The sequence below is a fragment of the Rhodococcus sp. JVH1 genome, from assembly GCF_000280725.2.
Taxonomy (GTDB): domain Bacteria; phylum Actinomycetota; class Actinomycetes; order Mycobacteriales; family Mycobacteriaceae; genus Rhodococcus_F; species Rhodococcus_F jostii_A.
This window is the reverse complement of record NZ_CP166289.1, coordinates 5,952,373-6,007,904: the sequence shown is the minus strand read 5'-3', so window position 1 is coordinate 6,007,904 and position 55,532 is coordinate 5,952,373. Positions and strand designations below refer to the sequence as shown.

Annotated in this window: 58 protein-coding genes (2 of these 58 only partly in view); 30 read left to right on the top strand and 28 right to left on the bottom strand. The window is 67.8% G+C overall.

Translation table 11 applies throughout. The annotated features are described in order from the left end of the window. From JVH1_RS27950 to JVH1_RS27940, 3 genes are all read left to right on the top strand, one after another. Nucleotides 1-190 carry the final stretch of an aromatic acid/H+ symport family MFS transporter gene (locus tag JVH1_RS27950; RefSeq protein ID WP_043778747.1) on the top strand. Its footprint begins 1,040 nt before the window's first position, so only the last 190 of its 1,230 coding nucleotides appear in the window; the start codon falls outside the window, past its left edge; it ends in the stop codon at nt 188-190. Between the two features lie 68 nt (nt 191-258). Further along, nucleotides 259-1,458 (top strand): FAD-dependent monooxygenase, encoded by a 1,200-nt coding sequence (locus JVH1_RS27945; protein ID WP_009474570.1) that lies wholly within the window; start codon nt 259-261, stop codon nt 1,456-1,458. 37 nt (nt 1,459-1,495) lie between these two features. After that, the gene (locus JVH1_RS27940; RefSeq protein ID WP_009474571.1) at nt 1,496-2,518 is read left to right on the top strand and encodes a magnesium transporter CorA family protein; all 1,023 of its coding nucleotides are present in this window, start codon (nt 1,496-1,498) and stop codon (nt 2,516-2,518) included. A gap of 17 nt (nt 2,519-2,535) precedes the next feature. Here the strand turns inward: JVH1_RS27940 and JVH1_RS27935 are convergent, their stop codons facing one another. Further along, a complete protein-coding gene (locus JVH1_RS27935) occupies nt 2,536-4,113 on the bottom strand; it encodes an FMN-binding glutamate synthase family protein (RefSeq protein WP_237735125.1) in 1,578 nt (525 codons plus the stop codon). Between the two features lie 51 nt (nt 4,114-4,164). After that, nucleotides 4,165-4,788 carry a TetR/AcrR family transcriptional regulator gene (locus JVH1_RS27930; RefSeq protein ID WP_011594789.1) on the bottom strand — a complete coding sequence of 208 codons (624 nt, stop codon included), beginning with the start codon at nt 4,786-4,788 and terminating at the stop codon, nt 4,165-4,167. Between the two features lie 82 nt (nt 4,789-4,870). Here JVH1_RS27930 and JVH1_RS27925 point away from each other — a divergent pair, with 82 nt between their 5' ends. Then, entirely contained in the window at nt 4,871-5,806 is a 936-nt protein-coding gene (locus tag JVH1_RS27925; RefSeq protein ID WP_016882852.1) for a patatin-like phospholipase family protein, read from the top strand. After that, a complete protein-coding gene (locus JVH1_RS27920; RefSeq protein WP_371113049.1) occupies nt 5,803-7,284 on the top strand; it encodes a flavin-containing monooxygenase in 1,482 nt (493 codons plus the stop codon). Before JVH1_RS27925 ends, JVH1_RS27920 begins: the two co-directional genes overlap by 4 nt. Here the strand turns inward: JVH1_RS27920 and JVH1_RS27915 are convergent. From JVH1_RS27915 to JVH1_RS27895, 5 genes are all read right to left on the bottom strand, one after another. Further along, nucleotides 7,265-8,410 (bottom strand): acyl-CoA dehydrogenase family protein, encoded by a 1,146-nt coding sequence (locus tag JVH1_RS27915; protein WP_371113048.1) that lies wholly within the window; start codon nt 8,408-8,410, stop codon nt 7,265-7,267. The genes JVH1_RS27920 and JVH1_RS27915 overlap by 20 nt on opposite strands. A 14-nt stretch (nt 8,411-8,424) precedes the next feature. Then, nucleotides 8,425-9,606: a thiolase family protein gene (locus tag JVH1_RS27910; protein ID WP_009474577.1), complete on the bottom strand. Its 1,182-nt coding sequence runs from the start codon at nt 9,604-9,606 to the stop codon at nt 8,425-8,427. Between the two features lie 92 nt (nt 9,607-9,698). Next, nucleotides 9,699-11,255 (bottom strand): GMC family oxidoreductase, encoded by a 1,557-nt coding sequence (locus tag JVH1_RS27905; RefSeq protein ID WP_009474578.1) that lies wholly within the window; start codon nt 11,253-11,255, stop codon nt 9,699-9,701. Next, the gene (locus JVH1_RS27900; protein WP_051004171.1) at nt 11,252-12,811 is read right to left on the bottom strand and encodes an APC family permease; all 1,560 of its coding nucleotides are present in this window, start codon (nt 12,809-12,811) and stop codon (nt 11,252-11,254) included. Before JVH1_RS27900 ends, JVH1_RS27905 begins: the two co-directional genes overlap by 4 nt. Before the next feature lie 27 nt (nt 12,812-12,838). Beyond that, complete coding sequence (locus JVH1_RS27895) at nt 12,839-14,341, bottom strand: aldehyde dehydrogenase family protein (RefSeq protein ID WP_051033665.1); 1,503 nt, start codon at nt 14,339-14,341, stop codon at nt 12,839-12,841. 225 nt (nt 14,342-14,566) lie between these two features. Between JVH1_RS27895 and JVH1_RS27890 the strand changes: the two genes are divergently transcribed. Continuing rightward, nucleotides 14,567-15,514, top strand: coding sequence for an aldo/keto reductase (locus JVH1_RS27890; RefSeq protein ID WP_009474581.1), 948 nt, complete (start codon nt 14,567-14,569; stop codon nt 15,512-15,514). A 2-nt stretch (nt 15,515-15,516) separates the two neighbouring features. On the opposite strand, the gene JVH1_RS27885 is transcribed toward JVH1_RS27890, so the two are convergent. Continuing rightward, nucleotides 15,517-16,434: a tyrosine-protein phosphatase gene (locus JVH1_RS27885; protein ID WP_009474582.1), complete on the bottom strand. Its 918-nt coding sequence runs from the start codon at nt 16,432-16,434 to the stop codon at nt 15,517-15,519. Nucleotides 16,435-16,660: 226 nt separating this feature from the next. On the opposite strand from JVH1_RS27885, the gene JVH1_RS27880 reads away from it, so the two are divergent. Genes JVH1_RS27880 through JVH1_RS27865 form a run of 4 tightly spaced genes read left to right on the top strand, consistent with a single transcriptional unit; the run spans nt 16,661 to nt 19,566 of the window. Then, entirely contained in the window at nt 16,661-17,437 is a 777-nt protein-coding gene (locus JVH1_RS27880; RefSeq protein ID WP_009474584.1) for an SDR family oxidoreductase, read from the top strand. A 35-nt stretch (nt 17,438-17,472) separates the two neighbouring features. Further along, on the top strand, nt 17,473-18,264 hold the full coding sequence (locus JVH1_RS27875) for an SDR family NAD(P)-dependent oxidoreductase (protein ID WP_009474585.1): 792 nt from the start codon (nt 17,473-17,475) through the stop codon (nt 18,262-18,264). 45 nt (nt 18,265-18,309) lie between these two features. Next, a complete protein-coding gene (locus tag JVH1_RS27870) occupies nt 18,310-19,122 on the top strand; it encodes an SDR family oxidoreductase (RefSeq protein WP_009474586.1) in 813 nt (270 codons plus the stop codon). 33 nt (nt 19,123-19,155) lie between these two features. Continuing rightward, a complete protein-coding gene (locus tag JVH1_RS27865) occupies nt 19,156-19,566 on the top strand; it encodes a hypothetical protein (RefSeq protein ID WP_011594800.1) in 411 nt (136 codons plus the stop codon). 7 nt (nt 19,567-19,573) lie between these two features. Here the strand turns inward: JVH1_RS27865 and JVH1_RS27860 are convergent, their stop codons facing one another. Beyond that, a complete protein-coding gene (locus tag JVH1_RS27860) occupies nt 19,574-20,185 on the bottom strand; it encodes a maleylpyruvate isomerase family mycothiol-dependent enzyme (protein WP_043778856.1) in 612 nt (203 codons plus the stop codon). A gap of 120 nt (nt 20,186-20,305) precedes the next feature. Between JVH1_RS27860 and JVH1_RS27855 the strand changes: the two genes are divergently transcribed. After that, nucleotides 20,306-21,595 carry an HNH endonuclease signature motif containing protein gene (locus tag JVH1_RS27855; RefSeq protein WP_009474589.1) on the top strand — a complete coding sequence of 430 codons (1,290 nt, stop codon included), beginning with the start codon at nt 20,306-20,308 and terminating at the stop codon, nt 21,593-21,595. Here JVH1_RS27855 and JVH1_RS27850 read toward each other — a convergent pair. Both JVH1_RS27850 and JVH1_RS27845 read right to left on the bottom strand, forming a co-directional pair. Beyond that, complete coding sequence (locus JVH1_RS27850) at nt 21,590-22,003, bottom strand: PPOX class F420-dependent oxidoreductase (RefSeq protein ID WP_009474590.1); 414 nt, start codon at nt 22,001-22,003, stop codon at nt 21,590-21,592. The genes JVH1_RS27855 and JVH1_RS27850 overlap by 6 nt on opposite strands. Continuing rightward, nucleotides 22,000-23,175: a hypothetical protein gene (locus tag JVH1_RS27845; protein WP_009474591.1), complete on the bottom strand. Its 1,176-nt coding sequence runs from the start codon at nt 23,173-23,175 to the stop codon at nt 22,000-22,002. The genes JVH1_RS27850 and JVH1_RS27845 overlap by 4 nt, the downstream gene beginning before the upstream one ends. Before the next feature lie 96 nt (nt 23,176-23,271). Between JVH1_RS27845 and JVH1_RS27840 the strand changes: the two genes are divergently transcribed. Next, nucleotides 23,272-23,895 (top strand): hypothetical protein, encoded by a 624-nt coding sequence (locus JVH1_RS27840; protein ID WP_009474592.1) that lies wholly within the window; start codon nt 23,272-23,274, stop codon nt 23,893-23,895. A 6-nt stretch (nt 23,896-23,901) separates the two neighbouring features. On the opposite strand, the gene JVH1_RS27835 is transcribed toward JVH1_RS27840, so the two are convergent. Together JVH1_RS27835 and JVH1_RS27830 are read right to left on the bottom strand one after the other, a co-directional pair. Continuing rightward, nucleotides 23,902-25,137 carry a type II toxin-antitoxin system HipA family toxin gene (locus JVH1_RS27835; RefSeq protein WP_009474593.1) on the bottom strand — a complete coding sequence of 412 codons (1,236 nt, stop codon included), beginning with the start codon at nt 25,135-25,137 and terminating at the stop codon, nt 23,902-23,904. Continuing rightward, nucleotides 25,137-25,385, bottom strand: coding sequence for a helix-turn-helix transcriptional regulator (locus JVH1_RS27830; protein WP_009474594.1), 249 nt, complete (start codon nt 25,383-25,385; stop codon nt 25,137-25,139). Before JVH1_RS27830 ends, JVH1_RS27835 begins: the two co-directional genes overlap by 1 nt. A gap of 198 nt (nt 25,386-25,583) precedes the next feature. Here JVH1_RS27830 and JVH1_RS27825 point away from each other — a divergent pair, with 198 nt between their 5' ends. Then, nucleotides 25,584-26,354 (top strand): deoxyribonuclease IV, encoded by a 771-nt coding sequence (locus JVH1_RS27825; protein WP_009474596.1) that lies wholly within the window; start codon nt 25,584-25,586, stop codon nt 26,352-26,354. Here JVH1_RS27825 and JVH1_RS27820 read toward each other — a convergent pair. Beyond that, the gene (locus JVH1_RS27820) at nt 26,351-27,814 is read right to left on the bottom strand and encodes a SulP family inorganic anion transporter (protein WP_009474597.1); all 1,464 of its coding nucleotides are present in this window, start codon (nt 27,812-27,814) and stop codon (nt 26,351-26,353) included. The genes JVH1_RS27825 and JVH1_RS27820 overlap by 4 nt on opposite strands. A gap of 97 nt (nt 27,815-27,911) precedes the next feature. Here JVH1_RS27820 and JVH1_RS27815 point away from each other — a divergent pair, with 97 nt between their 5' ends. The 3 genes from JVH1_RS27815 to JVH1_RS27805 are packed head-to-tail and all read left to right on the top strand — an operon-like array spanning nt 27,912 to nt 30,137. Then, entirely contained in the window at nt 27,912-28,700 is a 789-nt protein-coding gene (locus JVH1_RS27815) for an amino acid ABC transporter substrate-binding protein (RefSeq protein WP_009474598.1), read from the top strand. A gap of 10 nt (nt 28,701-28,710) precedes the next feature. Next, nucleotides 28,711-29,379, top strand: coding sequence for an amino acid ABC transporter permease (locus JVH1_RS27810; RefSeq protein WP_009474599.1), 669 nt, complete (start codon nt 28,711-28,713; stop codon nt 29,377-29,379). After that, nucleotides 29,376-30,137, top strand: a complete 762-nt coding sequence (locus tag JVH1_RS27805) for an amino acid ABC transporter ATP-binding protein (RefSeq protein ID WP_009474600.1) — start codon at nt 29,376-29,378, stop codon at nt 30,135-30,137. Before JVH1_RS27810 ends, JVH1_RS27805 begins: the two co-directional genes overlap by 4 nt. Nucleotides 30,138-30,141: 4 nt before the next feature. On the opposite strand, the gene JVH1_RS27800 is transcribed toward JVH1_RS27805, so the two are convergent. After that, the gene (locus JVH1_RS27800; RefSeq protein ID WP_037197085.1) at nt 30,142-30,636 is read right to left on the bottom strand and encodes an N-acetyltransferase; all 495 of its coding nucleotides are present in this window, start codon (nt 30,634-30,636) and stop codon (nt 30,142-30,144) included. Nucleotides 30,637-30,755: 119 nt separating this feature from the next. Between JVH1_RS27800 and JVH1_RS27795 the strand changes: the two genes are divergently transcribed. Next, nucleotides 30,756-32,003: a lipase family protein gene (locus JVH1_RS27795; protein WP_009474602.1), complete on the top strand. Its 1,248-nt coding sequence runs from the start codon at nt 30,756-30,758 to the stop codon at nt 32,001-32,003. Nucleotides 32,004-32,006: 3 nt separating this feature from the next. Here the strand turns inward: JVH1_RS27795 and JVH1_RS27790 are convergent, their stop codons facing one another. From JVH1_RS27790 to JVH1_RS27780, 3 genes are read right to left on the bottom strand one after another with little or no spacing between them, the layout of a single operon-like run. After that, nucleotides 32,007-32,858: a patatin-like phospholipase family protein gene (locus JVH1_RS27790; protein ID WP_009474603.1), complete on the bottom strand. Its 852-nt coding sequence runs from the start codon at nt 32,856-32,858 to the stop codon at nt 32,007-32,009. 17 nt (nt 32,859-32,875) lie between these two features. Beyond that, nucleotides 32,876-34,675 carry a long-chain fatty acid--CoA ligase gene (locus JVH1_RS27785; RefSeq protein ID WP_009474604.1) on the bottom strand — a complete coding sequence of 600 codons (1,800 nt, stop codon included), beginning with the start codon at nt 34,673-34,675 and terminating at the stop codon, nt 32,876-32,878. Then, nucleotides 34,668-35,192, bottom strand: coding sequence for a MarR family winged helix-turn-helix transcriptional regulator (locus tag JVH1_RS27780; RefSeq protein WP_009474605.1), 525 nt, complete (start codon nt 35,190-35,192; stop codon nt 34,668-34,670). The genes JVH1_RS27785 and JVH1_RS27780 overlap by 8 nt, the downstream gene beginning before the upstream one ends. Nucleotides 35,193-35,382: 190 nt before the next feature. Here JVH1_RS27780 and JVH1_RS27775 point away from each other — a divergent pair, with 190 nt between their 5' ends. Next, nucleotides 35,383-35,886: a GNAT family N-acetyltransferase gene (locus JVH1_RS27775; protein WP_009474606.1), complete on the top strand. Its 504-nt coding sequence runs from the start codon at nt 35,383-35,385 to the stop codon at nt 35,884-35,886. A 67-nt stretch (nt 35,887-35,953) separates the two neighbouring features. Beyond that, nucleotides 35,954-36,382: an antibiotic biosynthesis monooxygenase gene (locus JVH1_RS27770; protein ID WP_011594815.1), complete on the top strand. Its 429-nt coding sequence runs from the start codon at nt 35,954-35,956 to the stop codon at nt 36,380-36,382. On the opposite strand, the gene JVH1_RS27765 is transcribed toward JVH1_RS27770, so the two are convergent. Continuing rightward, nucleotides 36,328-36,843 carry an SRPBCC family protein gene (locus JVH1_RS27765; protein WP_009474608.1) on the bottom strand — a complete coding sequence of 172 codons (516 nt, stop codon included), beginning with the start codon at nt 36,841-36,843 and terminating at the stop codon, nt 36,328-36,330. The genes JVH1_RS27770 and JVH1_RS27765 overlap by 55 nt on opposite strands. A gap of 128 nt (nt 36,844-36,971) precedes the next feature. Here JVH1_RS27765 and JVH1_RS27760 point away from each other — a divergent pair, with 128 nt between their 5' ends. From JVH1_RS27760 to JVH1_RS27740, 5 genes are read left to right on the top strand one after another with little or no spacing between them, the layout of a single operon-like run. Next, nucleotides 36,972-38,300, top strand: a complete 1,329-nt coding sequence (locus JVH1_RS27760; protein WP_009474609.1) for an SWIM zinc finger family protein — start codon at nt 36,972-36,974, stop codon at nt 38,298-38,300. Continuing rightward, complete coding sequence (locus JVH1_RS27755) at nt 38,297-39,772, top strand: DUF5691 domain-containing protein (RefSeq protein ID WP_009474610.1); 1,476 nt, start codon at nt 38,297-38,299, stop codon at nt 39,770-39,772. Before JVH1_RS27760 ends, JVH1_RS27755 begins: the two co-directional genes overlap by 4 nt. Then, complete coding sequence (locus tag JVH1_RS27750) at nt 39,769-40,872, top strand: AAA family ATPase (protein WP_009474611.1); 1,104 nt, start codon at nt 39,769-39,771, stop codon at nt 40,870-40,872. Before JVH1_RS27755 ends, JVH1_RS27750 begins: the two co-directional genes overlap by 4 nt. After that, nucleotides 40,869-43,037: a DUF5682 family protein gene (locus JVH1_RS27745; RefSeq protein ID WP_009474612.1), complete on the top strand. Its 2,169-nt coding sequence runs from the start codon at nt 40,869-40,871 to the stop codon at nt 43,035-43,037. Before JVH1_RS27750 ends, JVH1_RS27745 begins: the two co-directional genes overlap by 4 nt. Beyond that, nucleotides 43,034-44,194: a VWA domain-containing protein gene (locus JVH1_RS27740; RefSeq protein WP_009474613.1), complete on the top strand. Its 1,161-nt coding sequence runs from the start codon at nt 43,034-43,036 to the stop codon at nt 44,192-44,194. The genes JVH1_RS27745 and JVH1_RS27740 overlap by 4 nt, the downstream gene beginning before the upstream one ends. Nucleotides 44,195-44,201: 7 nt before the next feature. On the opposite strand, the gene JVH1_RS27735 is transcribed toward JVH1_RS27740, so the two are convergent. The 6 genes from JVH1_RS27735 to JVH1_RS27710 all read right to left on the bottom strand — a co-directional run bounded on the left by JVH1_RS27735 (nt 44,202) and on the right by JVH1_RS27710 (nt 48,470). Then, a complete protein-coding gene (locus JVH1_RS27735) occupies nt 44,202-44,405 on the bottom strand; it encodes a hypothetical protein (protein ID WP_005252231.1) in 204 nt (67 codons plus the stop codon). A gap of 186 nt (nt 44,406-44,591) precedes the next feature. Further along, nucleotides 44,592-45,719, bottom strand: coding sequence for an acyl-CoA dehydrogenase family protein (locus tag JVH1_RS27730; RefSeq protein ID WP_009474614.1), 1,128 nt, complete (start codon nt 45,717-45,719; stop codon nt 44,592-44,594). A 9-nt stretch (nt 45,720-45,728) separates the two neighbouring features. After that, nucleotides 45,729-46,904, bottom strand: coding sequence for an acyl-CoA dehydrogenase family protein (locus JVH1_RS27725; protein ID WP_009474615.1), 1,176 nt, complete (start codon nt 46,902-46,904; stop codon nt 45,729-45,731). Between the two features lie 71 nt (nt 46,905-46,975). Then, nucleotides 46,976-47,419, bottom strand: a complete 444-nt coding sequence (locus JVH1_RS27720; RefSeq protein WP_005252226.1) for a hypothetical protein — start codon at nt 47,417-47,419, stop codon at nt 46,976-46,978. Between the two features lie 11 nt (nt 47,420-47,430). After that, nucleotides 47,431-47,946 carry a hypothetical protein gene (locus tag JVH1_RS27715; RefSeq protein ID WP_009474617.1) on the bottom strand — a complete coding sequence of 172 codons (516 nt, stop codon included), beginning with the start codon at nt 47,944-47,946 and terminating at the stop codon, nt 47,431-47,433. Next, nucleotides 47,943-48,470, bottom strand: a complete 528-nt coding sequence (locus JVH1_RS27710; protein WP_009474618.1) for a hypothetical protein — start codon at nt 48,468-48,470, stop codon at nt 47,943-47,945. Before JVH1_RS27710 ends, JVH1_RS27715 begins: the two co-directional genes overlap by 4 nt. Before the next feature lie 189 nt (nt 48,471-48,659). Between JVH1_RS27710 and JVH1_RS27705 the strand changes: the two genes are divergently transcribed. Genes JVH1_RS27705 through JVH1_RS27680 form a run of 6 tightly spaced genes read left to right on the top strand, consistent with a single transcriptional unit; the run spans nt 48,660 to nt 51,460 of the window. After that, nucleotides 48,660-49,121, top strand: a complete 462-nt coding sequence (locus tag JVH1_RS27705) for an Asp23/Gls24 family envelope stress response protein (protein WP_005252221.1) — start codon at nt 48,660-48,662, stop codon at nt 49,119-49,121. Further along, on the top strand, nt 49,118-49,432 hold the full coding sequence (locus tag JVH1_RS27700; protein WP_009474619.1) for an Asp23/Gls24 family envelope stress response protein: 315 nt from the start codon (nt 49,118-49,120) through the stop codon (nt 49,430-49,432). Before JVH1_RS27705 ends, JVH1_RS27700 begins: the two co-directional genes overlap by 4 nt. Further along, nucleotides 49,429-49,608, top strand: a complete 180-nt coding sequence (locus tag JVH1_RS27695) for a hypothetical protein (RefSeq protein WP_005252219.1) — start codon at nt 49,429-49,431, stop codon at nt 49,606-49,608. The genes JVH1_RS27700 and JVH1_RS27695 overlap by 4 nt, the downstream gene beginning before the upstream one ends. Next, complete coding sequence (locus JVH1_RS27690) at nt 49,601-50,581, top strand: DUF6286 domain-containing Asp23/Gls24 family envelope stress response protein (RefSeq protein ID WP_009474620.1); 981 nt, start codon at nt 49,601-49,603, stop codon at nt 50,579-50,581. The genes JVH1_RS27695 and JVH1_RS27690 overlap by 8 nt, the downstream gene beginning before the upstream one ends. Beyond that, complete coding sequence (locus JVH1_RS27685) at nt 50,578-51,153, top strand: hypothetical protein (RefSeq protein WP_009474621.1); 576 nt, start codon at nt 50,578-50,580, stop codon at nt 51,151-51,153. The genes JVH1_RS27690 and JVH1_RS27685 overlap by 4 nt, the downstream gene beginning before the upstream one ends. 34 nt (nt 51,154-51,187) lie before the next feature. Further along, on the top strand, nt 51,188-51,460 hold the full coding sequence (locus tag JVH1_RS27680) for a YciI family protein (protein ID WP_009474622.1): 273 nt from the start codon (nt 51,188-51,190) through the stop codon (nt 51,458-51,460). A gap of 71 nt (nt 51,461-51,531) precedes the next feature. On the opposite strand, the gene tuf is transcribed toward JVH1_RS27680, so the two are convergent. The 3 genes from tuf to rpsG form a co-directional block, all read right to left on the bottom strand. Beyond that, nucleotides 51,532-52,722 carry an elongation factor Tu gene (gene tuf, locus JVH1_RS27675; protein WP_005252203.1) on the bottom strand — a complete coding sequence of 397 codons (1,191 nt, stop codon included), beginning with the start codon at nt 52,720-52,722 and terminating at the stop codon, nt 51,532-51,534. An 89-nt stretch (nt 52,723-52,811) separates the two neighbouring features. Continuing rightward, on the bottom strand, nt 52,812-54,914 hold the full coding sequence (fusA, locus tag JVH1_RS27670; protein WP_009474623.1) for an elongation factor G: 2,103 nt from the start codon (nt 54,912-54,914) through the stop codon (nt 52,812-52,814). A 161-nt stretch (nt 54,915-55,075) separates the two neighbouring features. Next, nucleotides 55,076-55,532: the 3' portion of a 30S ribosomal protein S7 gene (gene rpsG, locus JVH1_RS27665; protein WP_005252199.1), read on the bottom strand. Its footprint extends 14 nt past the window's final position; the window shows 457 of its 471 coding nt (coding positions 15-471); its start codon lies off the right edge, out of view — the gene reads right to left on this strand; the stop codon is at nt 55,076-55,078.

The following is a 55,532-nucleotide window of genomic DNA, read 5'->3' as shown; positions in this document are numbered from 1 at the left end:
GCGGGGCACGGCCCTCGGCTGGGCGCTCGGCGTCGGCCGCGTCGGAGCCGTCGCCGCACCGCAGATCGGTGGCTTGCTCCTTGCCGCCGGACTCGGCGCGGATTCCAACTTCATCCTCTTCGGCGTCAGCGCGCTCGTCGCCGCACTGCTGCTCACCGTGATCTGGCGACGCTTCCCCTCCCCCACGTGAGTGTTGCCGTGTGCCCCGGCACGCATTGCCACTCACCTGCCCCGAACGCTCGAAACGAAGGAACTGTCATGTCGAATCTGCAGGACGCACGCATCATCATCGCCGGAGGCGGGATCGGCGGCGCGGCCAACGCCCTGGCCCTCGCGGAGAAGGGTGCGAACGTCACGTTGTTCGAACGTGCCTCCGAGTTCGGGGAAGTCGGCGCCGGACTGCAGGTCGGACCGCACGGCGCCCGCATCCTCGACTCCTGGGGCGTGCTCGACGACGTTCTCTCCCGGGCGTTCCTGCCGAAGAACATCGTGTTCCGCGACGCGATCACCGCGGAGGTGCTCACCAAGATCGACCTCGGCTCGGAGTTCCGCGCCCGCTACGGCGGACCGTATTTCGTGACCCATCGCAGCGACCTGCACGCGACACTCGTCGACGCCGCACGTGCGGCGGGCGCCGAACTGCACACGGGCGTCACCGTCACCGACGTGATCACCGAGGGTCACAAGGCGATCGTCAGCACCGACGACGGCCGCACCCACGAAGCGGACATCGCGCTCGGCATGGACGGCCTCAAATCGCGTCTGCGCGAGAAGATCTCCGGCGACGAACCCGTGTCGTCCGGCTACGCCGCCTACCGGGGCACCACCCCGTACCGGGACGTGGAACTCGACGAGGACATCGAGGACGTGGTCGGCTACATCGGACCGCGGTGCCACTTCATCCAGTACCCGCTGCGCGGCGGCGAGATGCTCAACCAGGTCGCGGTGTTCGAATCGCCCGGTTTCAAGAACGGAATCGAGAACTGGGGTGGACCCGAGGAACTCGAACAGGCCTACGCGCACTGCCACGAGAACGTCCGCCGCGGGATCGACTACCTGTGGAAGGATCGTTGGTGGCCGATGTACGACCGCGAGCCGATCGAGAACTGGGTGGACGGGCGGATGATCCTGCTCGGCGACGCAGCGCACCCGCCACTGCAGTACCTGGCCTCGGGAGCTGTGATGGCGATCGAGGACGCCAAGTGCCTCGCCGACTATGCCGCCGAAGACTTCTCCACGGGCGGAAACTCCGCGTGGCCGCAGATCCTGAAGGAGGTCAACACCGAACGCGCACCGCGCTGCAACCGCATCCTCACCACCGGACGCATGTGGGGCGAGCTGTGGCACCTCGACGGCACCGCCCGCATCGCGCGCAACGAACTGTTCCGCACCCGCGACACGTCGAGCTACAAGTACACCGACTGGCTGTGGGGGTATTCGTCCGATCGCGCGTCATAACCGCTTCTCTGCCGGAATGGTTCGGCAGACTGGGAGGGTGACCCTCAACCTGGTGCAGACCCGTGTGTGGCGCGATGGCGAGTGCGTCGGCAAGGATTTTCCGCTTGCCGACGTGTCCGAACAGGTGAAGGACGAGAATGCGCTCGTGTGGGTCGACCTGTGCGATCCCGACCACGAGTGCCTGGCCGAGCTTGCGGCCGAGTGGTCGCTCGATCCGAACGCCATCGAGGATGCCGTTGCCCGCGGTGAGCGGCCGAAGGCGACGCGCTATGCGGGCCATGCGTTCGTGACCGCGTACGCCACCTGGTTCGAGACCGACGACGTCAGCACTCTCGGCGTCCTCGATTCTCGGCTTCGGCTCAGCCGCGTCTCCGCGTTCGTGGTGTCGAACGGGATCATCACGGTGCGGCGGGACGATCGATTCGACATGTCGCAGGTGGTGGAGCGCTGGGAGGAGGACCCCGCACTGCTCACACCGGGTTCCGGCGCACTCGCGCTCCTGCACGGACTGCTCGACGCCATCGTGGACGGGCAGTTCGAGACGATCGAGACGATCGACGACGCGATCGAAGCGCTCGAGGAGGGCTTGTTCGACGAGTCCGCGCGGACCCGGGAGATTCAGCAGCGCACGTACCGGCTGCGGAAGGAACTGGTGCAACTGCGTCGCGTCGTGCTGCCGATGCGGGAGGTGGTGGGCGCCGTCATGCGCGGGCGCGCCGAATCAGGACGCGACAAGTCGCCGGTTCTCGACAGCTTGTACACCGATCTCTACGACCACGTGACGCGCGCCGCGGAGTGGACGGAGTCGTTGCGCGACATGGTGGTGACCGTCTTCGAGACGAATCTGTCGCTCCAGGATGCCCGGCTCAACACCGTCATGAAGAAGCTCACCGGTTGGGCGGCCATCATCGCGGTTCCCACCGCGGTGACGGGGTGGTTCGGTCAGAACGTCTTGTTTCCCGGAGTGGGGCAGCTGTCGGGGATGATCGCCAGCACCATCGTGATCGTGACGTCGGCCAGCCTGCTCTACATCCTGTTCCGCCGACGCGACTGGCTGTAGTCGGGACGGACACGCCCTCAGGGCGCCGTCTTCGCTCCTGGTGACCCGGTCTCGCCCGCGGGAACGGCGGCGGCCTCGGTCATCAGGCGGGTGATCTCGGCACGGTCGGCGTCACCGGGCAGCCCCCAGCCCAGCCGGTAACCGTAGAGGTCGGCGAGCGTGACCGAATGCCGGTTGCCGTCCGCGACCTCGACGTCCGACGCGGTGATCAGGCCGGGGTGCGCGACACCACACGCCTCGGCCACCTTGAATACGTCCCGGCGCAACGCCCTCAGGTAGTTCGCGGCCCGGACTGATTTGATGCCGGCGTCGAGTCCGTGTGCGAGCCAGGGGTTTTGCGTCGCAACACCCGTCGGGCACCGATCGGTGTGGCACTTCTGCGCCTGGATGCACCCGACCGCGAGCATTGGCTCACGCGCCACATTGATCAGGTCGCATCCGAGCGACATCGCCGCCACGGCATTGTCGGGCAGGCCCAGCTTGCCCGAGCCTATGAACGTGATGCCGTCGGTCAAACCGGCTTCCGCGAACTTGGCGTACACGCGCGCGAAGCCGCTACGGAACGGCAGCGAGACTGCGTCGGTGAACACCAGCGGTGCCGCGCCGGTACCGCCCTCACCCCCGTCGATGGTCACGAAGTCGACACCCCGCCCGGAGTTGCTCATCGCCTCGACGAGCAGGTCCCAGAACGTCGGGTCACCGACCGCGGACTTGATCCCGACCGGCAGCCCCGTCTCGGCGGCGAGGAGCTCCACCCAGTCGAGCATGCTGTCGACGTCACGGAAGGCCGTGTGCCGGGACGGGCTGATGCAGTCACGGCCCTCCGGTACGCCTCTGATCTCGGCAATCTCCGGTGTCACCTTCGCCCCCGGCAGGAGACCGCCGAGGCCCGGTTTCGCGCCCTGGCTGAGTTTGATCTCGATGGCCCGTACCGGCGCCGACTCGACCAGCGCCCGAAGCCGCGCCAGGTCGAACCGGCCGTCCTCGTCACGGCAGCCGAAATACGCGGTCCCGATCTGGAAGATCAGGTCTGCGCCGTTCCGGTGGTATCGGGAGATTCCTCCTTCGCCGGTGTTGTGCAGGCAATCGGTGGCAGCGGCACCACGGTTCAGAGCGACCACGGCCGCCGACGACAGTGCCCCGAAACTCATCCCCGAGATGTTCACGATGGAGCGCGGGCGGAAGGCATGCGCCCGGCCGCGGGCGGCACCGAGCACCTTCGCCGACGGAATCGCGAGATGTTCGTCTGCATGCGGCATCGCCGAGGGAGGAATCTCCGAGAACGTCCGGTGCTTGATGATGGTGTAGCCGTCGGTGAACTCGATGTCGTTGTCCGTACCGAACCCGAACGTGTCGGTCACCCGCTTCGACGACGCGTACACCCAGCGACGCTGGTCCCGGGTGAAGGGACGTTCCTCGTCGTTGCCGGTCGTAATGTACTGCCGAAGTTCCGGGCCGAGCGACTCGAGCAGATAACGTCCGTGCCCGACCACGGGAAAATTCCGGAGCAGCGCGTGACGTCGCTGAACAAGGTCGTACGACGCGATCGCAGCCGCGGCGGCAGCCGGAATCGCCAGGGCGTTCCACCGCTTCATGAATTCACCGTACGCGCGCGCCGCCACTCGGATCGGCTCCTCGCGCCAATTTCACCCCGGCACGGACCCCGGAGTCGGAGCCTCCTGCGACACCGCAAGCAGCACCCGCAGATTGTCGGTGACCACCCGAGCGGAGATGCTCGGATCGATGGCGCGCTGAATACCCAGTCCGACACCGAGACTGAGGATGCTGCCTGCCGCATCCTCCGCGGGCACGGGCAACACGACCCCGAGTGAGTCGGTGAACGACTTCAGCAGTGTCACCGTGATCTCCCGGGCCACCCCGAGAGTGGCGGTGAGTGCGTCGCGGAGTTCGGGATCGTGCCGGGACAGCACGATCAGCTCGAACTCCAGCATGGTCCACCCGACGTCGCCGAGTGTCTTCTCCGCCCAGGCCTGGAACGCCTCGAGCCGCTCCTCCATCGTGTCGCCGCCGCCGAGCGCCTCGGCGATCTCCTGCCCCTTGGTGGCGTGGATGAGCCCCAGCACCTCGAGGCACAGTTCCTTCTTGTTCTTGAAGTTGGAGTACACCGCACCCTTGGAATAGCCGGCCTCGTCGGCCACTTTCTCGAGCGATGTGGCCGCGTACCCGTCGGCCAGGAAGAGGTCGCGGGCAGTCGCGACGAGATGCGCCCGTGTGCGCGCCTGACTCTCCGACCTGGTCAATCGCGCCATGCTCACCCTTTCTCCGAAGCCAATGCGAGAATATTCTAATTTTCATATACCGCCGGTATCTGGTTTCTGCTAGCTTCTAGATATGACTTCGAGTGACATACAACCCAGCCGCGGACTGGTGATCGGGTGCGGCGGCACGCTCGGCGCGGCCTGGACCGTGGCGGCCCTGGTCGCCGTGAGCGACGCGCTGGGCTGGGACCCGCGCGACGCCGACGTACTCGTGGGCACGTCCGCGGGCGCCGAACTCGTCACCATGCTGGGCGGCGGGGCGGGCGTCGACGAACTGCTCGCGATGCAGCTCGGTGGGCTCACCCACCCGGCGCTCGACGGGCACCTCGCCGCCGCACCGGGACGGTTCCCGCCGCTCCCCGGACCGGGCCTCGGTTCGCCCGGCTTGTTGCGCCGCGGGCTCCCACCCCTGACCGCCGCGAGCGGCCTCCTCCCCCACGGCCGCGGCGATGCCGCGTGGCTCGACCGGCTCGCCCAGCGGTTCACCTGCCACTCCGGCTGGGTGCGCCACCCCGCGACGTGGCTGGTGAGCATGGACTACGACACGGGAGAGCGCATCGCATTCGGCTCACCCGGTGCACCGACCGCCACCCTGTCCGAGGCGCTGCGGGCGTCGTGGGCGATTCCCGGCTGGTATCCGCCGGTCCCCATCGGCGGCCGCCGGTTCGTCGACGGCGGTGCGGCGTCCACCGCATCCGCCGACCTGGTGCTGCCCCTCGAACTCGACGAGGTGATCGTGCTGGCACCGATGGCGTCGACGGGCCGCATCGCGGGCCGCGGGGCGGCCCGCGTCGAACGCCTGATGCTGCGGAACTGGATGAGTTCCGGGCTGGACGCCGAGATCGCGAAGCTGGAGGCGGCCGGCACCCGGGTGATCCGGCTCGACGCGACCGCCGAGGACCTCGCCGTCATGGGTCCGAACTTCATGGACGGACGGCGCCGGCTCGCCACCCTCGAACATTCCCTCGTCACCACCCGCGCTCAGCTCGCGAACGGAGTACGCGCATGACGCATTACGACATTCTGATCGTCGGTGCCGGGATCTCCGGCATCGGAGCAGCAATTCGCCTGAAGCAGAGCGGAATCGACAACTTCGCCATCCTCGAGAAGGGTGACGCGCTAGGCGGGACCTGGCGCGACAACACCTACCCGGGTTGCGCGTGCGACGTCCCCTCGGCGCTGTACTCCTACTCGTTCGCACCCAACCGGGAGTGGTCGCGGTTGTTCGCCGGACAGGAGGAGATCCGCCGGTACATCGAGCGCACCGCCGCCGAACACGGGGTCCCCGCACACGTGAAGTTCGGCACCGAGATGCAGCGCGCCCAGTGGAGCGAACAGAGCAGGCGGTGGACGGTGGACACGTCCGCGGGCACGTTCACCGCCAACGCCGTCATCGCCGCCGCCGGACCCTGGAACGAACCGCTCGTTCCCACCGTCCCCGGACTCGACACCTTCACCGGCGAGGTGTTCCATTCCTCCCGCTGGAATCACACCTACGACCTCACGGGCAAACGCGTCGCCGTCGTCGGAACCGGTGCATCCGCAGTGCAATTCGTCCCGGCGATCCAGCCGACGGTCGAATCGCTGCATCTCTACCAGCGCACCGCGCAATGGGTGCTACCGAAACCGGATCACACGCTGCCCGGTGTCGAGCGCGCGATCCTGCGCCGCGTGCCGGGTACGATCCGCGCCCTGCGACGCGTCGAGTACGCGATCATGGAATCGCTCGGACTCGGTTTCCGGCACCCGTGGATCCTGCGGGTGATCCAGCAGGTCGGCAAGGCGCAACTCCGCGCACAGGTACGCGATCCGAAGCTGCGCAAGGCCTTGACCCCCGACTACACGCTCGGCTGCAAGCGACTACTGCTGTCGAACACCTACTACCCCGCACTCACCCGCCCCAACGTCGAGGTGCACGCCAACGCCGTTGAGTCGGTGCGCGGGAACGTCGTCGTCGGCAGCGACGGCGCCGAACGGGAAGTGGACGCCATCATCTTCGGCACCGGGTTCCACATCCTCGACATGCCGATCGGTTCCAAGGTGTTCGACGGCGACGGCCGCAGCCTCGACGATCACTGGAAGGGCAGCCCGCAGGCCTACCTCGGCACCACCGTCGCGGGCTTCCCCAATGCGTTCGTCCTCCTCGGACCCGCGCTGGGCACCGGCCACACGTCGGCGTTCATGATCCTCGAGGCGCAACTCGACTACCTGATCCAGGCCGTCACCGCGGCTCGGAGCAACGGGTGGACCAGGATGGAACCGCGCCGGGAAGTGCAGGACGCGTTCAACGCCCAGGTGCAGGAAGCCCTGGCCACCACCGTCTACAACGCCGGTGGCTGCCAGAGCTACTTCCTCGACGTCAACGGCCGCAACAGCTTCAACTGGCCGTGGTCGACCGACCGCATGCGGCAGCGGCTCGGCCGGTTCGACGAGGCGGCGTACGACGTCTCGCGTGAGCCGGCGTCGGCTACAGCGACTTCGCGATGATTCCCTTCATCACCTCGTTGGCGCCCGCGTAGATCTTCTGGACGCGGGCGTCCTCGTACATCCGGGCGATCAGGTACTCACGCATGTACCCGTACCCGCCGTGCAACTGCACGCACCGGTCGATCACCGCGCACTGCTGCTCGGTGAGCCAGTACTTGACCATCGCCGCCTCGGACGGGTCCAGTTCCCCACGCAGGTGCGCCTCGATGCAATGGTCCAGGAACACCGCACACGTGCGGGCGATGGTCTGGCACTCGGCGAGCTCGAACGCCGTGTTCTGAAACTCGAACAGACTGTGCCCGAACGCCTGCCGCGACTTCGTGTACGCAACGGTGTCCTCCACCGCACGAGTCATCGCCCCGGACGCCTGCGCGCCGATGATCAACCGCTCCTGCACCAGCTGCGCCATCAGCTGCCCGAAACCCTGCCCCTCCTCACCGAGCAGGTTCGACACCGGCACCCGCACATCGGTGAACGACAACTCCGACGTGTCGGCGCCGTGCTGACCGACCTTGTCCAACACCCGCCCGACGGCGAACCCGGGGCAGTCCCGCAGATCCACGATCAGCAGCGCCACCCCCTTGGCGCCGGCCTTCGGGTCGGTCTTGACCGCCAGCACGATCATGTCGGCGGACGCGCCGTTGGTGATGAACGTCTTCGACCCGTTGACGACGTACTCGTCGCCGTCCCGGATCGCGGTGGTCTTGATCGCCTTGAGGTCCGATCCGGCGCCGGGCTCGGTCATGCCGATGGCGCCGAGGATCTCCCCGGTCGCCATCGACGGCAGCCAGGTCCTCTTCTGCTCCTCGGTGCCGTACTCGAGGAGGTAGTGCGCGACGATCCCCGAATGCACCGAGATGCCGAGCGCGAGGTCGCCGGCATAGCCCTGGGCCTCGAACACGGCGAGGTCGTGGGCGAACGTGCCGCCACCGCCGCCGTACTCCTCCGGGATCGAGCAGCACAGCAACCCCAGCTCGCCGGCCGCGAGCCACACCGCACGGTCGATGCGGTGCTGGGCGTCCCACTTCTCGTTGTGCGCGACCACCTCGCGTTCGAAGAACCCGACCGCGAGCTCGGACAGGGCCTTCACCTCGTCGTCGTGCCACGACGGGATGTGCTTCTTCATCGTCTGCCTCGGTTCTAGATGCGCCGGAAGAGTGCGGCGAGGGCCTGGCCGCCGCCGATGCACATGGTGACGATGCCGAGTTCGAGGTCGCGGCGCACGAGGTCCTTCGCCAGGCGCAGGCTCAGGATCGCGCCGGTCGCCCCGACCGGGTGACCCAGCGCGATCGCGCCGCCGTACGGGTTGGTCTTCTCCGGATTCAGCTTCGCGTCCCGGATCACGGCGACGGCCTGCGACGCGAACGCCTCGTTCAGCTCGATCACGTCGATGTCGCCGGGGGTGGTGCCGGTCTGCTCGAACAGATTCGCCAGCGCCAGCACGGGGGCGTACCCCATCAGAGCCGGGTCCATCGCCGCGGTCGCGACGGCCTCGAGCGTGACCAGCCCGGTCAGGCCCTTCTCCTGCGCGGCGGACTGCGTGGCCAGCACCAGGGCCGCGGCGCCGTCGTTGATACCGGACGCGTTGCCCGCGGTCACCGACCCGCCCTCCTCGAACGCCGGCCGCAGCTTCGCCAGGGTCTCGAGGGTGGTGTCGGGTTTGGGGTGCTCGTCGACGTCGATCGTCTTCGGGCGGCGGCCCCCGATCTCGACCGGCGTGATCTCTTCGGCGAACGCGGCCTTCGCGGCCTCGGAGGCGGCGCGGCGCTGGGATTCGACGGCGAACTCGTCCTGCTGCCGGCGGCTCACGTCGTACTTGCGCGCGACGGCCTCGGCGGTGCGGCCCATGTGCACCCCACCGAACGGGTCGGTCAGAATCGCGACCGTGCCGTCCACGAGTGTGCGGTCGCCGAGCTTGTAGCCGGAGCGGGCGGAGAAGTCGTAGAACGGCATCCGCGACATGCTCTCGTCACCGCCGGCGATGGCGAAGTTCACCCCGCCCCAGCGCATCTGCTGCGCCGCCGACCACACCGCCTGCAGACCGGACCCGCACAGCCGGTTGACGGTGTACGCGGGGGTCCTCTCCGGAAGTCCCGCGGCCAGGGCCACGCGGCGGGCGTTGTAGGCGTCCGGTCCGACCTGACCGATGCAGCCCATCACCACCTCGTCGATGTCCTCACCCGGCACCCCGGCACGCTCCAGCGCGGCCTTGACGGCGGTGGCACCCAGTTCGTGGGCGGGCACGTCCTTGAACGCACCACCGAAGCTGCCGATCGGGGTCCTCGCGCCGTCGACTACCACGATCGGTTCAGGAGAATTCATGACGTGCCCTTCCGTCTCTCTACCAGTACGGTGAGATAGTAGGACTTCAAAGTACCCGGCTGTTCACGCAGGTCCTCCGACACGTCGCCAGGTCAGGTTCCGCGGATCAGATCGGCGCACTTCTCGGCCATCGTCATGACCGTGATATTGGGATTGACGTAGGGCAGTTTCGGCATGGCGGACGCGTCCACCACCCGCAGATCGCGAACGCCCTTCACTCGCAGTTCCGGATCGAGAACGGCCATCGGATCGGTGGCCGCACCCATCCTGGCGGTCCCGGCGGGGTGGTACACCGTGTTGTGCGTCCGGTGCGCGTAGTCGATCAGTTCGTCGTCGGTGACCGCCTCCGGCCCGGGGGCCAGTTCCCTCGTGATCCAGCCGCGGAGAGGTTCCTGCTCGGCGATGCGGCGCGCCAGCCGGATCCCGGCAAGCATCACGGCCTCGTCGTGGCCGTCCGGGTCGGTGAAGTACCGGGGATCCACTCGCGGACGATCCCGGAAGTCGCGGGAACGCAGACGTACCGTTCCGCGAGAGAGTCCCTGCGTGACGTTCGGGGTGAGGCAGAAACCGTTGTCCGTGGTGGGGTAACCCCACCGGAGTGTGTTCATGTCGAACGGCACGCTGCCGTAGTGCATCATCAGGTCCGGATGGTTCAGCCCCTCCTCGGTGGTGGCGAACAATCCGATCTCCCACCACTGCGTGGACGTCTCGACCATCGGCCGGGACGCATCCCAGAACACCAGCCCTTCGACGTGATCGTCGAGGTTCTGCCCGACCCCGGGAGCGTCGACCCGAACCTGCACACCCATCTCACGCAGGTGCACCGTCGGCCCGATACCCGAGAGCATCAACAGTTTCGGTGTGTCGATGGCCCCGGCGGTGACGATCACCTCGCGGCGCGCCGAGACCGTGTCGTATCCGGTGAGATCGGGGCGCTGGTACCGCACGCCGGTCGCCGCCAGCGCGTCGTCGATGACGATCTCGCTGACCCGGCAGTCGGTGCGCACCTCCAGGTTGGGGCGTGACCCGAGAATCGGATGCAGGTAGGCGTGCGACGTCGACATGCGCGTGCCGCCCTCGGACGCGTTGATTTGGAACCACCCCGCCCCGTCGAGCACCGTCGTGCCCCGGTTGAACTGCACGGTGGGCAACCCGACCTTCGCCGCGGCCTCGAGCAGGGCCACGCCGCAGGGGTCGTGCGGCGGGACGTCGCGCAACCGCACCGGACCGCTGCGGCCGTGCTGCTCGCCGGGGGCGTCGTTGTTCTCCACCCGCGCCACGAGCGGCAGCACGTCCTTCGCGCCCCAGCCGGTGGCACCCGCCGCCGCCCAGTCGTCGAGTGTCTCGGCGGGTGGCCAGAACGCGATGCACGAATTGTGGGAGGAGCATCCGCCGAGCACCTTGGCGCGGGCGTGTCGCATGAAGCTGTTGCCCTTCTCCTGCGGCTCCACCGGATAGTCCCAGTCGTAGCCGGAGTCCAGCAGATGCATCCACTGCGACAGCTCGAGGACGTTGCGGTCACCGACGTCGGACGGCCCGGCCTCCACGAGGCAGACGGTCACCGAGGGGTCCTCGCTGAGCCGCGCGGCGAGCACACATCCGGCCGTTCCCCCGCCTGCGATGACATAGTCGAACACGGTGTCCGTCATGGCAGTTCGCTCTCCGCCTCGTCCTTCGACGACGCCGCGTGCGAGGCGAGACAGCCGATGTGGTTGCGGCCCTTCACCGCATACCAGAGGAGACCGAGCCCGAGAATGATGCCGATGTAGACGAACGCACCCCACGTGTTGTACCAGGGAGTGCCGTACACCTCGGGGCGCGGCCACGCGAGATTGAGCGCCATCCCCACTCCCCACAGCACGGCGAAGATGTTCACCGGAAGCCCCCACCGGCCCATCGTGAAATAGCCGCTCTCCGCGAGTTCCTTCGGCGGCCACTGCCCCTGCAGGCGTTTCTTCAGCAGTGGCCCGGTGACCATGAGGTACGCCAGGTAGATCATGATGATCGCGATCGATGTCAGCACCGTGAAGATCTGCGGCTGACCGATGTTGATGACGAGGATGAACGCCGCGAGCACACCGATCACGATGGCGGGGACCACGGGCGTCTGATGCTTCGGGTTGACGTGGGCCAGCCGCTCCCCGAAGGGCAATGCGTTGTCGCGGGCCATCGCGAACGTGAGCCGGATGGCCGCGGCGTGCACCGCGAGCGAACACACCGTGACCGCGACGACGATGCAGACCAGGAAGATCTTCCCGAGCGGTCCCCACATCACCTGCTCGACGATGTACTGCAGGCCGCCCTCGCTGCTGCCGATCAGCGGATCCTCGAGGTCGGGGGCTGCCATGACGGCGAATACCAGAATCGCCCCGCCGATGACGAACGACGCGAGGATCGCCCGCAGGATGGCCTTGGGAGCCGTCCGTCGTGGGTCGACGGTTTCCTCGCCGAGCGAACTCGCGGTGTCGAATCCGTACATCACGTACCCGGAGGCGAGTGACGCCACGAGGAACACCGTCAGATATCCACCGCTCTCCCCGGCGCCGTACCCGTGGGTGGAGAAGAACACGTCCGGACCGCGAGTGATGTTGGCGGCGAGGATGATCGCGATGAGGACGGCCGCGATCAGTTCGACGAACACACCCGTGCTGTTGATGAGAGCCATCAGCTTGACGCCGAACGCGTTGACCGCCGTGGTGAACGCGATCATGATGGTGCCGAGAATGACGGCGTTGGTGGCGAAGTCGTACTCACCGCTGCCGTCACCGATGATCTGGAATCCGCTCCACAACCGCGGCAGGTTGAGTTGCAGGGCGAGCACGACGGCCGAGAGGGTCACGATCGACGCGGTGAGCATCAGCCAGCCCGACGACCATCCCACGATCCTGCTGCCGAGCAGCTTGGCCCAGTTATAGACCGAGCCGGCGACGGGGTACTTGGCGGCGAGCTCCATGAAACACAGGGCGACGGCCATCTGCCCGACGAACACCATCGGCCAGGACCACAGGTACGCCGGTCCGGCGGTGCCGAACCCGAAGTAGAACAGCTGGAACGTGCCGGTGAGAATCGAGATGTAGCTGACTCCCGCCGCGAAACTGGCGAATTTGCCGAGGCTGCGGTCCAATTCCTGTTTGTACCCCAGTTCGCCGAGTCCACTGTCCCCCGGCGCACCTCCGTCACCCACTGCTCCGTGCCGAGTAGCCATGGTTCTCTCGCCTCTCCGTGCGCCGACCTAGCCGTTGTCGAACCACCCCGCCGCCGTGGGCGAGGTGTTGTGCCAGATATGTTTGGTCTCCTGGTATTCCGCCAGACCGGTGGGGCCGAGTTCGCGCCCGTTCCCCGACATCTTGAAGCCGCCCCACTCGGCGGCCGCGGTGTAGTAGCCGAAGTCGTTGAGCCACACCGTGCCGTGGCGAAGACCGCGCACCATCCGCTCGCCCCGCGCGCTGTCGGCGGTCCGGACGCCGGCGGCGAGGCCGTACTCGGTGTCGTTGCCCAGCCGCAGCGCCTCCTCCTCCGTGGTGAAGCTCTCGACCGTGAGGATCGGGCCGAACGTCTCCTCCTGCACGAGGCGCATGGTGCGGTCGCAGTGGTCGAAGATGGTGGGCAGGTAGTAGCTCCCGTCCGCCAACGCGGGATCGGAGGGCCGGGCACCCCCGGTCACCAACCGGGCGCCCTCGGAGAGGCCGAGCGCCACGTACCGTTCGACCTTCTCCCGGTGGGCCTCGGACACCAGCGGGCCGGTTCGGCTCGCGGGATCGAGACCGTTGCCCATCCGGATCTTCTCCGCCCGCGCGGCCAGTGCGGCGACGAACCGGTCGGCGATGGACTCCTCGATGATCAGGCGGGTTCCCGCCGAGCACACCTGACCGGAATGCAGGAACACCCCGGTGAGCACCTGGTCCACCGAATCGTCTCCGTCCGCGTCGGCGAAGACGATGTGCGGATTCTTGCCACCGAGTTCCACCGCCACCTTGGTGACGTTCTTCGCCGCGGTCTCGAGGATGACGCGTCCGGTCGCCAGCCCGCCGGTGAACGAGATGAAGTCGACGTCGGGGGTGCCCGTGAGCGCGGCGCCCAGCACGGCGCCACTGCCCTGCACGAGGTTCACCACCCCGGCGGGGACACCTGCTTCGGCGATCAGTGCGGTGAACGCGATGGTGCTGAGCGGGGTCACCTCGCTCGGTTTGAGGACCATGGTGCACCCGGCGGCCAGCGCGGGCGCCACCTTCCACGAGATCTGCAGCAGCGGGTAGTTCCACGGTGCGATGAGCACGCACACGCCGATCGGCTCGCGCACCACCCGGCTGATCACCTCGGGCCGGCCGACATCGACCAGAGCGTCGGCTTCGACCGCGGCGAGTTGCGCGTAGTACCGGAACACCGACACCACGTCGTCGATGTCGATCCTGCTCTCCTCCAGAGTCTTTCCGGTGTCGAGCGTCTCGATGCGTGCGAGGGTCTCCTTGTCGCGCTCGAGGAGATCGGCGATCCTCGCGACCAACGCCGTGCGCTCGGCGACGGGTGTGCAGGGCCAGGTTCCCTGGTCGAAGGCGGCGCGGGCCGCGGCGACGGCGCGGGTCGCGTCCTCCGGGGACGCCTCGTCGACGGTGGCGACCACCGATCCGTCGGCCGGATTGATGCAGTCCCGGGTCTCACCGGAGCTGGAGCGGATCCACTGCCCGTCGACGAACAGGCCCGTGTTCAAGAGGTCATCGATCGACTGGTCCTGCATCACTCAACTCCGTGTCTCGCCGGAACGAACGCACCCCCTTTACGGTATGCCGTCGGAGTCGCGGTGGGCGGGGATCGCGCACACATGTCCGATTCGCGACGGTATCCGTCGCCGAGAAGACTGTGTCCGGTAGCCGGACGCGCGTGCGCCTAGCGGCTGCGATAGCGTCGTCAGGCGAACTCTTCGCCCATTCCCGGACAGGACACACCTAGAAACGGAGCACCCGTGGTCGCGATCGGCAACTCGGATCTGGACATCTTTCCCCTGGCCCTCGGTGGTAACACCTTCGGCTGGACCAGTGACGAACCGACGTCGTTCGCGATCCTCGACGCCTTCGCCGCAGGCGGCGGCAACTTCGTCGACACGGCGGACTCGTACTCCGCGTTCGCCGAGGGCAACTCCGGCGGCGAGTCCGAGACCGTTCTCGGTAACTGGATGGCGTCCCGCGGCAACCGCGACCACATGGTGATCGCCACCAAGGTCAGCCAGCACCCGGAGTTCAAGGGCCTGGCCCCCGCCAACGTCCGCGCGGCGGCGGAGGCCTCCCTGAAGCGGCTGCAGACCGGCCACATCGACGTGTACTACGCCCACTTCGACGACGCCGACACTCCGCTCGTCGACACACTCGGCGCCTTCGACGAACTGGTCCGCGACGGACTCGTCCGCCACGTCGCCATCTCCAACTACTCGCCCGAGCGCATCCGCGAGTGGCTGTCCCTGACGGCCGAGAACGGCTTCGCGGCCCCGATCGCGCTGCAGCCGCACTACAACCTGGTGCACCGCCACGACTACGAGCCCGAGGTGGCCGCGATCGCCACCGAGAACGGCCTGGGCGTCTTCCCCTACTACTCGCTCGCCGCCGGCTTCCTGGCGGGCAAGTACCGCACCCAGGCCGACCTGGACGGTCAGCCCCGCCAGCGGATGGCGACCCGCTACTTCTCCGAGTCCGGCCTCGCCGTCGTCGACGCCCTGGCCGAGATCGCGGACACGCACTCGGCGGAGATCTCCACCATCGCGCTCGCGTGGCTCCTCACGCGGCCCGGCATCACCGCGCCGATCGCGAGCGCGAGCCGCCTCGAACAACTTCCCGCTCTACTCGACGCCCCCACCGTGACCCTGACCGCATCCGAGATCAGCCGGCTGACGACTCTCTCGGACGCGATCGGCGCCTGACCTCAGCTCAGCAGCTTGCCCCGGAGCCGGTCGACGGTCGCCGCACTCAGACCGAGCCCCTCGGTGAGATAGCGGTCGACCGTCCCGTACTGCTCGGTGAGCCGGCCGAGCCCGGCCTCGAGGTAACTCCGGTCGACGCCCAGCAGCGGCTGGTAGATCTGCGCCACCGCCTCACCGCGGCTGGCGGCGATCTGGTCGTACGTGATCTTCATCGACGCGGCCGTGTACTCGTTGGTGAGCAGATAGTCGTCGAAGATGGTGTCCCGCGAAACGCCCGCGATGGAAAGCAGCAGCGCAGACGCCCAGCCGGTGCGGTCCTTGCCCGCCGTGCAATGGAAGATCTGCGGCCCCTCGGTGTCGGCCAATGACGTCAGGAGTTGCGCGAACCCGGCCCGGGTCGCCGGGTCGTCGACGAAGCTGCGGTTCATCTGCTGCATGAACGCGACGGCGTCGGCGGGCGACTTCAGTTGCGCGACTGCCGCCCCCAGGTCTCCCGACAGGATGGGGATACCGAGGTACCGCGGCCCGGCCGGGAGCCGGTCGGGCTTCGCCGCCACCTCCTCGACGGTCCGCACGTCATACACCGCGGTCAGGCCGAGCCCGGTGAGAACAGCGAGATCCTGATCGTTCGGAACCAGCGCGTTCGAACGGTAGAACAGCCCCCTCGTGACGTGTCCTCCGCGGGCGGTGGCGTACCCCCTGCCCGATCCCCCGACATCGCGGAAGTTGTCGACCGACGCCAGTCGCGGAGTCTCGGCGACCGGGCCCGCGCTCCCGAAGTCGGACGAACCGAATCCCGGGAGACTGATTCCCGGCAGCGACAGCGGGTCCGCCGAAGCGAGCGCAGGCGTGCCGAAACCCGCGAACAGGACGCTGCCGGTGAGCAGCGCCGCGGCGGCGGAGGTGACGCGTCGAGACATGGGGGAAGCCTTTCGATGGGCCGTCGGGGAGATCCGCCCGTCCGGCATGTCCGGAACATCAGCGGGTAATCCACATCACAGTGGTCGGACGTTTCCCGTGGCTACGAGTTGTTCCGATCACCGGGAGAACCCGTTTCCCGCCGGCGGCGCCAACAGCAGACTCGGGCCGTCGGCAGCCGACGTGCCCGACGAAAGTGATTCATTGACGACGAGGATGTGAGCTGAGATGACCGAGACCGCACAGCAACTGGCGGGGAAGGTTGTGATCGTGACCGGGGCGGCGCGGGGGCTCGGCGCTGCCTTCGCCCAGCGCATCGTCGACGAGGGCGGCAGCGTCGTGGTCGGCGACGTTCTCGACGACGACGGCCGCGCGACCGTCGACCAGCTCGGTGACCGGGCGCGGTACAGCCACCTCGACGTCACCGACCCGCAGCAGTGGCAGGCCGCGGTCGACGTCGCAACGAGCGAATTCGGGCGCCTCGACGGCCTCGTCAACAACGCCGGCATCTCCACCGGCCAGTACATCGAGCACGAACCGCTCGAACACTTCCGGACGGTCCTCGACATCAACCTGACCGGCGTGTTCAACGGTCTGCAGGCCGTGATCGGCCCGATGCGCGCCGCCGGCGGCGGATCGATCGTCAACATCTCGTCGGCCGCCGGACTGATGGGACTCGCGCTCACCGCCGGTTACGGCGCGTCCAAGTGGGGCGTGCGCGGGCTCACGAAGATCGCCGCCGTGGAACTGGGCACCGACCGGATCCGCGTCAATTCCGTCCACCCCGGAATGACGTACACCCCGATGACCGCGGGCCTCGGAATCCAGCAGGGCGAGGGCAACTACCCCAACACCCCCATGGCCCGGGTCGGGGTGCCCGAGGAGATCGCCGGCGCCGTCGGATTCCTACTGTCCGACGCGTCCACGTACGTCACCGGGGCGGAACTGGCCGTCGACGGCGGATGGACCGCCGGGCCGACCGTCAAATACGTCATGGGCCAATGAGATCGAATTCGGAAAACACACGAGGAGCACAGACGATGAATCGATTCGACAACCGGCGGATCCTGGTGACCGGAGCCGCATCGGGCATCGGACAGGCCACCGCCCTCCGCCTGCTCGAGGAAGGCGGCACCGTCGTGGCAGCCGACGTGTCCGAGGACGGCCTCGCGCGGACGGCGGAACTGGCCGAGGCGGCAGGCACGGCAGGGCGACTCAGCGTGGCCGCAATCGACATCGGCGACGAGAAGTCCGTCACCGACGGCGTGAACAGCAGCGTCGAGAAACTCGGCGGACTGAACGTACTCGTGAACGCCGCCGGCATCCTCCGCGCCTCGCACACCCACGAAACGTCGCTGGACGTGTGGAATCAGGTGATCGGGATCAACCTCACCGGCACGTTCCTCATGGTCCGCGAATGCCTGCCCGCACTGCTGAACAACGAACGCAGCGTCGTCGTGAACTTCAGTTCCACCTCCGCCGCGTTCGCGCACCCCTACATGGCCGCGTACGCCGCGAGCAAGGGCGGCATCCAGTCGTTCACCCACGCGCTGGCCCTCGAATACGGCAAGCAAGGTCTGCGCGCCGTCGGTGTCGCACCCGGCAGCATCAAGACCGGCATCACCGACGCCACATCCGGATACGTTCCGTCCGACGCCGATTGGAGCCTGTTCGCCAAACTCTCACCCATCCTGCCCACCACCCTGGAATCGGGCGGCGCGGCCATGGGCGGACCCGAGCAGGTCGCCGGAGTCGTCGCCATGCTCGCCTCCGACGACGGCGCGTTCGTCACCGGAACCGAGATCCGCATCGACGGCGGAACCCACGCCTGACCGGTGAACCCTTGCGCGTGCGACGGCGGCACGTAGGTTGGACACATGAGCCTGCCCACCCCTGCCGCCGATCGCACCGCCCTCGTCACCGGAGCGTCGTCCGGGATCGGCGCGGCCCTCAGCCGTGAACTCAGCCGCCGCGGTCACCAGGTGGTGCTCGTCGCCCGCCGGGCCGAGAAGTTGGAGGAACTGGCCACCGAACTGCGGGCGGCCGGCGGTCGGGCGCATGTGCTGGGTGCCGATCTCCCCGACCGCTCGGCCCGCGCGACGCTGCTCGACCGGGTCGGCGAGCTCGGACTCACCCTCGACATCCTCGTCAACAACGCCGGCCTGTCCACGCTCGGCCCGGTGGCCGCGTCCGATCCGGACGCCGAGATGAACATGATCGAGGTCGACGTCATGGCCGTCGCCGACCTCTGCAGCCGCGCCCTGCCCGGCATGGTGCAACGACGCCGCGGCGCCGTCCTCAACGTCGCGTCCACGGCCGCGTTCCAGCCACTGCCCGGACAAGCCGCCTACGCCGCCGGAAAGGCATTCGTCCTCTCCTACACCGAGAGCCTCACCGGCGAACTGAAGGGCACCGGCGTCACGGCGACCGCCCTCTGCCCCGGACCCGTCGACACCGGTTTCGGTGAGACAGCCGGCTTCGCGAAGGAAGACGCCGAAGCCGCACTGCCCAGCTTCATGTGGGAAAGCCCCGAATCCGTGGCCAGGACCGGAATCGACGGCCTCGACAAGGGGCACATGATCGCCATCCCCGGCCTCGCGAACCGGGCCGCCTCCGTGTTCGCCCACCTCGCGCCGAACAAACTCCTCGTCCCGGTCCTGGCCAGCCGTCATCCCGGTTTGCGGACGTAGAAACTGCCGCCGGTTTACCCTGGCCTGGTGGAGATGACTACCGCTACTCGCCGATTCACACAGAGCACCGCGACCGTGGCCGTCGCCGCAGCCGCCCTTCTCGGGAGCGCCGGTGTGGCCGCCGCCGACGAATGGCCGCCGGTACCCACCGAGCCCAGTCCGGTCGCGCCGTTCGACAACCAGAACTTCCTCACCCCCACCGATCTCGACTATTGGAATCCGTTCGTCAGCGCGAACCGGCTCACGTCGCCGTTCGGAACCGCCAACCGCATCGTCTGCACCGCTTTCCACGGCGTGCTGCTCGACTGCTGGCAAGCCGATCAGAACGGGCAACCACACAAACTCGTCAAGTTGTCCATGGACTTCCCCGGATCGCTCGGCGCCACCCTCCCCGGCGGAGGTCCCGGACACTTCGTCTACCCGGGCTTCATTCCGGGTATCTGAACCCGACTTATAACGGGTCGCCCGCGACCCGTCCTGCCGGCAGCGTGCGGCCGCAGATCATCAGCGCGAGATCCTCGCCCGTTCCCCGTAATTCGGCGCCCCACCCGTACGACCAGTCGAGGTCCGTGGCCCGCAGGCCACGTCCCTCGATGCCGACGCCGAAATTCGAGTGCCCGCCACCCGCCGTGAGGTCGTTGAGAACGACCCGCATCGTCCCCTCCGGTACGTGTCGCGGCAGCCCGAGCGGCACGGTGGCGTCGAGACCGTGGATCACCACGTGGTTGAGCGCGCCGTGGTAGCCACCGCCCGGCGGAGTCCAGCGGCGCATGATGTCCGCGCGCAGGCAGGCGACGAGTTCCTCCGGCGCCAATTCGGCGTCGCTACGGGCGATCTCGTTGGACAGCCGGGTGAAATCGAACTCGCACTCACGCAGGCGCGCCATGAACTGCTCCTCGGAGTAGCGCGCAGCCATGGTGAGATGCGCGACCACTTCTCGAATCCGCCAGCCCTCGCACAGGGACGGTGTGTCCCACTCCGCATCCGAGATCCCGTCGAGCAGATCGGCGAGTGCCGAGAACTCGTTCGCAACCGCCCGTTGCAGATCGGCATCATCGGTCATCGCACCCAACCCCCACATCATTCTCGACGAGAGTTCCCACACCACCGTAGCCGGGTATTGCCCTGGTCGAACATGATTGGTAAGGTCGAACATACATTCGAACCTTGGGGGAGGTTGGTTGTGGGGGAATTGATTGCAGCGGATCTGGCCGAGTTGCGTGCGTTCACGGCGCGGCTGCGGAGGGTTTCCGTCGACGGAGATGCGGGGTTGGGGATCGAGTGGCTCGACGCGATCGAGGCGTTGAAATCGGTCGGGTGCGCGGCGCAGGCGGTGATCACCGACGGCGTCGTCACGAGTATCCGTGCGGACCGCAAGGCTCGGGGGTTGCCGCGAGCCGACTGGGACCGCGGCATCGCGTCGCAGATTGCGTTGGCGCGCAGGGAATCCCCAAATCGCGGCGGGCGGCATCTCGAATTCGCGCAGGCGCTGGTGCACGAGATGCCGCACACCCTGGCGATGTTGCAGACCGGCCGGTTGAACGAATGGCGTGCCACCCTGCTCGTGCGCGAAACAGCGTGCCTGTCCGCGGCGGATCGGGGCATCGTGGACCGCCGGTTGTGCTCGGACCCGGCCACTCTCGACGGCGTCGGCGACCGCGGTCTGATCGCGCGCGCGAAAGCGTTGGCGGTGGAACTCGATGCCGCGGCGGTCGTGGCCCGGCATCGTAAGGCGGTGTCGGAGCGTCGGGTGACGACACGGCCGGCGCCGGACTCGATGGCCTACCTGAGCGTGTTGATGCCGGTGGAGCAAGCGGTGTGTTTGCAGGCCACGCTGGGTCGGGATGCGGACAGTCTCATCGCGACCGGGAACAGCGGCGGCCGTACCCGCAATCAGCTGATGGTGGACTTGTTGTTCGACCGCGGCACCGGAGCATCAGTGGCGTCGGGGGTTCCGGTGGCGGTGAATCTGGTGCTCTCGGACGAGACCCTGCTGGCCGGTGGTCGCGAGGCCGCGCACTTGCAGGGGTTCGGGCCGGTGCCGGCGGGAATCGCCCGGCAGTTGGTGGCCGACGCCGTCGACAGTGACACCGCGACGTCGCTGCGGCGGGTGTATTCGTGCCCGCAGTCGGGGGCATTGACGGCGATGGAATCGCAGTCGCGCACGTTCCCGAAAAGCCTCGCCACACTGATCGACCTCCGGGATCGGACGTGCCGCACCCCGTGGTGCGACGCGCCGATCCGGCATCACGACCACATCCGCTCACACCGAGAATCCGGTGCCACGACGGCGGACAACGGGTCCGGGCTCTGCGAGGCCTGCAACTACGCGAAGGAAGGCGACGGATGGTCCGCCCGCCCCGTACACAACCCCGGCGGCACCCACCTCATCGACCTCGGCACCCCGACCGGGCACCACTACCGATCAACCGCGCCGCCGCTCCCGACCCCGGCGCACCTACGCGCGTCATGACGCGGTGGGCGTTACCCTCTCGGTCGCCGGGGTGATCCGTAATAGCACCCGCGGCTTCTGCCGACGCGCGAGGATGCGTTCGACCAACATCACGATCCGGTATTCCAGCCCGTACTCGTCCCGGATGGTGTCGGCCATCCTTCGGCTAGTGGACTCGTCGGTGACGATCTCGGCCACTGCGACTACCGGGTCTACCCCGGTTTCCACTTTTCCCCGCCGCGAACATGGGCGAATTTCGACGCTCGGGTTGTTGCGTAGCCGCTTCACCTTTCCGCTGTCCTCCGGAGTGGTGACGACCAGAGCGTCGCCGTCGCGCGCGATCCAGACCGGCGTCGACACGGGCTCCCCGGACCGGCGGAACGTGGTGAGGGAGACGAAAGATTCGTCTCCCAGCGCGGTGAATGTCACTTGTTCCCACCTGACCAGGACGTGAGTTCGGCGATGTCTCCGTACAGCGTCGACTGGTAGGTGAGCATCAGCTCCTCCACCCCGCCGAACTGATCGCCGACGTGATGGGTGTTCTCCGCCGACAGCTCGCGGTCACCGGAGCGTGCGATGAGTTCGTCGATGCGGCTGTCGAGACTCATCGCCCGGTTGACCGCCAGCACGGACCGCAGTTGCACCTCGGCTCGGGACAGCAGGTCGCCGATTCGTGCGAGTGCGGCGACGCGGTCGACCAGTTGATCCCACACCGGCTTCAGTGCGTTCTGCCGGGCCTCGATCTGTTGACGGGCTGTGTCGGAATGGGTGGCACGCAGCGCTTCGTCGAGTTCGGTCCGGATTCCGCGCAGCGCCACGGTATCGACGGCGATCTGCGTCAGTTCCTCGGCGAGGTCGAGTTGGTACCGCTGGATCGCGAAGTGCTCCGAATGCCAGACTGCGGAACCGTCGATCCTGTCGAAGAGCATCCCCGCCAGGTAGAGCAGGGTGTCGTACGAGTCGGCGAATCTGTCGTTGTCGAGATCGACGCCCTTACCGATGGCCTCGGCGACGCGGCGGCCGACTGCGGCCATCGGGGTGTTTTCGGCGGCCTGGCCGAGGCGTTCCGCCGCGGTGCCGCGCGCGTAATTGCCTGCACGTTCGAGCGCGGTGCCGGCGATCGGCGCCGGTGTGCGTTGCAGCGCCCGGAACAGCGCCTCACGCTGTTCGAGATCGAGATGGACACCCTCACGCCGATCCCGGCGCATCGCCCGGACGCCGTTGCCGTAGTGCGCCGGCGACATCACGACCGCAGCCCGAGACGACTGCAGCTTGCGGGCCAGTTCGGTGGCACGGTATTTGAACAGTAGTTGCGCCGGTCCGGGACGCAGGCTGTCGGCGCGGCGCGCCACCTGGTGGTACTCGTCCGTCAGCAGTCGCAGCGCCCCGAAGCCGCCGATCGACGGGATGGTGCGGCCGGCGCGACGCCGGTGGGTGAGTACCTGCCGGGTGGGCGAATCGAGGTGTCCGGCGGCGATCAATACGGCAGCGGCGTCCGACAACGGGGCGTGCGTGCCCGTGATCGCGGATCGTTCACACCATTGGCGGACCTGCAGGGAGATGCGTGCACGCCGCTCCTCGTACTCGGTGCTTTCCGACATCGGACCTCCTGGCCGTTCACTGGTCACCACTGTCCCAGAATTTCCTCGGACGCGCCGCGACCACTCGAGGCGGGGTGCGGATCTAGGCTCTCCCTCATGACCTTCACGTTGCGTGCGGTACTTCTGTTCGCGACAGCGTTGGTGGTGGCCGGTTGCGGTCGCGCGGTCGACGGATCCCCCGAGACCGGCGCCGTCGCGGGGCCCGCGACCACCCCGACGGTGACGACCACACCGAAGACCACCGCACCGAAGACGACCACCACCACGACGACCACCACCACCACGACGACCACCACCACGAACACCCCGGCCCAGGCAAACCCGCAGACGTTTGCGGGCACCGCGGCGGGGAGCTACTACTTCACGACACCGAGCACCAAGTTCCACTGTGCGATCCTCACCGGCGGCGACGTCCCGACCGCCGGCTGTCACGGCCCGATGCCGGCGTCGGCGCCGAAGGTTCCGGGCGCCGGCGCGTCCGGCACCCCGGTGACGCCCAACGCGATCGAGGTCGCCGGTGGCCGCCCCGGTCAGTTCGCCAGCGCCGGCGACCCCCGGTACTACCCGCTCGACCGATCTGCCGCCCCCGCACTGTCGTACGGCACCGCGTTACACGTGAACGATTTGACGTGCCTCGTCGACGAGACGTCCGGGGTCACGTGCCGCAGCGACGCGGGCCACGGATTCACGCTCTCGGACAGCGCGTTTCGAGTGTGGTGAGCCGGCTCAGCCCAGTTCGTCCGAGCGCCGTTCCATCAGTGTGCGCAGCTGGGCGTTCTCCTTCGCGGTGAAGCCGATCGTCTCGATCTCCTCGATGCCACGCCCGATGCCCTTGCGGACGCCGTCGAGCATTCTGGTGACCGCGCGTTCGGGAACACCCAGCCGCCCGCCGGACTCGACGAAGTGCCTGCGGTTCAGCTTGTTCGCCTTGCCGTAGAAGTCGAGGGCCATCGGGTCGCGCCATCCGAGGTACGGCTGGGTGCACAGCAGGTCGTAGGCCGGTGTGACACTCCACAAACCCGATGCGGCGAGCTGCACCGAGAAGTTCTTGCCGTGCAGGTCACCGTTCCCGATCGCGTACGAATAGGCCACCAGCCGAAGCAGCTCCAGGGTGGCGACCCGGGCCGAACCGCCGCCGCGCTCACACACGCCGGCGAGTGCGGTGATCACGCTCTCGGTCTTCAGCCGGTACTTGGCGGCGGGGAACATCCCCATCACCTGGCACGCATCCTCCTGCGGTGTGCGGATGACGCGGCCGGACGGATCGACCCGCCGGTCGAAACGGGCGACGAGCAGACCGGCATTGCCCTTCCCGTCGCGCACCAGCTGATGGTCGGCGACGGGCAACCCGCACTTTGCGGCGAGTCCCATGAAGAAGTGCTCGTTCTCGACCAACTGCGGATATCCCTGCGGTGGCGAGAGTTTGAGGATGGCGGGACCCTTGTCGGTCGCGATCGGCGTCGAGTACATCTGAGCCGACACCTTCGCCTGCACACCGGGCAGCGAGGTGGGGTCCAGTTTCACCGCCTCGTGCCCCGACATCTGCTCGAACAACGCCCGCAGGTCCTGGCGCTCGACCGCGTCGGGGTCGAACACCGGTGCGGTCTCGGGCGGCGGCGCCCCGGCGGGAAGCACGCGCACGTCGCCGATCGTGTCGGCCCCGACCGCCATCAGGATCGTGAGGTGATCGTCCTCGGACGTCTTGGTGGCCGCCACCGCACCCCGCAGCCGGATTCCCTCCGGGAGGAGACCCGCGAAGAACGGCGGAACGCTGCCCCCACTCGCGCGCACCTCGGTCGACGACGTGGGGATCGTCCACGCGACCTGCGGGGCGCCGGGGTCCTGCAGGTACGTGGCGTCGTAGCGGAAGACGACGTCGCCGCCCTCCCGCGCGAGACTGCCCGCGAGGCGCTCACCCTTGTAGACGTCGGCACGGTCGACGTTGCTGAGGTTCTCGACCATCAGGACGCCACCTCCACGCCCGAGCGGGTGACGAGCGCCAGACGGCAGCCCATCGCATCTGCGACGGCGTCGACGAGATCCAGTTGCACGGTCCCCCGACCCGATTCGATCGACTGCACGCTGGACCTCGACACCCCGGCCAGGTCGGCCAGCTCCGCCTGCGTCAGCCCGAGCTGATGTCGCCGCGCCACGAACCCGTCGGCGACCCCGCCGGTCTCGGTTCGCTCGCGGCGGCGTGGGGTTGCCATGAAGCCTCCCTGATCGGTGCAATGCTTTTCGACGGATGCTTAAAGCCAGTGTGCGCCGATTCTGTCTCGAAGTCCATATCTATGACTGCGATAGCAAGCTTAAGGTGCGAGAAGAACGGAAAATGGATGGCCTTCGGCTTTAAGCATGCGAACACAAGCACAAGGCACCTCGTCACACCCACCCCCTACCCTGGATACATGCGCATAGGAGCACACGTCCGCCAGGACGAAGATCCGATCGGATACGGCGAACGGCTCGGCGCCGACGTCATCCAGATGTTCCTCACGGACCCGCAGAAGTGGGACAAACCGCCGACGCATCCGCGGACCGACGAGATCCGGAACAGTCCCATCGACGTCGTCGTGCACTCGTCGTACGTGATCAACGTAGCCAGCCTCAACAATCGGCTCCGGATGCCGTCCCGCAACGCCGTCGCGCAGCAGGCGCAGGCCGCCGCCGACATCGGCGCGTTCGGCCTGGTGGTCCACGGCGGGCACGTCCGCGACGGCGAGGACGTGAACGCAGGGATCGTCAACTGGCGCAAACTCTTCGAACGCCAGGCCGACAAGGGCGGATTCCCGGTCCCCATCCTGATCGAGAACACGGCAGGCGGCGACTTCGCGATGGCACGGCACTTCGACGCCATCGACCGGCTGTGGCAGGAGGTCGGCGATTTCGGCGCCGGATTCTGCCTCGACACCTGTCACGCGTGGGCGGGCGGCGAGGAACTGGTCGGTGTCGTCGAACGCATCAAGGCCATCACCGGACGCATCGACCTGGTGCACCTCAACAACTCCCGCGACGAGTTCAACTCGGCCCGCGACCGGCACGCCAACCTCGCCGAGGGAACCATCGACGCCGAACTGCTCGCCGAGGTCGTGCGCACCGCCGATGCGCCCGTCGTCCTCGAGACGCCGTCGGAGGGGCTGGCCGAGGACCTCGCGTACCTGCGGGAAACCGCGGGCTAGTCGCCCAGCCGGCCGGTCAGCCTGCGGTACCGCTCCTCGCTGACCGGGTTCAGGCCCTCCACGGTGACGTCGGTGCCGCGGCTCGCGTACTTGGTGGTGATGCCATCGAGCGCGGCCACGGTGGACGCGTCCCAGATGGTGGCGCCTGACAGATCGATCACGACGCGGCCGGGGTCGTCGGCGTAGTCGAACGAGAACACGAGGTCGTTCGACGAGGCGAAGAAGAGCTGACCGCTCACCCGGTACATCTTCACGTCGCCGTCGAGTTCGCCGCGCACGTCCACCATGTGGGCTACCCGGCGTGCGAACAGAACCATCGCCACCAGCACGCCGACACCCACACCGACCGCGAGGTTGTCGGTGGCCAGGGTGCCCGCCACGGTGCTGAGCATCACCATCGTCTCGCTCAGCGGCATCCGCCGAAGCGTGCGGACGCTGTGCCAGTCGAAGGTCGTGGCGGCCACCAGCACCATCACGGCGACGAGCGCCGCCATCGGAATGGTCCCCACCACGTCGCCGAGCCCGACCACGAGAATCAGCAGAAACGCACCGGACAGGAACGTCGACAACCGGGTTCGCGCGCCACCGGTCTTGACGTTGATGATGGTCTGCCCGATCAGTGCGCACCCGCCCATGCCGCCGAAGAGACCGGTCACGATGTTCGCGACGCCCTGCCCCCACGACTCCCGCGTCTTGTCCGAGTGCGTATCGGTGACGGAGTCCACGAGCTTGGCGCTCATCAGCGATTCGAGCAGTCCGACGACGGCCATCGCCAGCGCGAACGGCGCGATGATCTTCAGGGTGTCGACGGTGAGGGGAACGTCCGGCAACCCGATCAGAGTCGGCAGTCCGTCTGGCAGTTCACCCTGGTCCCCGACGGTGGGCACCGCGACACCGGCGAGGACGGTGAACGCGGTGAGACCGACGATCACCAGCAGCGGGGCGGGCACCGCCGTGGTCAGCTTCGGGATCCACACGAGCAGCGCCAGACCGGCGGCGAGCAGCGCGTACACCGCCCACGGCACATTCGTCAGATACGGGAACTGGTGCACGAAGATCAGGATTCCCAGCGCGTTGCAGAACCCCACCATCACGCTGCGAGGCAGGAACCGCATGAGCCGCGCCACCCCGAGGACGGCGAGGAGGATCTGCATCGCACCGCCGAGGAAGACGGCCGCAATGAGGTACTGCAAACCGTGTGACGCCATGAGCGGGGCCAGCACCAGCGATACCGAACCGGTGGCCGCCGAGATCATCGCGGGACGCCCACCGGTGAATGCGATGGTCATCGCCATGATCGCGGCGGTGAACAAGCCCACCCGGGGATCGACCCCCACGATGATGGAGAACGACAACGCTTCCGGGATGAGGGCCATCGCCACGACGAGCGCGGACAACGACTCGATACGAAACACCGTCGGATGCAGCCACACCGGCCGTCGGAGATCGAGAGAGGGCACGGGGAGACAAACCTACTTCCTGAGGAGACCGGAAGATCCTATCCGGGTAGCGTTCGACCAGTACGGTTAGCTGATCCGCCGACAGAGGAGGAACCCCGTGCGACGCACACTTCCGGCCGTCCTGATCACCGTCCTGACCGCGCTGTCGCTGGCGGGGTGTGGGAACTCCGACTCGGGGCCGGTCATCGACCAGGTTCGCGAGGCCGGGGTCCTGAAGGTCGGCACCGAGGGCACGTACACACCGTTCAGCTACCAGGGCCCCGAAGGTCAGCTCACCGGGTACGACGTGGATGTCATCCGCGCGGTCGGTGACAAACTCGGCGTCTCCGTCGAGTTCACGCAGACACCGTGGGACTCGATCTTCGCGGGCCTCGAAGCGAAACGCTACGATCTCGTCGCCAACCAGGTGACCGTCAACGACGAACGCACCCAGAAGTACGACCTGTCGACGCCGTACACCTACTCCGAGGGTGTGATCGTCACCCGCGCCGACGACAACTCGATCACCTCGCTCGCCGACCTGAACGGCAAGACGACGGCGCAGTCCGCGACGAGCAACTGGGCGCAGGTCGCCAGGGACGCGGGCGCGAACGTCGAATCCGTCGAGGGCTTCGTGCAGGCCATCACCCTGCTCAAGGACGGCCGGGTCGACGCCACCGTCAACGACAATCTGGCCGTCGCCGAATATCAGAAGCAGACGAGCGACACCGGTGTGAAAGTGGCCGCTGAAACCGGCGACACGAGCGAGCAGGCGTTCGCGGCCCGCAAGGACAGCGGTCTGATGCCCGACATCGACAAGGCCTTGGACGAACTGCGTGCCGACGGAACGCTCACCCAGATCTCGCAGAAGTACTTCGGCACCGACGTCTCGGCACCGACCAACTGAAAGCCTGCCTGTGGACGACGCAACAGTCCAACTGATCCTGGACAACCTGTGGCCGATGCTGAAGGCCACGGTCACCATGACGATTCCGCTGACGATCATCAGCTTCACCATCGGGCTCGTCATCGCGTTGCTGGTGGCGCTCGCCCGGATCTCGTCGATCAGACCGCTGTCGGTGATCGCCCGGTTCTACGTGTCCATCATCCGCGGCACGCCGCTCCTGGTGCAGCTGTTCATCGTGTTTTACGCGCTGCCCCAGTTCGGCGTGGTTCTCGACCCCTTCCCGGCGGCCGTGATCGCGTTCAGCCTCAACGTCGGCGGGTACGCCGCCGAGGTGATCCGGTCGGCGATCCTGTCGATCCCCAAGGGGCAGTGGGAAGCCGCGCAGACCATCGGGATGGGGTACACCACCACACTGCAGCGGATCGTCCTGCCGCAGGCCGCGCGGGTCGCGGTGCCGCCGCTGTCCAACACACTCATCTCGCTGGTGAAGGACACCTCGCTGGCATCGACGATCCTGGTGACCGAACTGCTGCGCGTCGCCCAGCTCGCCGCCGCGCCGACGTTCGACTTCTTCGCCCTCTACAGCGTCGCCGCGCTGTACTACTGGGTGATCTGCATCTTCCTGTCGGCCGTCCAGGGCCGGCTCGAAGCCCGACTCGACAGGTATGTGGCCAAATGACCGGCACCCCTCCCCTGCTTCAGGTATCCGGCGTCGAGAAGTCGTTCGGCGACCATCACGTCCTGCGCGACATCAGCTTCGACGTCGGGGCCGGAACGGTGACCGTCATCATCGGGCCGTCGGGCTCCGGCAAGACGACGGTGTTGCGCACCCTCAACGCCCTCGACGTGGCGGACCGCGGGACGATCTCCATCGGCGACGTGTCCGTGGACTTCGGCGCCAAGGTGGACCGGTCGACGCTGGCCGCGTTCCGCGGGCAGAGCGGCATGGTGTTCCAGGCCCACAACCTGTTTCCGCACAAGACGGTGATCCAGAACGTCACCGAGGGGCCGATCGTGGTGCAGAAACGCCCCAAGGACGAGGCGCGCGCGGACGCGATGCGGTTGCTCACCCAGGTCGGCCTGGCGGAGAAGGCGGACCAGTACCCGTACCAGCTGTCGGGCGGTCAGCAGCAGAGGGTCGGTATCGCCCGGGCGCTCGCCCTGAAACCGAAACTGATGTTGTTCGACGAGCCCACGTCCGCACTCGACCCCGAACTGGTCGGCGAGGTGTTGCGGGTGATCCGGGATCTCGCGACCGAGGGCTGGACGATGGTGATCGTCACCCACGAGATCCGGTTCGCGCAGCAGGTGGCCGACCAGGTGTTGTTCGTCGACAACGGTGTCGTACTCGAACGCGGCACACCGAGAGACGTACTCGCCAACCCGACCGGGCCGAGACTGCGCCAGTTCCTGCACCGCATCCTCGACCCGCTGTGAACGGTCAGCGCAGGGATTTCTCCATGAGCACGACGCTCGGCCACTCCACGTCGAAGTCCCTGCGACCCACCAGGAAGAAACCCTGCTCCTCGTAGTAGTCGCGTAGCCGGGCGTTGGTTTCGACGCACTCGAGCCGGACGACGGACGCGTCCTCGGAGCGGGCGTGCTCGTCGACCCACCGGAGCAACTGGGCGCCGAGTCCCGCGCTGGCGTGCCGGCGGTCGGTCATGACCCGGGCCACGTAGGCGGCCGGTATGTCGTCCTCGATCCACACGTCGGGGTCGGACCGCAGCACCCGCAGTGCCCCCACCACGATTCCCGCGAACAGCGCGACACGCCATTCCCCGAACTCGATCTGTTCACGAACGTCGGCGAGCGACACCTCACCCCGGGCGGGTGCGTCGAGTTCCCTGGCCAGGATCCAATCCTCAGCGTCCCAGTGCATCTGAACGATGTCTTCAGCCTGCTCGAGTACTGCCCGCTCCACGGTGACCGCCATGCACACACAGTAACCACCCCGCGACGAAAACAAACCACCGCTGTACCCGTGTCGATCTGCGAAGATGTGACTGGAGTTACAGTTACATTCTGGGACAGTTACCTCAGGCGGTGGTAGCGATGAAGCTGTTTCGTGCAGTGGTCCTGATGACACTCTCCACCTGCGCGGCCGCGTTCGTCTGCGCCCATCCCCCACGTGTCGCCGCCCAGCCCCTGGGCGCCGAATCCATTCTCCCGTCCCCCATTCCGGACGACGACTTCTTCGCGTGGCCGCCGAATGTCGCGGAGTTCGACGCCGGTGAGATCATCCGCTCGCGGGAAGTGACGCTCCGGGCGTTCCCGAACACACTGGTGCCGCACCGGGCTCACCAGATCATGGTGCGTTCCAACGATTCCAAGCACCGTCCCGTGCCGGTGACCGCGACAGTCCTGGTACCGACCGCGGCGTGGACGGCGACGGAACCGAGACCGGTGGTCGCCTACAACATGCCCATCGACTCCCTGGGCGCCCGGTGCACCCCGTCCTACAAGATGGTGCACGACTGGCAGACCCTGGACCTGGACATCCCACCGGTGCTGTCGCTGTTCCTCGCGAAGAACTACGCGGTGCTCGTGCCCGACCACGAGGGGCCGCGGATGGCGTACAGCGCCGGACGAATGGCCGGTCATGCCGTGCTCGACAGCATCCGCGGCATGAAGCGTCTGCCCGGCCTCGGGCTCTCCGACAGTCCGGTCGTCGCGACGGGTTACAGCGGTGGTGCGATCGCCACCGGCTGGGCGGCGCAACTGCAACCGTCGTACGCGCCGGACGTCGAACTCGCCGGCGCCGCCGCGGGCGGCATCCCCGCCGATTTCGGTTTGCTGCGCAGGACGATGAACGGCCAGCTCGGTTCGGGTCTGTACCTGTCCGCTGTCCTCGGGCTCGCCCGCGAATATCCGGAGATGCTGACATTGGCGAATCCGCTCGGTGTGCTGCTGGCGACGTCCCCGCTGAAGGACCAGTGCATCCTGGCCCTCGCACCGGCCGGGATCGCGTTGCTTCCCGCCGAACTGTTCGCGGCCGTACCCGACCCGTTCGGCGATCCCACGGCCCGAACGGTGGTCGCCGAGAACAGGATGGGCGCGCTCACCCCGGTCACGCCGGTGCTGCTGTATCACGGGTCGTCGCGAGTGTTCCTCGGCGACGAATGGATTCCGGAGGAGGGGGTGATCACGCTGCAGCAGGAGTGGTGCCGCGGTGGCGGCGACGCCACCTACGCCCCGCAGTTCGGCGAGCACCTCACCGCGGCCGTGTTCGCGCTGCCCGAGGTGGTGCGCTGGATCGACGAACGACTGGCCGGCGTGCCGGCGCCTGCGGGATGCCGCTGACGGTTATCCGTGCACGTGCGGCAACAGCAGATCGGCCTGACCGACCTCGACGACCCGCGCCTCGTCGAGCCACTTCGCGGTCTGCTCCCGAGCTCGCGTGATCAGCTCGTCGGCGTCGCCGAAATCGGCGGGACTCGTGTCCAGTGGGCACAGCGGGGGAACCACCCGGATGTCGGCGACGCTCTCGTACCGCTCGATGTCGAGGGCGAGCCGCTGATTGATCGCGAGGGTCACACCGAGCAACCCCATGCCCAGGGCACTTCCGGGGACCTTCGACAGGGTGCACGCATATCCGGTCGGGAGTACCCACACGGTCGTGGCCCCCAACTCGATGGCATGGGAAATGGGCGTGTTGTCGACGACCCCGCCGTCCATCAGCGCCCGGCCGTCGATCACCACGGGTGGGAGGATGCCGGGCAGCGCCGCGCTGGCGGTCACAGCGTCGACGGCCGGCCCCGTCGACAGCCGGACGTCCTTGCCGGTCAGCACGTCGGCGGCGATGACGTGCAGCGGGATGGGCGCGTCCTCCATCCGTTCGAACCGGAGATTCTGCTCCAGCAGCCTCCGGATGGCGCGGTTGGACACCAGATGGTTCCGGAGGCCGACGAAACCGGTGAATCCGGTAAGCAGTCCGGTGGGGAACACCGCACTGCGGGTGAGACCACGCCACAGGTCTGCGAGTTCACGCAGATCTGCATCGGAGGAGCCGCCGGCGAGCCAGGCACCGTTGAGCGCGCCGACGGACGTGCCGACGACGAGGTCCGGCCGAATTCCCCTGCCGATCAGGGTCTGCAACATGCCGACCTCGATGGCACCGAGGCTCGCCCCACCCGACAGAACGAAAGCTGTTGTCATGCCGCCACCGTAACGGGTCAGCCCCGCCGGTACAGGCTCGCGATGTCGTCGGCGAAGCGCTCGGTCACCACGGGACGCTTGATCTTCAGGGTGGCGGTCAGCTCCCCGTCGGCCTCCGTGAGGTCGCGGCCGAGGACGACGAACCGTTTGATCGACTCCGTGTGGGAGACGGTGGTGTTCGCGTCGTCCACCGCGTCCTGCAGGTCCCCGCGCAGCTCCTCGTCGTCGCGCAGGTCCGCCGCCGTGGCGTCGGACGGCTTGCCGTGCGCGGACTTCCACTTGTCGAATTCCTGCGGATCGACGGTCAGCAGGGCACCGATGAACGGGCGGCCGTCGCCCACCACGACCGCCTGCGAGACGAGGGTGTGCGAGCGAAGCCGGTCTTCGAGAGGCCCCGGCGACACATTCTTGCCGCCGGCGGTGATCAGCAGATCCTTCTTGCGGCCGGTGATGGTGAGGTAGCCCTCGTCGTCCAGGTCGCCGAGATCGCCGGTGCGGAACCAGCCGTCGTTCAGCACGTCCCGGGTGGCGTGTTCGTTGCGCCAGTAACCGCCGAACACGACGCCGCCGCGCAGTTCGATCTCACCGTCTTCGGCGATGCGCACGCTGTTGCCGCCCAGTGGCTGACCGACCGTTCCGATCTTCTGGGTGCCGGGAACGTTCACGCAGTGCGCGGCAGTCGATTCGGTGAGACCGTAACCCTCGTAGACCGGAACACCCATGCCGCGGAAGAAGTGACCGAGCCTCGGCATGAGGGCGCCGCCGCCGGAGATCGCCCACCAGCAGTCGCCGCCCAGTGCGGCGCGGAGTTTCGCGTAGACGAGTTTGTCGGCGAGCGCACGCTCGAGCCGGAGCCGCAGCGACGGACCGCCCGTGTCCTGGGCCTCGCTGTACGCCACCGCCGTGGCTTCGGCGAAGTCGAAGATCCGCTTCTGCAGGCCGCCCGCCGACGCCGCCTTGCGCGCCGCACCGTCCCGCACCTTCTCGAACACGCGGGGTACACCGAGAATGGTGTTGGGCCGGAAACGTTCGAATTCGCCCGTGACCGTGCCGAAGTCGGACCAGTGTGCCTGCGTCGCGCCGGCCTCGAACATCGCCAGCGACACTGCGCGCGCCAGCACGTGCGCCAGCGGAAGGAACGTGAGGACGCGGTTGCCGGGCCGCGCGACGTCACCGATCGGTGCCGCGAGCAACGCCCGCACCTCCGACAGGAAGTTCCGGTGGGTGAGGATGCAGCCCTTGGGACGGCCCGTGGTCCCGGACGTGTACACGAGCGAGGCGAGATCGTTGGCGGTCAGCGCCACCACGCGTTTGAACACCTCGGAATCGTCGATGGACAATCCGTCCTTGATGAGCGTGCCCACCGCGTCCTCGTCGATGGTGAGGATGCGCTTCAGCGTGTAGGGGATGCCGTCGCCCTCGAAACTCGACGCGTGGGCCGGAGTCTCCACGAGCGCGGCGACCGCCCCCGAATCCTCGATGATCCACCGGATCTGATCGTGCGAGGACGAGTCGTAGATCGGGACGGACGCGGCGCCCGCCGCCCAGATCGCGTAGTCGAGCAGCGACCATTCGAATCTCGTCGACGACAGCAGTGCCACGCGGTCGCCGGGCTGGACACCGTTGGCGATCAACCCCTTCGCGGCCCCGATGACGAGCGCACCGAAGTCCTTGGCCGTCACGTCGACCCACCCGCCGGACTCCGGACGCGTGTACATCACCCGATCCGGATGGCTCTCGGCGTGCGCGAACACCCTCAGCACGGCGTTCTCGTGGTCGGAGACGGTGAACGTCGGGGCGCTGGTGTACTCACGCACGGGTGTCGTCTCCGATGCTGTCGTGGTCTGTGTCGCCGCCCTGGCGGAATTTCCGGAGGTGCCGTGCGAACGCGGCGATTTCGCTGTCCGACCACGTGGCCACCCGGTCGCGGACTTCCTCCACGCGGCGTGCGTCGGCGCCGGCCAGCACCGCGACGCCGCCGTCGGTGAGGCTCAACGGATGACCGCTGCGGAGTGGTCCCGGCTCGGCGTGCACCCACCCCTCGTCGATGCAGCCCCGGAGTTGACGCGACACCGTGGAGCGGTGCACGCCGAATGCGTCCGAGATCTGGGTGGCCCGGCATCCCGGATTGCGGGCGACGAAGGAGAGCAGCGAATGTTGAGCGAACGTCGGGGATCCGACGGGAGGACGGTCATCGGCAACCAGTTGACGGACGAGGCGGACGAGTTCGTCATGGACGGCCACCACGCCCGACGCGGACGTTTCCTCCGGCTCGATCTCGTTGTGTTGCACACCGCAACTGTATCCGACCACCCTGGCCTCGACCACCCGCACCCCGATTCCCGCTGCCCTTCGCTCGACTCACGTTCTGCCCATACTGCTATCGATCGTTCGGAAATTCATTCGGCCCGAATCGTCACACGGTCACAATTGGAGAACGCTTTCCGTCCACCGCTACCGGCCGGACAACGGGCGCCGTCAGAAATCCGTTGCGGCCGCGGGCCCGTCGATACACTCTGTCCGCATGCTGATCAGACGCGAGAATCTGGGCGACATCGACGCGGTGGCGGAGGTGCACCGGCAGGCCTTCGACGGCGACGCACCCCTCGAGGTCGGCCTTGTGACCCGATTGCGGTCGAGCGACGCGTGGATTCCGCAACTGTCCCTAGTCGCCGAACTGGCGGGGTCCGTCGCCGGCCACGTGTGCCTGACCCGCGCGACCGTCGACTCCACGGACGTACTCGCGCTCGGCCCGATCGGCGTGCTCCCCGACGTCCAGCGCGACGGCGTGGGTTCGGCACTGATGCACGCCGCGCTCGGCGGCGCCGACGCCAGGGACGAACCCCTGGTGGCACTGCTCGGTCACCTCGACTACTACCCGCGGTTCGGCTTCGTCTCCGGAACGTCGGTCGGGATCGAGCCGGGCCAGCCCTCGTGGTCGTCCCACTTCCAGGTCCGCCGGCTCGCACGCTGGAATCCGAGCATCACCGGCACGTTCAGGTACGCCGCACCCTTCTACGACCTGTGACGTCGTATCCGCTGGTAGTTTGAGGTGGCACGTGTCACGGGGGTGAGCGGAACCGAGGTAGGAAACGATGGAGCACGCGGCCGAGGGCGCCGGAACAGCCGGGCCGGTGGATGCGTCCGTCACGACGACCATCGTCCGCCGGGTCCTTCCCGGCTGCGACGAGGAGTTCGCCGACTGGATCCAGACCGGACTCGGGCTCGCCCGGCTGTTTCCCGGATTCCTCGGCGGAGGATGGCTGAAGGAGAGCAGCACCTCCGATGTCTGCGTGATCGTGCTGAAGTTCGAAACCCAAGCCGCGCTGGACAACTGGTTGACATCTTCGCTGCGGAACGGGTGGCTGAGGACTGGCGGGAACATCGCGGTCGAGGAGCCGGACGAGCCGGCGTCGGACGTGGAGAGCCTGTTCGAACGCCCTCGACGCCGGACCGCCGCCGGCCACGGTCAGGCGGGCTCCCCGGGGATCTGCGCACCCGACGGCATCCCCTCCCCCAAATAGGTCTGATAGAACGGCCGCCAGTCCGCGGACGCATCTCCACGGTGACCGGGCACGTCGGAGCCGTCGAGGTGCCGGTCGAGGTCGGCGAGGCAGACGCTCCACCCGGCGGCGTTCCTGGCTGCGGTGTTGCGGACCTCGAGAACGTTGACGAGCGTCAGGGCGCACCCGTCCGCGGTCGGCTCGACCTCGATGTGGATCTCGTCCCCGCCCCACGTGAACGCGAGCGTGTACGGGGCGCCGTAGACGAGGACCGTCCCCGTCTCGGGGTCGCTGTGCGGCTCCGGGAAGAACTCGATGTCGCCGCCGGCGTAGGTGTCGAGGCGGACCCGTGACGGAAACCAGTGCGCGAGCTCGTCGGGCTCCGACACCGCCTCCCACAGCCTCGGGACGGGGAACGGGTACGTGCACCGGAACCGCACGGCGGGACGACCCTTGAACTCGAAATACCTTCCGTGGATCACCGGCCCACTCCCTCGCTGTCGTACCTGACGACAGCTTGACACGGGAGACCGACGTCCACACCGAAGTTGGCCGACAATTCCGCGCACCCTCCTCCCTTCCTGTCGGACAACTCCCCTACGGTTGCGGAGTGACGTCGCCTTGGTCGGAGGGACAGGTCGCATCGGTCGCCCCCGATGCCGGCTCGCTCGCTGCCGCCGGAAAGCTGTCGGCCGCGTGGTCGGAGACGGGCAGCAACGGTGGCGCGGTCTGGGGACTGTGCCAGGGCAGCGGCAAGAGCCCCTACCGATCGGTCGTCGACCTCTCCGGCCCGGCGTACAACTGCTCGTGCCCGAGCCGAAAATTTCCCTGCAAACACACGCTCGGCCTGCTGCTGATCTGGTCGCAGGGCCGGGTCCCGGAGCAGTCCGAACCGCCGCCGTTCGCGGCGGAGTGGCTGAGCCGCCGGGCGGGGCGGGCAACCGCGCCGGCGGCTGCGGCCACCACGACGGCCGGTGCGAAGGCCACCGAACGCCGGGCCGAGCGGGTGACGGCGGGCCTCGACGAACTCGACCGGTGGCTCACCGACCAGATCCGTAGCGGGCTCGGCGCAGCCGACATCTCGGCATCCGCGTTCGACGCCATCGCGGCCCGCATGGTCGACGCGCAGGCGCCCGGCATCGCGTCCGCCCTGCGCCGCCTGCCGATCGTCGTGGCCACCCGCGCCGACTGGCCGGACCGGTTGCTCCGCGAGTACGCCAGGCTGCACCTCCTCGTCGTCGCCCATCGCCGGCTGAACGAGCTACCGGAACCACTGCAGGCGTCGGTGCGCTCGCACGTGGGGTACCCGGTGGCCACCGACCGCGTGCGCAGCGAGCCGGGAGTCCGCGACCGGTGGATGGTCCTGGGTATGCAGACCACCGAGGAGAAGCGCCTCTTCACCCGCAAGGTGTGGTTGATCGGCCGCGACCACGGTCGCCGCGCGATCCTCCTGGACTTCGCGCACGGCTCCGCGAACTTCTCGACAGTGGTCCCGCCGCTCGGGTCGCTCGTCGACGCCACCCTGCACTTCTACCCCGGCGCCGCGCCGCTGCGCGCCCAGTTCGGCGACGCTCACGAGGCCCCCGAACCGTTCACCACCGTCGCACCGAGCGACGTCGACACCGCTCTCGACCACTTCGCCGCCGCGGTCGGCGCCGACCCGTGGGTCCGCTCGTGGCCGGCGCTGCTCACCGGCGTCACCCCGGCAATCGACGACGGGCACTGGTTCCTCGTCGACGCGCAGGGGCGCGCGCTGCCGCTGTCCGGCGAAGACCCTGTCCTGTGGCGGCTCCTCGGAATGTCCGGCGGCCGTCCCGTCACCCTGTTCGGGGAGTGGACCAGCGAATCGCTGGTCCCCGTGTCGGTGTTCGATCGCGGCGACGTGTACCCGCTCGGGGCCGGCACGCCCTCGGCCGCGGCGGCGGGGAGCCGGCGATGAGCGAACTCCTGTCCGCCGCCTTGCTCGGCACGGCACGGACTGCCCCCTCGTTCGAGGATCTGGCCACCGGCGAACTGGCACAAGCGGTCAGCGGCGACCCGGCGGAGACCCTGCTGGCCGCCGCCGCGCTCGAGAACGCATACCGCGACGGCGGAGTCGCCGCCTCCGCGCGCGTGCTGCCCGCCCCCGCCGAGGACGATCCGCGGCTGCAGTTGCCGCCGGCGTCCGCGTCGCACCTGATGCAGTTGCTCGCCGCCAAGTCGTGGACGCTCACCGAGTGGTTCGCGGTCGTGGCCGAGCGGAACTACCGCGCGCCGGATCATCTCGTCGCCGACCTGATGGCCGTGGCCCGCACCAACGACGCCCACCGCGAGAGCATCCTCCGGCTGGTGGGCCCCCGCGGCCAGTGGCTCGCCGCGCAGAACCCGGACTGGTCGACGCTGGTCCGCCGATCCGATCGCACCGACGTGTGGACGCACGGCGCACACCAGGAACGACTGCAATGGCTCACGACGATGCGGGCGGTGAACCCGGCGATCGCGATGGCCGAACTGAGCCGCACCTGGGATTCCGAACGGGGCGAGCACCGGGCGGCGTTCATCGCCGTTCTGGGAACGGGGCTCGGCGACGCCGACTCCGCATTGCTCGAGCATGCACTCGACGACCGGCGGAAAGAAGTGCGCCAGCAGGCGGTCCAGTTGCTGCGCCAGCTGCCGAACTCCGCGTACGCCGGGCGCATGTCCGCTCGCGCCCGGGCATGGGTACGGGTGGAGAAGAAGCCGCTGCGCACCCGTCTCGTGGTGAACATGCCCGGCTCCCTGGATGATTCGGCCCGTCGCGACGGCATCGAGGACGTCCACTTCAAGAACAAGGGAATCCGCAGCTGGTGGTTGCGGATGGTGGTCACCGCCGCCCCCTTGTCGGTGTGGGAAGGCATGATCGGCTCCGCCTCCACCGCGTGGGAGATCCGGATCGAAGACCAGTGGCGGGAGGTGATGACGGAGGCGTGGACCACCGCGACCGTGCTGCAGCGCAATCCGCGCTGGGCGTCTGCTCTGCTGCACCGGGAGGGGCGGACAACCGAACGTCGCGTCGTACCGATCGTCCCCGCCCGCGAACGCCTGGCATACATCCTGTCGGGTCGCGCCGACTCCTACCTGCTGGGCGTCGACGGCGCCGCCCTGTTGGACGGTCTGCCCCACCCCTGGCCGCTCGACCTGGCCGAGCGGGTGATCGCCCGCCTCGAGGACGTCGCCGGGCGGCACGCCGAGACCGGCAAGGATCTTGGGCAGTTCTCCCGGCACAGCCACTACTCGACCCTCCGCAGCGCCGAGACGCATTTCCCGTTCGCTGCGGCGCCGCTCCTCCGCGCGGCCGCCGAACGCACCCGTGATCCCGGCTGGCACCAGGCATTCGCCGCCGTCGCCACCAACATCGACCATCGCAGAACAGTCCTGAAGGAGCTCGAGTGACCGAGATCGCGGCCGCCCAGGCCGACCTGCTACGACCCCACGCGGAGCAGGCCTACGCCGACGAACTCGCCGCCCTCGCCGCGCACGACACCCGGCCCCGGCCACCGTCCTGGAAATTGTCTCCGTGGGCGGTCGTCACGTACCTGCTCGGCGGCGAACTCGACGACGGCACCGTCATCACCCCCAAGTACGTCGGTCCCCGCCGGCTCATCGAGGTGGCCGTCGCGACGCTCGCGACCGACCGCGCGCTGCTTCTGCTCGGCGTCCCCGGAACCGCCAAGACGTGGGTGTCCGAACACCTGTCGGCGGCGGTCTCCGGCGAGTCGACGCTGCTCGTCCAGGGAACGTCGGGGACGCCGGAGGAGGCCATCCGGTACGGCTGGAACTACGCGCGGTTGCTCGCCGAGGGCCCGACAGCGGGTGCACTCGTTCCGTCCCCCGTCATGACGGCCATGCAGGGCGGCCGGATCGCACGGGTCGAGGAACTCACCCGCATTCCCGCCGATGTGCAGGACGCGCTCATCACCGTGCTGTCGGAGAAGACGCTGCCCATCCCCGAACTGGGCACCGAGGTGCAGGCCGCCAAGGGTTTCAATCTGATCGCCACCGCGAACGACCGCGACCGCGGGGTCAACGAACTGTCGTCCGCGCTGCGCAGGCGGTTCAACACGGTGGTCCTGCCGCTGCCCGCCGACGAGGAGGATGAGGTCGCCATCGTCGCGCGGCGCGTCGAGCAACTCGGGTCCTCGCTGGAACTACCGAAGATCCCGGCGACCGTCGACGAGATCCGGCGCGTGGTCACCGTGTTCCGCGAACTCCGGTCGGGCGTCACCGGCGACGGCCGCACCAAGCTGAAGTCGCCGTCCGGAACGCTGTCCACGGCGGAGGCGATCTCCGTCGTCACCAACGGACTCGCCCTCGCCGCGCACTTCGGCGACGGGGTGCTCCGCCCGTCCGACGTCGCCGCCGGCATCCTCGGGTCCGTGCTGAAGGACCCGGTCGCCGACAAGGTGGTGTGGACGGAGTACCTCGAGGCCGTGGTCCGCGAACGGGAGGACTGGGCCGACTTCTACCGGGCGTGCCGCGAGGTCACCGGGTGAACTCCGACGTCCGTGTCTTCGGCATCCGCCACCACGGGCCCGGTTCGGCACGATCGGTGCGGCGCGCGCTCGACGAATTCGTCCCCGACGCCGTCCTGATCGAAGGGCCCGCGGACGCCGATCCGCTGGTCGCGTTGACCGCCTCCGACACCATGGAACCTCCGGTGGCCCTGCTCGCGTATGCCACCGGGGAGCCCCGGACGGCGGCGTTCTGGCCGTTCGCCGTGTTCTCCCCGGAGTGGCAGGCGCTGTCGTGGGCGGCTGGGCGCGGCGTCGAAGTCCGCTTCTGCGACCTGCCCGCCGCCAATACCCTCGCCGCCGACGACTCCGAGCCCCGTGCCGAGGATCCGCTGACCCAGTTGGCCGCCGCGGCGGGCTACGACGACACCGAACGCTGGTGGGACGCCGTCATCGAATCGGGTTCGGGTCCCGACTCGTTCGACGCGATCACCGAGGCCATGACCGCCCTGCGGGACACCGTCGAACTCGACGAACCCACCAGCAGACGCGAGGCGTACATGCGGCAGACGCTGCGGAAGGTGATCAAGGGCGGCGCGCAGCGGATCGCGGTGGTGTGCGGTGCCTGGCACGCCCCCGCACTCGCCGGACCTCTCGGACCGGCCACCGCGGACGCGCGAATCCTCAAGGGACTCCCCAAGATCAAGACCTCGCTCACGTGGGTGCCGTGGACGCACTCGCGGCTGTCCGCCGCGTCCGGGTACGGCGCCGGGATCACCTCCCCCGGCTGGTATCACCACCTGTTCACCGCACCGGACCGGACGATCACCCGATGGCTCACGAAGGTCGCGCGGGTACTGCGGGACGAGGACCTTCCGGTGTCGAGCGCGCACGTCATCGAATCCGTCCGTCTCGCGGACACGTTGGCAGCAATGCGTGCGCGGCCGCTCGCCAGTCTCTCCGAGGTCACCGAGGCCACCCGCGCCGTGATGTGCGACGGCGACGATGTCCTGCTCGACCTCATCACGCGTCGTCTCGTCGTCGGCGAGGCACTCGGCGCCGTCCCGGAGAACACCCCGACAGTTCCCCTCGACGCCGACCTGCGGGCGCGGGCGAAAACCCTGCGGCTCAAGCAGCAGGCCACCGAGAAGACCATCGACCTCGACCTGCGCAGAGACAACGACGTCGCGCGGTCCCGGCTCCTGCACCGCCTGCAGATCCTCGGTGTCGACTGGGGCACGCCGGCCGACAGCGACGTCCGCGGCACCGGCACGTTCCGTGAAACGTGGTCCCTCACCTGGAAACCCGAACTGGCGGTGTCGATCATCGAGGCGTCGCTGTGGGGAACCACCGTCGAGGCCGCGGCTACAGCGAAGGTGCGCGAGGGGGCGTCGTCCGCTGATGTCTCCCTCGCCCAGCTCACCGGGCTGCTCGAACAGGCCCTGCTGTCGGATCTCGGCGATGCGCTGGCCGAGCTGCTGCGCGCACTGGAGACGGCGGCCACGCTCGACCACGACGTGATGCACCTGATGGATGCCCTGCCCGCGCTCACCCGCACGCTGCGATACGGAGACGTCCGCGGCACCGACGTCTCGTCCCTCACCCGCGTCACCGACAGCCTGCTCGTCCGCATCTGCGCCGGACTGCCCACCGCGATATCGGGTCTCGACGACGACAGCGCACTCGACCTGCGCCGCGCCGTCGACGACGTCCACGCGGCGGTGATGCTGCGCGACGACGATCGTGCGTCGGCGCGGTGGCTCGGCACACTCGCCGGCCTCGTCGACCGCAGCGACGTGAACGGCCTCGTGATCGGACGCATGGTCCGATTGCTCCGCGACGCAGGCACCGTCAGCGAAACCGAGTCCGCCACCCGACTGTCGCGGGCACTGTCCGTCGGCGCGGATCCCTCCGCCAAGGCGGGGTGGGTCGACGGCTTCCTCGGCGGCGGAGGGCTGCTGCTGGTCCACGACCGGCAATTGCTTCAACTGCTCGACGGATGGGTGTCGGGACTACGCGAGCAGGACTTCGTCGACGTTCTGCCACTGCTGCGGCGCACGTTCGGCGGGTTCGAAACCGGGGAACGCCGGGCCATCGGGCAGTCCGTGGAGGACGGGTCCACGGAAGATGCCCGCGCCGAGGTCGACGCTAGGCGGGGCACGATCGCGATCCGGACCGTCGCGGACATTCTGGGGGTGACGTCGTGACCGAGGACGCGGAGCGGTTACGTCGGTGGCGGCTGCTGCTGGGCAACGCCGCCGAGGAATCCACCGGAGGTCTCGCGTCCAAGGCGGACGCGGCGATGGACGACGCTCTGGCCGCCCTCTACGACACCAGCAGCGAAGGGTCGAAGAGCCGCCGTCGCGGCGCGGGTCTCGGCGGATCGGCGCCGAAGGTCGCGCGCTGGCTCGGCGACATCCGCACCTACTTCCCGAGCAGCGTCGTGCAGGTGATGCAGAAGGACGCCATCGACCGGCTCGGCCTCACCCAGCTGCTCCTCGAACCCGAACTGCTCGACGCCGTCGAACCGGACGTCCACCTCGTCGGCACGCTGCTGAGCCTGAACCGGGTGATGCCCGAGACCAGCAAGGCCACCGCCCGGATGGTCGTCGAGAAGGTGGTCCGGGAGGTGGAGGAACGGATCGCGCAGAAGACCAGGACAGCCGTCACCGGTGCCCTGAACCGGTCTGCCCGCATCACCAACCCCAAGTACCGCGACATCGACTGGAATCGCACCATCCGCGCCAACCTCGCGCACTACCTCCCCGAGTACAAGACGGTGGTGCCGGAACGACTGCTCGGATACGGCCGCCGATCGCAGGCCGTGCACCGCGACGTCGTCCTCGCCATCGACCAATCCGGGTCGATGGCGTCGAGCGTCGTGTACGCGTCCGTGTTCGGCGCGGTCCTCGCCTCGATGCGCGCGCTGAAGACGTCGCTGATCGTGTTCGACACGGCGGTCGTCGACCTCACCGACAAGCTGTCCGATCCCGTCGACGTGCTGTTCGGCACGCAACTCGGCGGCGGCACCGACATCAACCGGGCCATCGCCTACAGCCAGTCACTGATCGACAGACCGACCGAATCGCTGTTCGTGCTGATCTCGGACCTGTACGAGGGCGGGATCCGCGCGGAGATGCTGCGGCGGATGTCGGCGATGAAAAACGTAGGCGTCCAGGTGGTTGTTCTGCTGGCGCTGTCCGACGACGGCGCCCCGTCGTTCGATCACGACAACGCGGCGGCCCTCGGTGCGCTCGGCATCCCCGCATTCGCCTGCACCCCGGACAGGTTCCCGGAACTGCTGGCGCTCGCACTCGAACGCGGCGACATCGGCAGGTGGGCGGACAGTCTTCAGACGGAGTGACCGGGGGTCAGCCGGCGGCCATCCGGCGGTCGCTGTGCAGTTCGGGGTGCGCGTCGGCGCGGATCCTGAGCAGGACCAGTCCGGAGACCGAGGCGACGATCAGCGACGCGACCGTCCAGGGAACGTGCAGTTCGGAGATCCCGACTCCCGCACCGACGAGTCCCACGAAAAGCAGGCTCCACATGATCGCTTTGACTGGACCGGACCCCATGGCAATGCTCCTTCACCGAGATTACGTACATCCCCCGTGAGTTCTGGTGTGCGCGCAGAACGTTAGCCGCGTCACACTGGGGTCCCCGTGCGACACGTCGAAAACGCTCTTTCCGATACCAATCCGAGACCTGGACCCGTGAGTACTTATTAACCGCCCGCGGTTAATAAGTACTCACGGGCGCGGCTAGATGATGCTGACGGTCCCCTGGGTGGTCGCCGACGCGAGCACCCGCAGGTGGTCGTCGGACCCGCCGAGGGTGTGCTCGATGGCCGTCAACCGGCTCACGTAATGCCCGACCGGATACTCGGCCGTCATGCCGATGCCGCCGTGCATCTGGATCGCTTCCTGCCCGATCGTGCGGGCGGAGCGGCCGATCTGCAGCTTGGCGCGGGAGGCGACCACCGGATCGACGGTTCCGTCGGCCAGCGACATCGTCGCGTAGAGACTCATGCTACGAGCCAGTTCCAGCAGCACGTACATGTCGGCCGCACGGTGCGTGAGCGTCTGGAACTTCGCGATCGGGACACCGAACTGCTTGCGGGTCTTCAGGTACTCGGTGGTCAGTCGCAGCGCTTCCTCCATCGCGCCGACGGCCTCCGCACACAGTGCCGCCTGCGCCCGGATCTGCGCGCTCTCGATCGCCGACGACGCGTCGCCGCCCGTACCGAGAGGCTCAGCCGGGGTGTCCGACAGTTCCACCTGCGCGGCCCGCAGTCCGTCGTGGGTCGCGTAGGCGGTACGGGTCAGGCCGCTGGCATCGGCGTCGACGAGGAACAGTCCGACCCCACCGTCCGGGAGTGCCGCCGTGACGACCAGAGTGTTCGCGCTGCCGCCGTGCGGAACGGGGTTCTTGGTGCCCGTGAGGGTCCACGCGTCGCCGTCCTTCTTCGCGATCGTGGACACCTGGGTGGACGGCCAGCGCACACCCGGTTCCCGATCGGCGAAGGCCAGCAGGAGGTTCCCCTCCGACACGTCGGGCAGAATCCGGCGACGCTGCTCCGTGCTGCCGGCCGCAGCGATCAGGCCGCCGGGCACGAGCACGGCGTCGAGGACGGGTTCGGGCGCGAGGCGGCGGCCGATCTCGGTCATCACCGATGCGACCTCGACAGGTCCGGCGCCCATTCCGCCGTCTTCCTCGTCGAAGCTCAGGCCCAGCAGTCCGACTTCGGCGAGTTGCTTCCACACCTGCGGGCTCCACCCCTGCTCGGTGTCGGTGACAGCGTTGCGCTTCTCCGCGTCGTAGCTGCGCCCGAGCAGTTCGCGGGTGGTGTCGCGCAGCAGTTTCTGTTCGTCGGTCAGTTCGAAGTCCATGTCACGCCCTCACAATCCGAGGATCGAGGAGGCGATGATGCTGCGCTGCACTTCGCTCGATCCGCTGTAGATGGAAACCTTGCGGTAGTTCAGGTAGGTCGGAGCCGTCCGCTGCGCCCAGAGAGGCGAAGAGATGCCGTCACCTGCGGCGAAGGGCAGCGAGTCGGGTCCCGCGACGTCGGTCAGCAGTTCGAGTGTGGCCTGCTGCAGTTCGGACCCACGCAGCTTCAGCAGCGACGACGCCGGGTTCGGCTTGCCGTCGGCCGAACTGGCGACCACCCGCAGCTGGGTGAGTTCGAGCGCGATGATCTCGTTCTCGAGTTCGGCGATGCGGGCGGCGAACAGCGGGTCGTCGAGCAGCGTCCCCTCGCCGACCGAGATCTCGGCGGCGCGTTCCTTCGCCTGCGCGAGACGGACTTTGGAAAATCCCAGCCGGGTCACACCGGTGCGCTCGTTGCCGAGGAGGAACTTGGCGTAGCTCCAGCCCTGGTTCTCCTCGCCCACGAGGTTCTCGGCCGGCACGCGCACGTCCTCGAAGAAGATCTCGTTGACCTCGTAGCCGCCGTCGATCAGCTTGATCGGGCGCACCGTGACGCCGGGCGTCTTCATGTCGACGAGGATGAACGAGATGCCGGCCTGCTTCTTGGGGGCGTCCGGGTTGGTGCGGGCGAGGACGAAGATCCAGTCGGCGTGCTGCGCGAGGGTGGTCCACGTCTTCTGGCCGTTGATCACGTAGTCGTCGCCGTCGCGGACGGCACGGGTCTTCAGCGACGCGAGATCGGAGCCGGCCTCGGGTTCGGAGAATCCCTGGCACCACCAGATGTCGAGGTTGGCGGTCGGGGGAAGGAATTTTTCCTTCTGCTCCTGCGATCCGAACGCCGCGATGACGGGGCCGACCATGCTGGTGTTGAACGCGAGCGGCTCGGGCACCGAGGCGAGCTGCAGTTCGTCGAGCCAGATGTGCTTCTGCACCGGAGTCCAGTCGCGGCCGCCCCACTCGACCGGCCAGTGCGGCGTCGCGAGCCCGTTGGCGTTCAGAATCCGCTGGGACTCGATGAACCCTTCCTTCCCCACTTCTTCACCACGCGCATACCGCTCGCGGATCTCCGCCGGAATCTGCGTGGTGAAGAACGTTCGCATCTCGTCGCGGAACGCCAGCTCCTCGTCGGTCAAGGCCAGATTCATCGGAATTCCTTCGCACTCGAGGTCGGATTCATGTTCTGGTCCCGACGTTACTCCCTCGTGCGGCTCACGGGTCAGGCGGTGCGAAGGACGAGCAGGTACGCACCACCGGCGGCGTCGATCTGCGTCTCGACGTTCAGTTCCGGTGCGAGGCGCGACAACCTGTCGAGCAACCACTCCGCCGCGTCCTCGGCGTCCGATTTGCCCGGGCACCGCGCCACCGCGACCCGTCCGCCCTTGCGGCCGAGTTGTTCGACGACACCGATGATCGGGGCGGGATCGACGACGAACAACCGGTCGGGCCACGGCACGACCGGTTTGACGGCACCCTTCTTGGTGTTGCACGCCCGGTGCGCGAGGCGTTCGACGCCACCCTTCGCCTTGGCCTTCTTCGCGGTGACGACGCTGTCGATGCTGGGGCCACGCGGATCGTTGACCGACATGTCGGGGTCCACCGGTTCGTCACACAGCCAGCAGCGCCACGACTCGCGGTCGCCGACCTCTCGAAGAGTACTCATGGGCGCCAACGCTACCCGGACGACTGAACCGGATCGAAGCCGGAAATCAGCCAGTTGCCGCCGGACTTGGTGAGCTCGACGGTGATGCTCGTCGCCGTCACCGCCGGTTCCGGTTTCGCGGCGCTGGTGGTGGTCTGGTTGACGAACAGCAGCACCGTCGCCGTGTCGGCCGCGACCTCGACGGGACCGGAGGCGGCCACCGTCGCCTGGGTCGCGACCTGGCTCTCCTTGGCCGCGGGGACGACGACGTCCGTCGTGAACTGTGTGTAGTAGTCGAGGAACTCCCCCGTCAGGCGTTCCTTCGCGGTGCCGACGTCGTTCTCCACCGTGTCCGGCTTGTAGGTCAGCAGGGCGATCGCGCCCTGCGACGCGGTGTCGGTGACGGTGGCGCGGACGGCGTCGTCGACGCGCTGGTCGGGTCGATAGAGCGTGAAGTACAGAACCACCGCCAGCACGGCCGCGACGACGGTGAGCGCGCCCAGGATCAGGAGGAGTCTGCGCGACTTCGGCGATGCGTCGGTACTCACTGCACGAACCCTGCCTTCACGATCTTGTACGTGCCGTCCTCGAGTTGCATCGTCACCCGCATCCGCTGACCGCGCGGCTCCTCGGCCGCGCCGCCCGCGTTGGACACCTTCTGCGCGACCGCGACGAGCACGTCCGCGGAGTCGCCGTTCTGCGTCTCGATCGCAGCCTGGCGCACCTCCCCCTGGGATTTGACCTTGGCCTCCTGCATGACCGCGATGAGGTCCTTGGATCGGGCTTCGAATTCGTCGCGGAATTCGCCGCCCGAGCCGTCGAGCACCTTCTGCACGTCTTCGTCGGCCCGCTCGTAGTCCATCGTCGTCAGATTCACGACGCCCTGCCGCGCTGCTTCGAGGATCTCGGATCTCTGCTGAGCCTCCTGCTCCGCCTGCCGGTGTGTGTAGCCGAAGTAGCCGCTGATCGCGACGAACGCGAGTGCGAGGACGGCGAGAATCACCACACCCGCGGTGACGGCGGACGTCCTGGCCCGGGGAGCGGCGTCCTCACCGGTGGGCTCTTCCGCCATGGGGTTCCTTCCGTCGTGCCGTGCCTGTGTTACCTGCATCACGTCGGATGCTACCGGGTAGTCATATCAAATATTTTTGGGTGCCTCCCGTCACGGGATCCGCGGACGGAAAGGCGCGTGGGAGACCCCGCGTACGGTCGGTGATCATTACTGTTGAGGAGAAGCCAGGCGACTCGAAGGGGATCCACGATGACCAGCGATTCAGGCGCACGCAGCCGCGTGCAGTTCGGTGCCGGGGCGACGCCGGAACTCGTCAGTTCCGAGGGACGGACCATCATCGCGGACGCCGTGGTCGCCAAGATCGCCGGGATCGCCACCCGTGAGATCAACGGCGTCTACGACGTGGGCGGCGGCACCGCACGCGCTGTCGGCGCCCTCCGCGATCGGATCCCCGGCGCCCGCGTCAACCACGCCCAGGGCGTCGCCGTCGAAGTCGGCGAGAAACAGGCCGCCATCGACATCGGCATCGTCGCGGAATACGGCGTCGCACTGCACGAACTCGCGGTCGGCATCCGCCGCAACGTCATCGCGGCCGTCGAGCGCATGACCGGGCTCGAAGTGACCGAAGTGAACATCACCGTCTTCGACGTCATGCTGTTCGACGAATCCGAGGCCGCATCCGAGCTCGACGGCAAACCGAGGGTGCAGTGACCGGACCACTTCCACCGGACACCCACGCCGAGGACATCTCCGAACGCATCGTCGCCGCCGTCCTCGCAACCCCCGGAGTGGCAGCGATGCACGGCGGCGCGTTCGGTGAAGTCGCGACCTACCTGCCCGGACGCCGGGTGACCGGGGTGACCGTCGGCCCCACGTCCTGTGCGGTCCACCTCGCGGCTCGCTACCCCGCCAACGTCGTCGACACCGCCGAAAGAGTGCGGGCCGCAGTGGAATCGCTGGTGGACGTCCCCGTCGACGTGACCATCGAAGATCTCCTGACAGAGACAGGACAATCTCAATGAACAGCACAATCACAGGCCTGATCGTCGGGTTACTTCTCGCCATCGCCGGCATCCTCGGTGGTTTCAGCGGATTCGTCTTCGCCGTCCTCCTCGGAGCGCTGGGCATGGCCGTCGGCGCGCACCGCGACGGCCACCTCGACCTCGGCGCCATCCTCCGAAGCCGCGGCCGTGGCTGAACCCTTCACCGCACCCCCCGCCGGTCCCCACGACGACGCGGCGCTCGACGACACCGCCCTGCGCGGCGAATTGGTCATCAAGGAGCGCGCCGTCGTGAAGATCGCCGTCGCCGCAGCGCTCCAGGTACCCGGCGTCGTCAAGCAGTCCGGTGGGCTGTCCCGCCTGACGGGGCGGGAACTCCCCCGCGCCGACGTCTCGACGGGAGCGGGCGCCGTCGCGATCAACCTGTACATCGCCGTGCAGTGGCCGTGCCACCTCGACCTCGTCAACCGCCGGCTCCGCGCGCAGGTGCACCGTCAGGTCGAGCAGATGACGGGCATGCCGGTCATCGAACTCAACATAGTGGTCGTCGGAACGGAATCCGCCGCCCCCGAGGACAGTTCGACCGAAGGCCGCTACTCCGAGCAAGGCGATCCGGCCGTGCCACCCGCTCCGGTGGCGCCCCTCCGGCCACGCACGCCGCGCGCCACCCCGGCCGCTGTGCCCGCCGCGATCATCGTCGCCGTAGGAGCCCTCGGTCTCGCGGTCGTCGCAGCGCGTGAGCTGCTCATCATGCGCGGCACCTTCGCCAACGCGCCCTGGATCCGCAACACCGTGCAATGGCTGGGCCGGCTGCACTGGTCCGAGTGGATCGTCCCCGTCGCCGCAGGCGCGATCGTGCTGGGGGTCGTGTTCATCGTCGCGGCCCTCAAACCGCGGCCGCGCACCCACCTGCCGCTCGCAGTCGGTGACACCCCGATCGTCTGGCTCCGCCCCACCGACCTCGCTCGCAACTCCAGTAGCCACGCCAAGACCGTTCCCGGGGTGCTGTCGGCGCACACGACGGTCGACCGCAAGCACGTCACCGTCCGCGTGGTGCGCACCGAGTCGACACCCGCCGGCGACGTGGCCATCTCCGTCCGCGAGGCCGTGGAACCGACGCTGTCGCTGCTCGGCACGTCCCCCGAACTTCGAGTGCAGGTGAAACCGTGAGACATCGGACCGCAGCCGTCAACCGGGTCATCGTCCTGCTCGTCGGGCTCGCACTCCTCGGATTCGGCGCGTACGCCCTCGCCTGGGACCTGCACGTTCCGATCGTCCGCGAATGGGTGTCGCGGTACGACCGCGCGCGCGTCACCGCACTCCCCGACCAGGACTGGTGGGGCTGGGCGCTCGCCGCGACGGTCGTCGTGGGGCTGGTCTTCGGGATCGTGCTCCTCGCCCTGGACCTCACCCGGCGACGCACGTCCCCCGTCGCCGTTCCGGATCGCGAATCGGGCACCTACGTCACCGTCGACCTCGGCTCCCTCGCCAACGGGGTCGCCAGCGAACTCGCGCAGTACCCCGGCGTCCGGCAGACACGCGCTCGCGCCGTCATCGAACGCGGACTCCCCACCCTGTCTATCGTCGTGACCGCCGACCCCACCCTCGACTTGTACGACTTCACCCGCAAATCCGAGGACGTCGCATCCTGGGTCGCATCGACCCTCGGCGGTGAAGAAGTCGCCACCCAGGTCCTGCTCCACCTCGACCGCGCCGACCACCCGGTGCACGTCGAAAGCTGACACGGGGCGTTGCGGTCTCGGTAGGTTCGGTGCCATGGAATACGTGGTGTTCTACGCGACCGATCCGACCACCGCCGCCCGGATTCCGGAGATCTATCCACGACACCGGGAGTACCTCGACGCGTTCGCCGCGGAAGGTGGGCTGCTCGGTATCGGACCGTTCGACGACCCGGCGAGCAACGGGTCCATGGCGGTCTTCAGCAGCCGCGAGCGCGCAGAACAATTCATCGCCCGCGACCCGTTCGTCCTCGAGGGCATCGCGCATCCCAGCGACATCCGAGAATGGGATGCGTTGAACTACCGCTGAGTGTCACACCCCGAAAACGCCAATGGCGCCCACCCCGGAGGGTGAGCGCCATTGGCGTTGGTGGAGCTAGATCACTTGTTGATCTTCGTGACCTTGCCGGCGCCGACGGTACGGCCGCCTTCGCGGATCGCGAAGCGCAGGCCCTCGTCCATGGCGACGGGCTGGATCAGCTTGACGGACATCTCGGTGTTGTCACCGGGCATGACCATCTCGGTGCCCTCGGGCAGCGTCACAACGCCCGTCACGTCCGTGGTACGGAAGTAGAACTGCGGACGGTAGTTGTTGAAGAACGGCGTGTGGCGGCCGCCCTCGTCCTTGGACAGGATGTACGCCTGGCCCTCGAACTCGGTGTGCGGGGTGGTGGTGCCGGGCTTGACGACAACCTGTCCACGCTCGACATCTTCGCGCTTGATGCCACGAACCAGCAGACCGACGTTGTCACCGGCCTGGCCCGAGTCGAGGAGCTTGCGGAACATCTCGATACCCGTGACCGTGGTCTTGGTCTTGGTTTCCTTGATGCCGACGATCTCGACATCCTCATTGACGTTGATCACGCCACGCTCGATACGACCGGTGACGACGGTGCCACGACCGGTGATCGTGAAGACGTCCTCGACGGGCATGAGGAAGGGCTTCTCGGTCTCGCGGACCGGGTCCGGGATGGACTCGTCGACCGCAGCCATGAGCTCGAGGATGTTCTTGGTCCACTCCGGGTCGCCCTCGAGCGCCTTGAGTGCGGAGACCTTGACAACCGGAGCGTCCTCGTCGAACTCCTGCGCAGCGAGGAGCTCACGGACCTCCATCTCGACGAGCTCGATGATCTCGTCGTCGTCCACCATGTCGGCCTTGTTCAGGGCGACGAGGATGTACGGCACGCCGACCTGGCGGGCGAGCAGCACGTGCTCACGCGTCTGGGGCATCGGGCCGTCGGTGGCCGCGACCACGAGGATGGCGCCGTCCATCTGCGCCGCACCGGTGATCATGTTCTTGATGTAGTCGGCGTGACCGGGAGCATCGACGTGCGCGTAGTGGCGCTTCTCGGTCTGGTACTCAACATGCGAGATGTTGATCGTGATACCGCGAGCCTTCTCCTCAGGAGCCTTGTCGATCTCGTCGAAGGCCGAGGCCTCGTTGAGATCCGGGTACGCGTCGTGCAGAACCTTGGTGATGGCCGCGGTCAGCGTGGTCTTGCCGTGGTCGACGTGACCGATGGTGCCGATGTTCACGTGCGGCTTCGTCCGCTCGAACTTCGCCTTCGCCACTGTGTGTCCTCCTGGACTGATTGATGCTTGCGGTATGCAGCAGTGCGGTTGTTATTACTGGGTCGTGCTTCGGCCGGCTGGAACCGAGGTTACTCGCCGGTCGCCTTGGCGATGATTTCCTTCGAGACGTTCGCGGGAACCTCTGCGTAGGAATCGAACACCATGGAGAAGTTCGCCCGGCCCTGGGTCTTCGACCGCAGATCACCGATGTAACCAAACATCTCCGAGAGCGGAACCAGCGCCTTCACGACACGGGCACCACTGCGTTCCTCCATGGCCTGGATCTGGCCACGGCGGGAGTTCAGGTCGCCGATCACGTCACCCATGTACTCCTCGGGTGTCGTGACCTCGACAGCCATGAGCGGCTCGAGAATGACCGGGCCGGCCTTGCGGGCGGCTTCCTTCAGCGCCTGCGAACCGGCGACCTTGAAGGCCATTTCCGACGAGTCGACGTCGTGGTAAGCACCGTCGAGCAGCGACAGCTTCAGGTTCACCAGCGGGTAGCCGGCGAGAACGCCGTACTGCATCGCGTCCTGCGCGCCTGCATCCACGGACGGGATGTACTCGCGCGGGATACGACCGCCGGAGACCTTGTTCTCGAACTCGTAGGTGGCACCGTCTTCGCCGACGAACGGCTCCAGCGCGATGATCACCTTGGCGAACTGGCCCGATCCACCCGTCTGCTTCTTGTGGGTGTAGTCGTGCTTCTCGACCTTCTTGGTGATGGTCTCGCGGTAGGCAACCTGCGGCTTGCCGACGTTGGCCTCGACCTTGAACTCGCGACGCATACGGTCGACGAGGATGTCGAGGTGGAGCTCGCCCATGCCGCCGATGACGGTCTGGCCGGTCTCCTCGTCGAGCTCGACGGAGAACGTCGGGTCCTCTTCGGCGAGCTTCTGGATCGCGGTGCCCAGCTTCTCCTGGTCGGACTTGGTCTTGGGCTCGATCGAGACCTGGATGACCGGGTCCGGGAAGCTCATGGACTCGAGCACGATCGGCGCGTCCTGTGCGCACAGGGTGTCACCGGTCGTGGTGTCCTTCAGACCGATCATCGCATAGATGTGGCCGGCCACGGCCTCGTCGACCGGGTTCTCCTTGTTGGCGTGCATCTGGAAGAGCTTTCCGATGCGCTCCTTCTTGCCCTTGGTCGCGTTCATGACCTGGGCGCCCGGATCGATCCGGCCGGAGTACACGCGGACGAACGTCAGCTTGCCGAAGAACGGGTGCGAAGCGATCTTGAAGGCCAGAGCCGAGAACGGCTCGTCCTTGCTCGGCTTACGCGTGAGGATCTCTTCTTCGTTGCCCAGGGCGTGACCCTGGACCTCGCCGATGTCCAGCGGGTTCGGCAGGTAGTCGATGACCGCGTCGAGCATGGGCTGAACGCCCTTGTTCTTGAACGCGGAACCACACAGCACCGGGTACAGCTCGGAGTTGACCGTCATCTTGCGGATGGCGCCCTTGATCTCCTCGACGGAGAGCTCCTCGCCGGCGAAGTACTTCTCCATGAGCTTCTCGTCGGACTCGGCAACCGTCTCGAGCAGCTTCTCGCGGTACTCGGCAGCCTTGTCGGCGAGATCGGCCGGGATCTCCTCGATGGTGGGCTCGGCGCCGATGGCGACCGTGCCACGCCAGGTGACAGCCTTCATCTCGACCAGGTCGACGACGCCGTCGAAATCGTCCTCGGCGCCGATCGGCAGCTGCAGGACGAGCGGCTTCGCGCCGAGGCGGTCGATGATGGTCTGGACCGTGAAGTAGAAGTCCGCGCCCATCTTGTCCATCTTGTTGACGAAACAGATGCGCGGAACGTCGTACTTGGCGGCCTGACGCCACACCTGCTCCGACTGGGGCTCGACGCCCTCTTTGCCGTCGAACACTGCGACGGCGCCGTCGAGCACGCGGAGCGAACGCTCCACCTCGACGGTGAAGTCGACGTGGCCCGGCGTGTCGATGATGTTGATCTGGTTGTTGTTCCAGAAGCAGGTCACCGCGGCAGAGGTGATCGTGATGCCGCGTTCCTTCTCCTGTTCCATCCAGTCCGTGGTCGAGGCACCGTCGTGCGTCTCACCGATCTTGTAGTTGACACCGGTGTAGAACAGGATGCGCTCGGTGGTCGTGGTCTTGCCGGCATCGATGTGCGCCATGATGCCGATGTTGCGGACCTTGTTCAGGTCGGTCAGCACTTCCTGTGCCACAGGATTCTTCCCCGCTCGTAGCTCGTGTATCGGGTGTCGGCCTCCCCGGTGTTCCACCAGCGGGGCCATTGTCTCGAGTTGTAGATCAGCCGGTCCCCGGTAGGGGCCCGACGTGCGACGACGCCGGAGCAGTCACGGTAGGTGACTGCTCCGACGTGACGTCACCAGCGGTAGTGGGCGAATGCCTTGTTGGCTTCGGCCATCTTGTGAGTGTCCTCACGGCGCTTCACAGCGGCACCCAAGCCGTTGCTGGCATCGAGGAGCTCGTTGGCGAGACGCTCGACCATGGTCTTCTCGCGGCGCTGCCGGGAGAAGGTCACGAGCCAGCGGAGCGCGAGGGTGGTGGAGCGGCCCGGACGGACCTCGACCGGCACCTGGTAGGTGGCGCCACCGACACGGCGGCTGCGGACCTCGAGGGCAGGCTTGACGTTGTCCAGTGCGCGCTTGAGGGTGACGACCGGGTCGGTGCCGGTCTTCTCGCGCGCCTGCTCGAGTGCTTCGTAGACGATGCGCTCGGCGGTGGACTTCTTGCCGTCCAGGAGAATCTTGTTGACGAGCTGCGTCACCAGGGGCGAACCGTAGACCGGGTCGTTGATGAGCGGACGCTTCGGAGCGGGG

What these genes read in the sequence shown, in the direction of transcription:
- JVH1_RS27730 (WP_009474614.1), bottom strand. Translation starts at nt 45,719, where the DNA reads ATGGACTTCGAACTGACCGACGAACAGAAACTGCTGCGCGACACCACC.
- JVH1_RS27930 (WP_011594789.1), bottom strand. Translation starts at nt 4,788, where the DNA reads ATGGCGCGATTGACCAGGTCGGAGAGTCAGGCGCGCACACGGGCGCAT.
- JVH1_RS27775 (WP_009474606.1), top strand. Translation starts at nt 35,383, where the DNA reads ATGCTGATCAGACGCGAGAATCTGGGCGACATCGACGCGGTGGCGGAG.
- JVH1_RS27860 (WP_043778856.1), bottom strand. Translation starts at nt 20,185, where the DNA reads ATGACCGATGATGCCGATCTGCAACGGGCGGTTGCGAACGAGTTCTCG.
- JVH1_RS27790 (WP_009474603.1), bottom strand. Translation starts at nt 32,858, where the DNA reads ATGACAACAGCTTTCGTTCTGTCGGGTGGGGCGAGCCTCGGTGCCATC.
- JVH1_RS27900 (WP_051004171.1), bottom strand. Translation starts at nt 12,811, where the DNA reads ATGGCTACTCGGCACGGAGCAGTGGGTGACGGAGGTGCGCCGGGGGAC.
- JVH1_RS27935 (WP_237735125.1), bottom strand. Translation starts at nt 4,113, where the DNA reads ATGAAGCGGTGGAACGCCCTGGCGATTCCGGCTGCCGCCGCGGCTGCG.
- JVH1_RS27905 (WP_009474578.1), bottom strand. Translation starts at nt 11,255, where the DNA reads ATGACGGACACCGTGTTCGACTATGTCATCGCAGGCGGGGGAACGGCC.
- JVH1_RS27910 (WP_009474577.1), bottom strand. Translation starts at nt 9,606, where the DNA reads ATGAATTCTCCTGAACCGATCGTGGTAGTCGACGGCGCGAGGACCCCG.
- JVH1_RS27880 (WP_009474584.1), top strand. Translation starts at nt 16,661, where the DNA reads ATGACCGAGACCGCACAGCAACTGGCGGGGAAGGTTGTGATCGTGACC.
- JVH1_RS27795 (WP_009474602.1), top strand. Translation starts at nt 30,756, where the DNA reads ATGAAGCTGTTTCGTGCAGTGGTCCTGATGACACTCTCCACCTGCGCG.
- JVH1_RS27680 (WP_009474622.1), top strand. Translation starts at nt 51,188, where the DNA reads ATGGAATACGTGGTGTTCTACGCGACCGATCCGACCACCGCCGCCCGG.
- JVH1_RS27835 (WP_009474593.1), bottom strand. Translation starts at nt 25,137, where the DNA reads ATGGTCGAGAACCTCAGCAACGTCGACCGTGCCGACGTCTACAAGGGT.
- JVH1_RS27720 (WP_005252226.1), bottom strand. Translation starts at nt 47,419, where the DNA reads ATGAGTACTCTTCGAGAGGTCGGCGACCGCGAGTCGTGGCGCTGCTGG.
- JVH1_RS27725 (WP_009474615.1), bottom strand. Translation starts at nt 46,904, where the DNA reads ATGAATCTGGCCTTGACCGACGAGGAGCTGGCGTTCCGCGACGAGATG.
- JVH1_RS27770 (WP_011594815.1), top strand. Translation starts at nt 35,954, where the DNA reads ATGGAGCACGCGGCCGAGGGCGCCGGAACAGCCGGGCCGGTGGATGCG.
- JVH1_RS27825 (WP_009474596.1), top strand. Translation starts at nt 25,584, where the DNA reads ATGCGCATAGGAGCACACGTCCGCCAGGACGAAGATCCGATCGGATAC.
- JVH1_RS27870 (WP_009474586.1), top strand. Translation starts at nt 18,310, where the DNA reads ATGAGCCTGCCCACCCCTGCCGCCGATCGCACCGCCCTCGTCACCGGA.
- JVH1_RS27805 (WP_009474600.1), top strand. Translation starts at nt 29,376, where the DNA reads ATGACCGGCACCCCTCCCCTGCTTCAGGTATCCGGCGTCGAGAAGTCG.
- JVH1_RS27800 (WP_037197085.1), bottom strand. Translation starts at nt 30,636, where the DNA reads ATGGCGGTCACCGTGGAGCGGGCAGTACTCGAGCAGGCTGAAGACATC.
- JVH1_RS27915 (WP_371113048.1), bottom strand. Translation starts at nt 8,410, where the DNA reads ATGAAGAAGCACATCCCGTCGTGGCACGACGACGAGGTGAAGGCCCTG.
- JVH1_RS27920 (WP_371113049.1), top strand. Translation starts at nt 5,803, where the DNA reads ATGACGCATTACGACATTCTGATCGTCGGTGCCGGGATCTCCGGCATC.
- JVH1_RS27735 (WP_005252231.1), bottom strand. Translation starts at nt 44,405, where the DNA reads ATGGGGTCCGGTCCAGTCAAAGCGATCATGTGGAGCCTGCTTTTCGTG.
- JVH1_RS27705 (WP_005252221.1), top strand. Translation starts at nt 48,660, where the DNA reads ATGACCAGCGATTCAGGCGCACGCAGCCGCGTGCAGTTCGGTGCCGGG.
- JVH1_RS27710 (WP_009474618.1), bottom strand. Translation starts at nt 48,470, where the DNA reads ATGGCGGAAGAGCCCACCGGTGAGGACGCCGCTCCCCGGGCCAGGACG.
- JVH1_RS27830 (WP_009474594.1), bottom strand. Translation starts at nt 25,385, where the DNA reads ATGGCAACCCCACGCCGCCGCGAGCGAACCGAGACCGGCGGGGTCGCC.
- JVH1_RS27875 (WP_009474585.1), top strand. Translation starts at nt 17,473, where the DNA reads ATGAATCGATTCGACAACCGGCGGATCCTGGTGACCGGAGCCGCATCG.
- JVH1_RS27945 (WP_009474570.1), top strand. Translation starts at nt 259, where the DNA reads ATGTCGAATCTGCAGGACGCACGCATCATCATCGCCGGAGGCGGGATC.
- JVH1_RS27925 (WP_016882852.1), top strand. Translation starts at nt 4,871, where the DNA reads ATGACTTCGAGTGACATACAACCCAGCCGCGGACTGGTGATCGGGTGC.
- JVH1_RS27755 (WP_009474610.1), top strand. Translation starts at nt 38,297, where the DNA reads ATGAGCGAACTCCTGTCCGCCGCCTTGCTCGGCACGGCACGGACTGCC.
- JVH1_RS27885 (WP_009474582.1), bottom strand. Translation starts at nt 16,434, where the DNA reads ATGTCTCGACGCGTCACCTCCGCCGCCGCGGCGCTGCTCACCGGCAGC.
- JVH1_RS27840 (WP_009474592.1), top strand. Translation starts at nt 23,272, where the DNA reads ATGACCTTCACGTTGCGTGCGGTACTTCTGTTCGCGACAGCGTTGGTG.
- JVH1_RS27695 (WP_005252219.1), top strand. Translation starts at nt 49,429, where the DNA reads ATGAACAGCACAATCACAGGCCTGATCGTCGGGTTACTTCTCGCCATC.
- JVH1_RS27845 (WP_009474591.1), bottom strand. Translation starts at nt 23,175, where the DNA reads ATGTCGGAAAGCACCGAGTACGAGGAGCGGCGTGCACGCATCTCCCTG.
- JVH1_RS27865 (WP_011594800.1), top strand. Translation starts at nt 19,156, where the DNA reads ATGACTACCGCTACTCGCCGATTCACACAGAGCACCGCGACCGTGGCC.
- JVH1_RS27895 (WP_051033665.1), bottom strand. Translation starts at nt 14,341, where the DNA reads ATGCAGGACCAGTCGATCGATGACCTCTTGAACACGGGCCTGTTCGTC.